We start from the raw sequence: 51,133 nt of genomic DNA on the forward strand, positions 1-51,133 counted from the left end.
GCTGCCGAGGTCCTGGCCACAGTGGTGTAGCCGGTCCGGAACCCAGTGACCCGGACCGTGAGGGTACCGGCGACGTCCCTGGCGACGGGAACGTAAGTGGATGCGGTCGCCCCGAGGATGGCCACGCCCGAACGGTACCACTGGTAGTCCAACCTGACCCCGACAGGATCGGAACTGCCCTCATCGACAGGACCCCAGACACCCGGATCCGCCGTCAGCTTGGACCCCACCTCGGCGGCCCCCGTCACCTTGGGGACGGGTGAACCCTCGAGTTGAGCCGCTGCGAATGTGGTCTCGAGGAGATGAACGATGCGTTCCCCGGGCGGTTCGTACCCTTGCGCCGGCAGCGCCCCCGCCAGGAGCGAAGTAAGAGTTAGGGACAGAGCCGCAGTCAGGGCAATGGGCACAGCAAAGGTAAAGCCTTTCAAAGTTCCCCCAAATTTAGCGCAACCAAGCTTGCCGAAGTCTAGCTGCAATTCAGGGCTGACCTCGCACGACAGGTACCGGCTGGCCTCCAGCGGGAACTTTTTTGGTTTCCCCAACCGGCTAGGCGCGAAGTCCGTGCAGACGCAGGCAAAACAAAAACCGCCCCACCTCCAGGAAGATTCCCAGTGATGGAGCGGTTGTCTGTTGGTCGGGCTGACAGGATTTGAACCTGCGACCCCTTGACCCCCAGTCAAGTGCGCTACCAAGCTGCGCTACAGCCCGCTGGTTCCACCGTTCTCCGCCCGGAAGTCTTCCCGGATTCGCTCCAGGTTTTCTTCCAAGCAGTCCGGCCGAACCACCTCCAAAAGCTTACACGATCCGGGAGGGTGCCTGTGACAATTTCAGGCTGTGACGGCAAGGTGTGTCGGAATTAACGTTTCTTGCCACGCTTTTCGCGCACGCGCATGTTGACCTCGATCGGCGTGCCCTCGAAGCCGAAGGTCTCCCGGAGGCGTCGGGTGATGAAGCGGCGGTATCCCGGATCCAGGAATCCGGTGGTGAAGAGGACGAACTTCGGCGGCCGGCTCGAGGCCTGGGTGCCGAACAGGATACGGGGCTGCTTGCCGCCGCGGACCGGGTGCGGGTGCGCTGCGACAAGTTCGCCCAGGAACGCGTTGAGGCGTCCGGTGGGGATGCGCTTGTCCCAGCTTTCCAGGGCGGTGTCCAGGGCCGGGACGAGCCGGTCTTTGTGCCAGCCGGTCTTGGCCGAGATGTTCACGCGCGGTGCCCAGGCCACGTGTGCCAGGTCCTGCTCGATTTCGCGTTCCAGGTAGCGGCGGCGCTCGTCGTCGAGGAGGTCCCATTTGTTGAAGGCCAGCACCAGGGCGCGGCCGGATTCAACGGCGAGCTGCAGGATGCGGACGTCCTGCTCGCTGAGCACTTCGTCCACGGCCAGGAGCACGACGGCGACCTCGGCCTTTTCGAGCGCGCTCTGCGTGCGCAGGGAGGCGTAGAAGTCCGCGCCCTGGGCCATGTGCTGGCGGCGCCGGATGCCGGCGGTGTCCACGAAGCGCCACGTGCGTCCGCCGAGTTCGATGAATTCATCGACCGGGTCGCGGGTGGTGCCGGCGGTGTTGTCCACCACCACGCGCTCGGAACCGGCGAGCTTGTTCAGCAGCGATGACTTGCCGACGTTCGGGCGGCCGATCAGGGCGATGCGGCGGGGGCCGCCAGAGCGCTCGAGGCCTTCAATCAGGGAGTACTCCGGGAGGGTGTCCATGACGTGGTCCAGGAGGTCCGCCACGCCGCGGCCGTGCAGGGCCGAGACGGGGTACGGTTCGCCGAAGCCCAGGCCCCAGAGGGTGGCCGAGTCGGCTTCCTGGGCGAAGTCGTCCACCTTGTTGGCCACCATGATGACCGGCTTCTTCGACTTGCGCAGCATCTTCATGACGCCTTCGTCGGTCGCGGTCGCGCCCACGGCGGAATCGACGACGAACAGGACGGCGTCGGCAAGTTCCACGGCCATCTCGGCCTGCTCCGCCACACGGGCGTGGATGCCGCGGGCATCGTGCTCCCACCCGCCGGTGTCCACGACGGTGAAGTTGCGGCCGTTCCAGTTTGCCGAGTACATGACACGGTCGCGGGTGACGCCGGGGGTGTCCTCGACCACTGCCTCGCGGCGGCCCAGGATCCTGTTGACCAGGGTGGATTTGCCCACGTTGGGCCGTCCGATGATGGCCAGGACCGGGTCCAGCTTGACCGGGCCGTCAAAGTCCTCATCGTCGAAGTGGCCGCTCAGCAGGGCCGCGTCGTCTTCGTCGAGCTCGTAGTCGTCCAGCCCGGCACGCAGCGAGGCCGCGCGGAGTTCCGCTTCGTCATCGTCCAGGGCGGCAAGGTTTTCAGCCACCTGGTCGGTGCCGGTGGGCGTGTATTCGTCTTCGCCGGCGCCAAAATTGCCGGAGGTTTGAGTCGTATCGCTCATTGCACTTTCCTTAGGTGGTGATCTGCCGGCGTCCCGGCTACTGCAACATGTCGTTCATGCGGGGATTCCGCGTGGGGCAGGGGCTGCCCGGTCCTTAGTACTGAGTCCTGGACATGGCGCGCTAATGCGGCCCGGATTTCGGTTCCCGCCCTGTCCATTGAAACACGCCCGCTCTCGCCGGGCCTGCGGCTGACGTTGATGGCCCCGCCGAAGCTGACGTGCAGGCGCCGGCGCGGTGCGGGCACCGTGTCCAGGTGTTCGCCGCCGATTCTTGTGCCCAGGATGGCCACGGGAACCACCGTGGCGCGGGAGTTAAGCGCCAGCCAGGCGACGCCGTTGTTGATCGCGGCGGCCTCACCGCTCCCCCGCGTGCCTTCGGGAAGAATCCCGACGCACCGTCCGGCGTCGAGCAGGCTTCGGGCCGTGGCCAGCGCCGCACGGCCACCGCGGCGGTCGACGGGCACCTGGCCCGCCGCCGCCAGGACGCGGCCGAGGAACCCGGTGAACATCTCCTGCTTTACGAGGATGTGCATGGGCCGGGGCGAGGCGCCGAACATGACGGGCCCGTCCAGGAAGCTGATGTGGTTTCCCGCGAAAATCACGGGACCGGCCGCCGGGACGTTGGAGCGTCCGCTGACCGAGGTGCGGTAGACGAGGTGGTCCAGGAGCCAGCCCACGGGCCGGCTCCACGCCGTCGTCCACTGGCCGGGCAGGGAGGCGGGCGCTGTCCCCGGCAGTCCGGCGCGCCCCTCAGTCACCGTGGACGGCCCGGAGCGGAACAGGAGAATGGTTGACCACGGTGTCCACGATGTCGAGGGCGGCCTGGACCGTCTCGTCAAAGTCCAGGTCGGAGGAGTCCAGGGTCACGACGCCGTCGGCGGCCGTGGTGAAGTTCACCACGGTGGAGTCCTTGGCATCGCGGTGCGTGACCTGGGCTGCCAGCTGCTCGGCATTCTGGCTGCCGCCCAACTGGATGCCGCGGCGGCGCAGCCGGGCTTCCTCGCTGGCGGTCAGCAACATCCGCACCTCGGCATGGGGCGCGACGACGGTGGTGATGTCCCGGCCTTCGACCACCATGCGGCGGTGGTGCTTTTCGATCAGCTCGCGCTGCCGGCGGATCAGTTCAGTCCGCGCGCCCAGCGTGGTGGCGACGGCGCTGACTGCCGCGGAAATGGCGGGTTCACGGATGGCGAGAGTGACATCGTGCCCGCCGACGCGGACGTACTCTTCCTGCGGGCTCGTGCTGATTTCCAGCGGCAGGGTCTCTGCGGCGGTCTCGACGGCGGCCCCGTCGTCCAGGTCTGTGCCGCTCTGCAGGCAGAACCATGTCAGGGCGCGGTACATCGCGCCGGTGTCGAGGTAGGCCAGTTTCAGCCGGCGGGCCACCTCTTTGCTCACGCTGGATTTGCCGGAGCCGGAGGGGCCGTCGATGGCAACCACAAGGCTTTTTCCGGGGCGGACTACGTCCACTGTCTCAATGAGTTCCTGGGTCATTACTGGAGTACCCGCCATCCACGGTCGTTGAGGGCTGCTATCAAAAGGTCGTGCTTGTTGGGCAGGACGGAAATTTCCACCATGCCCACATTCTGCCCCGAAGAGTGGTCGAGGCGGAGGTCTTCGACGTTGACGCCGATCTCGCCAATCTCGGTCAGCAGCTTGGCGATCTGTCCGGGTGTGTCATCCACCAGCACCGTCAGCCACGAGTATGCCTGCGGGGGCCCGCCGTGCTTGCCCGGGATCCGGGACTGGCCGGCATTGCCTTCGCTGATCAGCTGGGCAAGGTCCAGCCGGGCGCCGGGAGCGGCCGGTGCCTCCAGGGTGCCGATCAGCCGGTTGAGGTCCTCGCGGACTCCGTGCAGGATTTCCACCACTTTTTCCGCGTTCGCGCCCAGGATCTGGACCCAGAGCGTGGGATCGCTTGCGGCGATCCGGGTGACATCCCGCAGCCCGTTGCCGGCCAGGGACAGGGCGTGCAGGGGTGTGCCCTGCAGGCGGCTGGCCACGAGCGAGGACATCACCTGCGGCAGGTGTGAGACGAGCGCCACGGCTGCGTCGTGTTCGTCGGCAGCGAATTCGGACACGACGGCGCCGAGATCGCCGGCCAGCGCACGCGCCACCCGCAGGGACTCAGGCAGTGTCTCTTCCGCCGGGCACACGACCCACGGCATGGAGGTGAACAGCTCGCCGCGGGCGGCGACCGGGCCCGATTTCTCGCGCCCGGCCATGGGGTGGGTCCCCACGTAGCGGCCCAGGTCCGCGCCGCGGCTGCGGAGATCGGCCAGGATCTGTGCCTTCACGCTCGCGATGTCCACCACGACGGCGTGCGGGTAATCCTGGAGCGCTGTGGCAACGACGTCCGCCGTGACATCCGGCGGCGCGGCCACGACGACGAGCTCCGGCGCCTCCCCCTCGAGGCGCGCCAGTGGCAGGCCGGCGCCGATGTCGACGGCGACGGCCTGGTTGGTCGGCGAGGGATCCGAGAGGAACACGGGGACGCCCCGCCCCCGCAGCCCCAGCCCGATGCTGGTGCCCAGAAGCCCGGAGCCCAGGACGAGCACCGGGCCGTTCAGGTGGCCGCGGCCGTGCGTGCGGAAGGCGGACATGCTTACAACCCCACGGAGGCCAGCAGGTGGCCGACTTCCTGCTTGCCGAGGTTGCGGATGCTGCCCTGGCGCTGGTCGCCGAGCCCGATGGGGCCGACCTTGACGCGTACCAGGCGCAGCACGGGGAAGCCGACGGCGTCGAACATGCGCCGGACGATCCGGTTCTTGCCCGAGTGCAGCACGACCTCGATCAGCACGTGGCCCGGGGTCGAGTCGACGAGTTTGAAGGAGTCCACCGAGGCGATGCCGTCCTCGAGTTCGACGCCGCCCTTGAGTTCGGCGCCCACGCCCTGCGGGAAGGGCCCGCGGACCTGCACAAGGTAGGTCTTGGGCACTTCATAGGACGGGTGCGTCAGGCGGTTGGCGAGCTCGCCGTCGTTGGTCAGCAGCAGCAGCCCTTCGGTGGCGACGTCAAGTCGGCCCACGTGGAAGAGGCGTTCGCCGTGGTGGTTGCGGACAAAGTCGCTGATGCACGGGCGGCCGTCCGGGTCCTCCATGGTGGAGACAACGCCCTTGGGCTTGTTGAAGACCATGTAGACCATGTTCTCGTCCAGCTGGATGCGCAGTCCGTCGACGTGGATCACTGCCGTCTTCGGGTCGACGCGCACGCCGAGTTCGGTGACCACCTGGCCGTCGACCTCGACGCGGCCCTCGGCGATCATTTCCTCGCAGACCCGCCGAGAGGCGACGCCGGCGGAAGCCATGACCTTCTGGAGGCGGGTGCCGTCGGCGTCGTGCAGCTCAGACTGCGGCACCTCGGCGCGGGGTCCGCGCTTGCGGGCCGGCTTGCGCACGGGCCCGAGGTTCTGGCCGAAGCGTTCACTGCCGAAGGCGCGGGAACCGGTGGCCTTGGCCGCTCCGGCGCCGACGCGCGGCTTGGGCTTGAGGGCGCCGGGAGTGCCGGGAGCCTTGCCGAAGCCGGGCTTGCGGGCGGCTGCCTTGCGGGCTGCCTCCTTGCCGGAGGGCGCTTTCGACTTCCAGTCAGCGGAAGCCGGGCGGGCAGTCGACGGCGCGCCGTCGGGACCCTGCAGGTCCGGATCGATGAAGGCCTCTTCGCGAGGCTTGGGGTGCTTGAAGGGGCGGTCTCCGCCGCCCTTGTAGCCGGCCCCGCCGCTGCGGCCGGCGCCGCCCTGGGAGCTGCGGCCTGCGCCGCCCTGTGCGCCGCGGCCTGAACCGCCTTGCGCCGGCTTTTGGCCGGAATAGCTTTGTCCGGCACTGTTGCGTCCCGAACTGTTACGTGGTGAACCCTGGCGTCCCGCCTGTGTCATGACCCGTCCTTACGTTGGTGGCCCGCGGCCGCTGTCTCCCGACAACACCCGCCGGCCGGGCAAATGGTTCTGCCCGGTGGATACTCTCGTGCAGACGTTGCGCCTGCACAGATTCTGCATTAAATACTGCTTACATTCTTCCTGCGTCGTAGTATTCCTCGATGCCTTCCAGTCCAGGAAGGTGGGGGGAAAGCTGTGGCAATTCAGCCACAGAGCCGATTCCCATCCGCTCAAGGAAATACGATGTCGTGCGGTACAGGATTGCTCCGGATTCGGGTTCTGTTCCCGAATCCTCAATCAGCCCCCGCTGCGTCAGCGTCCGCACGACAGAGTCAACGTTGACTCCTCGAATTGCAGACACCCGCGCCCTTGATACGGGCTGGCGGTATGCGATGACGGCGAGCGTTTCGAGCGCCGCCTGCGTCAGCCTGGCTGTCTGGCCTTCCAGCACGAATCCGCCAACGATCTCGGCGAACTCCGCGCGGGAATAGATCCGCCAGCCTCCGGCGATATTCCGCAATTCAAAACCCCGGGGGGCGGCACTGCTGCCGCCATTGTTGCCACCGTTGGTACTGCTGTTTTTACGGCTCTGGCTGGTGACGTCCGCATCCGGGGCATTAACAGTATAGCCGTTATACTCCCGCTGCAGTTCAGCCAGCAGGGTCTCGACGACGTCGACCGTCAGATTCAGCCCGGCTGCCAGGGCCGGGGCGGTGGCCGGTTCATCGATCACCATCAGGACGGCCTCGAGGGCCGCGCGGGCGCCCCCTGGCAGGCTCGCGACGTCCGGCCCAGCGTCCGGCCCGCCCTCGCGGGCAGCGTCGGGGAGTCGTTCGTTCACGGTTGGTCCTCATATTCTTCACTCAGGTTTTCGCTGCTCCACCCCTGGGTATCGGCCGTCCAGTGCACCGTCAGCTCCCCCAGCGGCAGCAGCTGGTCAAAGCCCACCGCCCGGTCGCGGAACAGCTCCAGCAGCGCCAGGAACCGCGCCACCACCACCAGCGTGGATTCGGCGTCGGCGATCAGGGCCCGGAAGCTCAGCGGCGTGCCCAGCCGCAGCCGGTTCCCCAGCAGCTCGGCCTGTTCCTTGACGCTGACGGGCGCGCCGTGCAGGTGCGCGAGGCCTACTTCGGTGGGGGCTGCCTCCTTGGGTTTGAGGGCCGCCTCGGCCAATGAGGCGAACTGGGCAGGGGTGTGCCGCCACAGCAGTTCCGGAAGCAGGGCAGCGAAGTGCCCCTCAAGGGCAACCTGCCGGGGATAGCGCCGGGCCTCAAGCTCGAGCGAGGAGCCGATCATGCCGGCCACCTGCTTGAAGGCCTTGTACTGCAGCAGCCGGGCGAACAGGAGGTCCCGGGCCTCCAGCAGGGCAATGTCCTCATCGTCCTCAACCTCGCCCGCGGGCAGCAGCCGGGCCGCTTTGAGGTCCAGGAGGGTGGCCGCAATCACCAGGAATTCGCTGGCCTCATCCAGGGCCCACTCCTCCCCCAGCTGCTGCAGGCCCCTGATGTACTTGATGAATTCGTCAGTGACCGTGGACAGCGCCACCTCGGTGATGTCCAGCTGGTGCTTGGAGATCAGGCCGAGCAGGAGGTCGAACGGGCCGGTGAAGTTGGCCAGCCGCACTTCGAATCCGGGCTTTTTGACGCGCGGTTCTGCTGGGTCCTCCGGCCCCGCGGCCCGCGCGGATTCCGCGCGTGTGTCGAGCTCCGCAGGCATGTCGAGATTCGCTGGCGGAGAAAAGGCGCCTGCCACGATCCTGGCTAGGGCGCGCCGCCGCGCGAGATCAGCTCTTTGGCCAGGCGGCGGTAGGCGTCGGCACCGACGTGGTTGCCCGCGTAGGTAGTGATGGGCTCGGCCGCGACCGTGGCGTCGGCAAATTTGATCGAGCGCTTGATGACGGTTTCGAAGACCTTGTCGCCAAAGGCCTCCACCAGACGGGCGATCACCTCGCGGCTATGCAGGGTCCGGGCGTCGTACATCGTGGCGAGCACGCCGTCGACCTGCAGGCGCGGGTTGAGGCGGTCCTGGACCTTGTCGATGGTTTCCACGAGCAACGCCACGGCGCGCAGGGCAAAGAATTCACAGATCAGCGGGATGATGACGCCATGGGCGGCGGTCAGCGCGTTGACGGTGAGCAGGCCGAGCGAGGGCTGGCAATCGATCAGGACGACGTCGTAGTCGTCCTCGACCTTTTTCAGGGCCCGGTCCAGCACCTGTTCGCGGGCCACTTCGTTGACCAGCTGTACCTCGGCGGCGGAGAGGTCGATGTTGGCCGGGAGCAGATCCACGTTTTCCACGCCGGTCTTCTGGATGGCGTCGCGGATGTCCACCTTGCGGTCCATCAGCACGTTGTACACGGTGAGGTCGAGCTCGTGCGGGTTGGTGCCCAGGCCGGCGGACAGGGCGCCCTGCGGATCGAAGTCGACCAGGAGCACGCGGCGGCCGTATTCGGCCAGGGCTGCGGCGAGGTTGATCGTGGACGTGGTTTTGCCGACCCCGCCCTTCTGGTTCACCATGGCGATGACCCGCGCAGGACCATGGGAGGACAGCGGCGCGGGCTCCGGAAAGTCGCGTTGGGGCCGCCCGGTGGGGCCCATGACGGCGTCTTCCAGATCGAGTTCGGTGCCTTCCAGAGTTGCTGAACCCTGTTCGCTGCTCACGTATCTATCCACACTTTCGATGACGGTGATTGTCGTGCTTCATTGTGCCGCTTCCGGGCTCCCGGAGCCCAGCGCGTTCCTCCCAAGGTTACAGCGCCCGACACGGTATTCGCCGGACCTTGACACTGCGCCGGAGGCTGTGCCTTGACGTTCGGGTTGAAGTCGAAGGTTGCTACCGGGCTGTCACGGCGTCCCGGGCGTGCCGGCAGGCACGCCCGGGGGGGACGCCAAGGGCGAAGCCCGCAGGCGCGCAGGGACGGAGGCCCGCAGGCGCGCAGCGGGGGGCTGAAGCAGGCAGGCGGGCCCGCGCTCCGGCGGCCCCGGAGATATTGAAGTTTGGACCCCGCAGGCCTACATTGAAACGACGAGGTGGCAGCGGCTCATGCACGAACTTTCGATCACGCAAAGTCTTGTGGAGGCGGTCCTGGACCGGACCGGTGGCCGCTCCGTGACGGGCGTCAACCTGCGGATCGGACCCTTGAGCGGCGTCCTCCCGGACGCCGTGCGCTTTTGCTTCGAAGTCGTTTCAGCTGACACGCCGCTGGCCGGGGCAACCCTGACGATCGATGAATCCGAGGGCCGGGCCAGATGCCGCAGCTGCCGCGACGAGTTCGTCCTTGAGGACATGTTTCTGCTCTGCCCCTGCGGCAGTGCCGATGTCGAAGTCGTCAGTGGCCGGGAACTCCTGGTCACCTCGGTGGAGGTTGCGTAGACATGTGTGCGACGTGCGGATGCGGCGACGACGCCGGCACCAGGGTTTCGGACCTCGACGGCACTGTGCACGACATCTTGCCCGCTGCTGCGGCCCCGCACGAACATCCGCACCCGCATCCGCACGATCACGGCCATCCCCACGATCACGACCACGATCACGGCCATCCGCATCCCCAATCGCCCGGGACAGCCGGCGCCGGGCACAGCCCCGCGGCGGAGGGACGGACCCTCATCTCCCTGGAGGAGAACCTGCTCGCCAAGAACGACCTCCTGGCCGCACGGAACCGGGGTTGGCTGGAAGGACGCGGCATCCAGGCCTTCAACGTCATGAGTTCCCCAGGGGCCGGCAAGACCACGCTCCTGGTCCGGACCATCAGGGAACTTGCCGGTGAGCTGGACATTGGAGTGATCGAAGGGGACCAGGAGACCTCGCTGGACGCCGACCGGATCCGGTCCACCGGGCGGCCGGTGATCCAAATCAACACCGGGGCAGGCTGCCACCTGGATGCCGGGATGCTGCAGCGGGCGCTGGGCGCGCTGGATCCGGTCCCCGGATCGACACTCTTCATCGAAAACGTGGGCAACCTGGTGTGCCCGGCATTGTTCGACCTCGGCGAATCGGCCCGGGTCGTCGTGATCTCAGTTACGGAGGGCGATGACAAACCGCAGAAATACCCCCACATGTTCCTGGCTGCCGACCTGGTAATCATCAACAAAGCAGACCTGCTCCCCTATGTGGAGTTCGACGTCGAACGTTGCGTGCGCCAGGCGCGTCTGCTCAATCCCGGCGTCGACGTCCTGACCCTGTCAGCTACCACCGGCGACGGCATGGACGGCTGGCTGGAGTGGATCCGGAAGAATCCCCACCCGGCGGCGGCTGCCGCCGGGAGTGCGCCGCGCTCTGGCGGACTACGCGTTTGACCGTTGACGCAACATTCGAGCCGCGGCCACAGGGCGGGCTCCGAAGGAGGCAACGATGCCTACAGCTACTGCATTGAAAGCGGAAGAAACCTTGATCCACGTCCTGTGGATCAATGCCGGACTCAGTTGCGACGGTGACTCCGTGGCCCTGACGGCGGCAACCCAGCCAAGCGTCGAGGAGATAGCCCTTGGGGCACTTCCCGGACTACCCAAGATTGCCATGCACTGGCCGCTGATCGACTTCGAATGCGGCCCGCAGCAAGGCGCCGACGACTTCCTCGAGTGGTTCCGCAAGGCGGACCGCGGCGAGCTGGAGCCGTTTGTGCTGGTGGTGGAGGGGTCCATCCCGAATGAAAAGCTGCACGCCGCGGGCGGCTACTGGGCGGCCTTCGGCAACAACCTCGACACCGGACAGCCGATCACCACCAGCGAGTGGCTGGACCGGCTGGCGCCCAAGGCGACGGCGATCATCGCCGCCGGGACCTGTGCGACCTACGGCGGCATCCATGCCATGGCCGGAAACCCTACCGGCGCCATGGGGGTGCCCGACTATCTCGGGTATGACTGGCGCTCCAAAGCCGGGATCCCGATCGTGTGCGTCCCGGGCTGCCCCATCCAGCCGGACAACCTTTCCGAAACCATGACGTACCTGCTGTATCAGGCCACCGGACAGGCCCCCATGATTCCCCTGGATGAGGCGCTCCGGCCGACCTGGCTGTTTGGCCAGACGGTGCACGAGGGATGCGACCGCGCGGGGTACTACGAACAGGGCGACTTCGCCACCGAATACGGGTCCCCGAAGTGCATCGTCAAGCTCGGCTGCTGGGGACCGGTGGTCAAGTGCAACGTGCCCAAACGCGGCTGGATGAACGGAATCGGCGGCTGCCCCAACGTAGGCGGCATCTGCATCGGCTGCACAATGCCGGGCTTCCCGGACAAATTCATGCCGTTCATGGACGAACCTCCCGGCGGCAAGCTGTCGACCGCGTCGGTCATGCCGTACGGCAAGACCATCAGGACACTGCGGAACATCACGAAGCACACGCTGGACCAGGAACCCCGCTGGCGCAAACCCGGTAATGATCTGCTGACCGGCGCCAAGCGGACCTGGTAGGGACGCTAGGCAGAGAGGCAATGCAATGACTTCGACGATTCCGATGCCCTCGGCGGACGGTACCGCGGGCGAGAACCTGGTGGAGATGGCCTGGGACCCGATCACAAGGATCGTCGGCAGCCTCGGCATCTACACCAAGGTCGATTTCAAGAACAACCAAGTGGTGGAATGCCACAGCACGTCCTCGATTTTCCGCGGCTATTCCATCTTCATGCGCGGCAAGGACCCCCGGGACGCGCACTTCATCACGAGCCGGATCTGCGGAATCTGTGGCGACAACCATGCCACCTGTTCCTGTTACGCGCAGAACATGGCCTACGGCGTGAAGCCGCCCCACTTGGGCGAATGGATCGTCAACCTGGGCGAGGCCGCCGAGTACATGTTCGACCACAACATCTTCCAGGAGAACCTGGTCGGCGTGGACTACTGCGAGAAGATGGTCTCCGAAACCAACCCGTCGGTGCTGGCCAAAGCCGAGAACACGCCGGCCCCGCACGCCGCTGAGCACGGATACCGCACGATCGCGGACATCATGCGCTCGCTGAACCCGTTTACCGGGGAGTTCTACCGCGAGGCGCTGCAGGTGAGCCGGATGACCCGGGAAATGTTCTGCCTGATGGAGGGCCGGCATGTCCATCCCTCCACGCTTTACCCCGGCGGCGTGGGCACCGTGGCGACGATCCAGCTGATGACGGACTACATCACCAGGCTCATGCGGTACGTGGAGTTCATGAAGAAGGTCGTGCCGATGCACGATGACCTCTTCGACTTCTTCTATGCGGCCCTGCCAGGGTACGAGCAGGTCGGGCTGCGGCGCACCCTGCTGGGCTGCTGGGGGTCCTTCCAGGACCCGGAGTTCTGCAATTTCGCCTACAAGGACATGACGGAGTGGGGCCGGAAGATGTTCGTCACCCCCGGCGTCGTGGTGGACGGCAAACTCGTGACCACGGACTTGGTGCGCATCAACCTGGGGATCCGGATCATGCTGGGCTCGTCCTACTACGAGGACTGGGGCGACCAGGAAATGTTCGTCACCCGCGATCCGCTGGGCAACCCGGTGGACCGCCGGCACCCCTGGAACCAGCACACCAACCCGCGGCCGCAGAAGCGCGACCTCGAGGACAAGTACAGCTGGGTGATGTCACCGCGGTGGAATGACGGCGAAAGCAACCTGGCGCTGGATACCGGCGGCGGCCCGCTGGCCCGGCTCTGGTCGACCGCCCTTGCCGGCTTCGTCGACACCGGCTACCTCAAGTCAACGGGCAGCAGCGTCCAGATCGAGCTCCCCAAGACTGCGCTGAAGGGCCCGGTGACCCTGGAATGGAAGATCCCGCAGTGGAGCAACACGCTGGAGCGGAACCGCGCCCGGACCTATTTCCAGGCCTACGCGGCGGCCGCCGCCCTGCACTTCGCCGAAAAGGCGCTCGAGGAAATCCGGGCCGGCCGCACCAAGACGTGGGAGTCCTTCGAGGTGCCGGAGGAAGCCATCAGCTGCGGCTTCACCGAAGCCGTCCGCGGCGTGCTCTCGCACCACATGGTGATCCGCGACGGCAAGATCGCCAACTACCATCCCTATCCGCCGACGCCCTGGAACGCCAGCCCGCGCGACTCCGAGGGAACACCGGGCCCGTATGAGGACGCGGTGCAGGGCCAGCCCATCTTCGAGGAGAACGACCGCGATCATTTCAAGGGCATCGACATCATGCGCACCGTCCGCAGCTTCGACCCCTGCCTGCCGTGCGGCGTCCACATGTATCTCGGCGACGGGCAGACGCTGGACTTGCTGCACTCCCCCACACAGTCGCTCACCGGTGAGTAGCCCGCCATGGACCGGGAGAATCTGTTGGGCTCGGCCGGTGAACGGATCAGTTCCCTCCTGGACGCACTGGGCTCCGGCGGTCCGGTGGCCCGGGACCGGGCGGAGGAACTGGTCCGGCAGGTGACGGAACTCTACGGTGCCGGGCTGGAGCGGATCCTGCACGTGCTCGATTCGCAGGGTGCGCTCGGGCCCGGAACGGTTTCCGCCCTCACCTCCGACCCGTTGGTGTCAGGCCTGCTCCTGATCCACGGGCTGCACCCCGTGGACCTGCCCGGCAGGGTCGCCGGTGCCCTGGACTCGGTCCGGCCCTACCTCGGCTCGCACGGCGGGGATGTGGAACTGCTCGATATCAGCGAAGAAGGCGTCGTCCGGCTGAGGCTGCTGGGCAGTTGCCAGGGCTGTCCGTCGTCGTCGGTGACGCTCAAGCTCGCCGTCGAGGACGCGATCGAATCTGCGGCGCCCGAGGTGACCGGCATCGAAGTGGAGGAGGCGGCTCCCGCCGCCGTTCCCGCCCTCATCCCGGTCGGCGCCCTGCGCTCGCGGCTGGACGGGTTGGGCGGCCCGCCCGACGGCGGCATTCGCAGTGCCGCGCCGGACTGGGCGGTCCCCGACGCCGGCACGCCGGCCTCAGGCACGTGGCAGGCGGTCCCGGCCCTCGCTGAGCTGGAGTCCGGAGCCGTGGCAGGCTTCCTGGTGGCGGGTGTGGAGGTAATCACGTGCCGGATCGGCCCGGACGTCTACGCGTTTGTGGACCGCTGCCCGCGGTGCACCCACTCCATGCCGGGCGCCTCGCTGCAGCGGGCTCTGGCTGCCCCGGTGGGCGGGGGGCTGTTGCGCTGCCCGCACTGCCGCAGCCACTTCGACGTCCGGAAGGCCGGGGCCTGCCTCGAGGACAAGGCGCTGCACCTTGATCCCCTCCCGCTGCTGCTCCGCGACGGGGTTCCCTCCGTGGCCGTCCCCACCACCGCGGACCCGCTGTGAGGTGCCGGCACATGAATTCCGCGGCCCGGGAACGGAGCAGGGCATGACGGCGACGCCGGGAACCGGGAGTCAGCCGGCCGGCAGCGCCGGAAACAACAGGGCCGGAAACAGCGCGTCGGCGCTCGCCGTGCTCCGCCGGATAGCGTCCACCCGCCCGGCCCAGCCCGCCGGCGAGCGCTGCGAGATGTGCGCGGAGCCCATCCCGGACGCCCACCAGCACGTGGTGGATCTGGAGAGCCGCTCCCTGCTGTGCACGTGCCGGCCCTGCTATCTGCTGTTCACGGACTCGTCGGCCCATCTGCGTTACCGCTCCGTCCCTGACCGCTACCTCTCGTTCGAGCCCTTCGAGCTCGGCCAGGCCCAGTGGGACGAGCTGGAAATCCCGGTGGGGCTGGCATTCTTCTTCTTTAACTCAGCTCTGGGCCGGACGGCCGCTTTCTACCCGAGCCCCGCGGGCGCCACGGAGTCCGAACTTCCCCTGGCTGCCTGGGCGTCGGTCGAGGCGGCCAACCCGGCCATCACCGTGCTCGCACCCGACACGGAAGCCCTGCTGATCCGCGCCCCCGGCCCCGACCGGGACCGGGCGGACTGCCACCTGGTCCCCATCGATGCGTGCTACGAACTGGTGGGCCGCCTGCGGCGGGTATGGAAGGGCTTCGACGGCGGCCAGGAGTCCCGCCAGGAGCTCGCGGGATTCTTCGACCGGATCAGCCGCCGCAGCAGGCCCGGCGCCCCCGCGGCAGATCTGGAGGGACGCCATGGTTGAGCTCGATTTCAGTGTGCTGGACATCGCCCCGGAGCCCTACGCGGCCGCACCCCAGCTGACCGCCCGCCTGCGGATCCAGGAGAAAAGCGGCGCCGCCGTCCATGCCATGGCCCTGCGGTGCCAGGTGCGGATCCTGGCCCAGCGCCGCGGCTACAACGCCGACGAGGAAACCGGGCTGCTGGAACTCTTCGGCACCCGCGGACGGTGGCCCACCACGCTCAAGCCCTTCATCTGGATGCACAGCGGCGTCCTGGTCCAGGGATTTGCGGACAGTGCCGACGTTGACCTGCCGCTGCCCTGCACGTTCGACTTCGACGTCGCAGCGGCAAAATACCTGAACTCCCTGCGGGACGGGACGGTCCCGCTGGAGTTCCTCTTCTCCGGGACGGTCTTCACGCGCGGCGCGGCGGGCTTCGGCGTCGAGCAGATTCCCTGGGACCGGGAAACTCGGTACGCCCTGCCCGTGGCGGCCTGGCGCTCGCTGATGGACGCGTTCTTCCCGAACCAGGGATGGATCCGCCTGGACCGCGACGTCCTCGCGGCCCTGGCCAGGTACAAGGCGGTCCACGGCTTGATTTCCTGGGAGGCCGCCATCGAGGGGCTGCTGGCCGGGGCGGGTGACCCGGTGCCGTGAACACCGGACTCAGCCTGGCCCGCGCCGTCGCCGACGCTGTCCTCTACGAGGGGTACCTCCTGTACCCCTACCGCGCCTCGTCCGCCAAGAACCAGGCCCGCTGGCAGTTCGGCGTGCTCGGGCCGCCGGGCGCGGCTGAATCCGGTGCCGGCGAAGAGCCGGACATGGCAGCGGATTGCCTCCTCGAGCCGGGACCCGCGGCCCGGGTCGACGTGCACCTGCGCTTCCTGCACCTCCAGAGCCGTTCCGCCGAACGCGCGGATGCCGGCGGTTTCACGCCCGTCGACGAACTCACCGTCGGCGCTTCCCGGTGGCTTAGCTGGGACGAGGCAACGGATCAGGAGATCACCCTCGGGCCGTACAGCCTCGGCCAGCTTGCCGCGGGCGTGTGCGCGCCGGTGAAAGTGCCGGCGAACGAGGACGTCGAGCCCGTGCTGGATCCCGCCGGCGCCATTGCCGGCCGGCTTGTGCGCCGGCGGCGGGAGCTTCGTGGCGAGGTGCGCCTGCTGGCGGCGCAAGTGGCGGCGCCGGGGCAGGCCGCCCAGGCCGGCGCCGCGGCCGGGCCGGCCCACGGGCCGCTGTGGCGGCTCAGGGTCACGGTGGAGAACGCGGCGGCCGCCGCCACCGACACGCGTTCCGCCATCGAGTACTCGTTCATCGGAGCCCATGTCCTGCTCGCCGTCCACGATGCCGATTTCCTGTCGGTGATCGATCCGCCGGAATGGGCAGCAGCGGCGGCGGCTTCGTGCAGCCAGCACCGCTGCTGGCCGGTGCTCGCCGGCCCCGAGGGGCAGCGCGATGTCCTGCTCCTGTCCCCGATCATCCTCTATGACCATCCGGCGGTGGCACCGGAAAGCACCGTGGAACTGTTCGACGCGACGGAGATCGATGAAATCCTGACCTTGCGGGTGCTCACCCTGACCGATGCGGAAAAGGCGGAGGCCCGGTCAACCGATGCCCGGGCCGCGGCGATCATCGAACGCTGCGAAAACATGACGGCAGAGGAGCTCCAGCAGTTGCACGGCATCCTGCGGAACCCGAACGCCGGTGCGCCCCGTGGACCCGGGAGCATCGGAGGCGACGGCTTCCCCGGCCCCGCGGTCCCGGCCTATCCGGAGTTCTCGGTTCCGGAATTCTCGGTTCCGGGCGACGCCGAATCAGGTACCGACGCTGACACCGGTGCCGGCACGCCGTGGTGGGATCCGGCCCGGGACGCCGCCGTGGATCCGGGATCGGACACCGTCTTCATCAACGGCGTCCCGATCTCACGCGGCAGCAGGGTGCGGGTTGTCCCGCTGCGCCGCGCCGACGCCCAGGACCTCTTCTTCGCCGGCAAGTCGGGGCGTGTCACCGGAGTCCACTTCGACGTCGACGGCGGAACGCACATCGCGGTGGTCCTCGAGGCCGACCCCGCCGCCGAACTGCAGGAGTGGTACGGACGGTATCTGTATTTCGCCCCCGAGGAACTCGTCCCGCTCACCGCGGCGCCGGCCCCGGACAACGGAAAGGAACCATCACCATGAAAGCTCTGGGCATCATGACAGTCGTGCTCTTGCTGGCCGCAGGCCTGGCAGCAGCCGTCGTCGGCCTGCGTTCAATTCCGGACATCAAGCGCTACGTGCGAATGCGGAGCATGTGAGGCCCGGTGTGATCGGGGTTCTCGTGGCGGGCGTGGGGAACGTGTTCCTTCGCGACGACGGATTTGGGCCGGCCGTCGCCCGCCGGCTGGCCGAGGAGGTGTCCGGCCTGCCCGGCTGGGCGCCGGAGGAGGTCCAGGTGCGGGACTACGGGATCCGCGGGCTGCACCTCGCCTACGATCTCCTGGACGGGGTGGATGCGCTGGTGCTCGTGGATGTGCTCCCGGCCCCGGCCGACGGGAGCACAAGCGCGGGAACGCTCCGGATCCTGAAGATCCGGGTGGAGGACCTGGAAAGCGGCGGTCCGCTGACGCCTGCCGGCCTGCGGGCCAATCCGGCTTTCGATCCGCATGGCATGGACCCGCTGGCTGTCCTCCGCCGTCTGCGTGTTTTGGGCGGATCGCTGCCGGAGACCTACCTGGTGGGCTGCGTCGCGGGGCGAACGGACGAGGGCATGGGACTGTCCGAGGACGTGTCCCGCGCCGTTCCGGCAGCCGTGGAAGCAGTCCGCACCCTGGTCACAGCCCGCATCACGAACGCAGATGCAGCGCCCGCGAGCGCGGCTCCGGATGAAGCAGGCTGAGGAGGAACCACGGATGTGTCTGGGAATACCGGGCCGGATCATCGAAGTGATCGACGGCTACAACGGGCAACTCGCCCTCGTGGATGTGGCCGGAGTGGAGCGCAAAATCAACGTTGGCCTCCTCGATGACGGCCCTGTGGAGAGCGGCACGTGGGTGCTGATCCACATGGGCTTCGCCCTGGAACGCGTGGACCAGGAAGGTGCCGACCGTGCGATGACGGGACTTGAGCTCATGGGACGGGGCCCGGATCCCACCGACACGGTCCCGTAGCTTTCACTCCCCCACTGGCTGGACTCCCCCACTGAAGGAACTCGCCACTGAAGGAACTGCAAGGCGCCCGCTATTCGAGGGCGATCGCGGCGCCGCGGTGCTCCACGCCGGAATTCGCGATCTTGAGGTGGCGCGCAAAGTAGTGCTGGAGCCGGTGGAGCTGGGCGGGCGAGAGCCGGTCGCACACCCAGTCCCAGTGGAGGGACACCATGTCCCCGGGCGTGAGGTCAGCGATGAAGCCGGACCCGGCCACGGCGTACTTGGCCGTCTCGATCACGGGTTCCCCCAGCGACAGCGCCATCCCGTCCCACGCCAGGGGCCGCGAGCGCACGAGGGCGCTGTCCCCTTCGACGGCCACCACCTCGCCCCACCGGATGCGGCATTGGTCAAGGACGTTCAGGGCCGTGGATGAGCGCCGGTCATCGCGCAGGAGTCCCGTCCACGGATAGATTTCCAGGACGTGGAAGCTGTGATGCGGGACGCCGCCGGCCAGGACCCCTTCCATCAGGTGCGGGAACTGATGCCCGGTCCGTGCGCGGAACCGGTCCTCCATGGAATTGCCGATGCTGCGCACACCCACGGAGTCCAGCAGCGTGTTTCCCACCCAGTAGGCCTCCACCACCGCGTAGTCCAGCGGGTCCGGGATTCCGGTGGCACCGGCGATGAGCTCCAGGTACGGCCAGGCGCCGGCGAACCCCTTCGCAAGTTCGCGCAGGCCCGCGTCGGTCACCCCGGACTGGCCATAGTGCAGCAGCGCGTCGCTGTCAGGCGGCCCGCAGCTGCCCCGCGAATTCGGCGGATACGCGTAGCGGACAAACAGTTGGGCGCCGTTGATTTCCATCCCGTGGCCTCGTTTCACAGGGGATATCAGCGAGGCTAGCACCGGCGCCCGTCGGCGAACAATGCCCGGCGTGACCGGCATTGACACCCCTGCGCATTCGGCGGATGCTGTGAGGAAATGCCGCACCGGGACCATTGCTGTGGCCGGCGCGGAGCGAAAGGCCGTTGCGCGCGGTCCTTCCCGGGAGGTAGGCCGATGAGCATCCCCGAAGCCAACCGACGATCTGTACTGGCAGCGGCCCTCTACGGCGGAGGGGCGCTGTTCCTCGCATCCTGCGCCGCGGCCGGCACGGCGCCACAGTCGTCGCCGCAGTCAACGCCGCCGGCAGGGACTGCCGGTACAGCGCCCCCGGGTTCCGCCTCCGGCCCGGCCGGGATCCAGGTGACGGACCAGCGCGGGACCGTCCTGAGTTTCGACCACCCGGTCACCCGGGTGGTGACCATTCCCATGCCCGCCGCCTCCCTGCTCGCCGCCGTCGACCAGGGCGCCAGCCATCTCGCCGGGATGCACAACGCCTCCTGGGTCGCGATGCGCGACGGCGCCATGGGCGCCATGTACCCGGAGGCCCTGAACATCCCGCACGACATCGCCACGACCGACTTCACGCCCAATGTCGAAAGCATCCGGGCGCTGAACCCCGACGTCGTGGTCCAGTGGAGCGATGCGCAACTGACGGCACCGTTGGAACAGGCCGGGATGAAGGTCCTGGGCATCACGAACACCGGCACGCAGCAGGACGTGGACACGTGGACCGCGCTCTTCGCAACGATGCTGGGCCGCCCGGACCGGGCCGTGCAGATGAAGGCCCGCAGCGACGGGCAACAGAAGGCCATCCAGGCCGAGACCGCCGCCCGCGGCACCGGCGGCCCGGGCATCGTCTACTTCAACAGGTTCAGCGGCGGCCTCAAGGTGGCCGGAAACGGCAGCTACAACGACTTCTACATCAAGCTCATCGGGGCACACAACCCCGCCACCGGCCCGCAGGGCCTTCAGGGCAAGGGCATGGTGGGCGTGGACGTCGAACAGGTCCTGGCCTGGGATCCGGAAATCATCCTGCTCGGGAACTTCGACGACGCGATGCCCGCCGACGTCTACGCCAACCCGGTGTGGCAAAGCGTCTCCGCCGTGCGCTCCCGCCGCGTCTACAAGGTCCCGCTGGGCGGCTACCGCTGGGATCCCCCGGGGCAGGAATCGCCACTGATGTGGCGCTGGCTCACAGATGTCAGTTTCCCCTCCGGCAACCGCTCCACGCTGAGGAACGAGACAAACGACTACTTCGACTTCCTCTACCGCTACCGGCCATCGGCTCCCGAGCTGGACAAGATCCTCTGGACCGAAGCCAACGGCACCTCGGCCAACTACCGGCAGTTCGATGCTTCGTGAGGCCCAGCCTCTGACCACGGGACCCCCCGGCGGCCGGGGACCGGGGCTGCGCCAGGTCATCGGTCCATGCCTGCTCTCCGGAGCAGTCCTGGCGGCCGTGTCGGCGGTTGCACTCGCCAGCGGCCGCTACAGCGTGCCCCTGGACCATGTCGTGCAGATCCTGGCCTCGCGAATAGTTCCCTTCGGCCCGGGCCTTCCCGCGGCCGAGGAAAACGTGGTGCTGCTGGTCAGGTTGCCCAGGGTCCTGCTGGCGCTGCTGGTCGGTGGCGCCCTCGCAATCGGTGGCGCGGCCCTGCAGGCCGTGTTCCGCAATCCCCTGGTCAGCCCGGAGGTCATCGGCGTCTCCTCGGGCGCCTCCTTCGGCGGTGCCCTGGCCCTGCTGCTGGGCCTGGGCCCCGTCGCCCTCGTGGGCGGATCGTTCGGCTTCGGGCTGCTGGCACTGGGAATCGTCTTCCTCATCACGTCCGGGCGGGGCGGCGCCCACATCCTCATGGTGGTCCTCGGCGGAATCGTCACGGCCTCGTTCTTCTCCGCCCTGGTGGCCCTGGTGACGTACCTGGCGGACCCGTTCACCACCTTGCCCGCCATCGTTTTCTGGCTGCTTGGCAGTGTCTCCACCGCCACCTGGGCGAAAGTGCTGGTGGCCCTCATTCCGATCGCTGCCGGCGGCGTCGTCCTGCTGGCCCTGCGGTGGCGGATCAATGTGCTCTCGCTCGGCGACGACGACGCCACCGCCCTGGGGCTCCGGCCGCGCCCCCTGCGCTGGGCGGTCCTCGCCGCCGTGGCCCTCATGGTCGCCGGGGCCGTCGCCGTCAGCGGCGTCATCAGCTGGGTGGGGCTGGTCATCCCGCACCTCGCACGCATGTGGGTGGGACCGGACCACCGGGTGCTGCTGCCGGTCTCCTTCCTGCTGGGCGGGGCCTACCTGATCGCCATCGACACCATCGCCCGCACCGCCACGGCCGGGGAAATCCCGTTGGGCGTCCTGACCGCCCTGATCGGCGCACCGGTCTTCTTCGTGCTCTTGCGCCGGAACCGGGAGAGGATCTGGGACGGTGCTTGAGCTGCGCGGGGCCGGCTTCGGCTATTCACCGCAGAACTGGGTGTTCAAGGATCTCAGCTTCTCGGTGCCGCCGGGCACCGTGACCGCGGTCCTGGGGCCCAACGGCAGCGGCAAGACGACCCTGGTGCGCTGCGCGGCCGGCATGCTGGCCGTACAGGAGGGTGCGGTGCGCAGGTCCGAGACGGCGGGCTATGTTCCCCAGGCGCGCGGCAGCACGTTCGGCTACCCGGCCCTGGACATGGTGGTCATGGGCCGTGCCCGCCACATCGGCGTCTTCCGCTCCCCCGGCAGCCGGGACAGGGCCGCCGCGCTCCGCGCCATGGACCGGGTCGGGATCGCCGCCCTGGCCGGCCGGCTGTTTCCGACGCTGAGCGGGGGCGAGCAGCAGCTGGTCCTGATTGCACGGGCTATCGCGGGCGGTTCGCGGCTCCTCGTCCTGGACGAGCCGTCCACCGGGCTGGACCTGAAGAACCAGGTCCGGGTCCTCCAGCTGCTGAGGGAACTCGTGCGGACCGGGATGTCGCTGCTCGTGAGCACCCATCACCCGGACCACGCCCTGTTCCTCGCGGACTCGGTGGTCCTGATGGGCGCCGCGGGTGTGGTGACCGGGCCTGCCGGGCCGCTCCTCGCCGATGCGCAGCTTTCGGCGCTGTACGGCGTACGCGTCAGCACCCTGAACTACGACGACGCCGGGACGCCCCGCCGCACCGTGGTCACCCCCTTCGGCGCCGACGAGGGCTGAACCGAACGCCCAAGCGCCCGGCAGCTGGGCTGCCGGGCGCTTGGGGCGTCATCGAGCGGTAGTGCGTCCGGTCAGTTTAGGGCCGGGGTGCGGCGCCGGACCGGTTCCGGCGCGGGTCAGGACGGTGCAGGCGTCGGTTCAGGCGTGTGCCAGGACCGGTTGTGCCGGCTGTGCGGGCTGTTCGGCGGCATCCTGTGCGCCGGAGTGGCCGGCCAGCATCGTCTCTTCGTCGAACGGCTCGGCACCGGCCAGGACACGGTCCACGCGTCCTCCGTCGATCTCCTTGACCCAGGTGCCGATCAGCACCGTGGCGACGGCGTTGCCGGTGAAGTTGGTCAGGGCGCGCGCCTCGGACATGAACCGGTCGATGCCGACGATCATGCCCACGCCGCCCAACAGCTGGGGTGCGTGCGCCTGGAGTCCGGCGGCCAGCGTGGCCAGGCCGGCGCCGGTGACGCCGGCGGCACCCTTGGAGGCGATGATCATGAAGACCAGCAGGGAAACCTGGGCGCCAAGGTCCAGCGGCGTGCCCATGGCGTTGGCGACGAAGAGTGCTGCCATGGTCAGGTAGATGGCGGTCCCGTCCAGGTTGAAGGAGTAGCCGGTGGGGACCGTGACGCCGACGACGGGCTTGGACACGCCGAGGTGTTCCATCTTCGCGATCAGGCGGGGCAGCGCGGCTTCGGAGGAGGAGGTCGAGAAGATCAGCAGGTATTCGCGGCCGAGGTACTTCATAAGCTTGAAGATGCTGACGCCTGCGACCGCCTTGAGCAAACCGCCGAGGACCACGACGATGAACAGGGCGCAGGTGATGTAGAAGGCGCCCATCAGGGTCGCCATGCTGATGATGGCCTGGAAGCCGGTGGCGCCGACCACCGCGGCGATCGCGCCGAAGGCTCCGACCGGGGCCAGCCACATGATCATGATGAGGATGCGGAACACGAGGGCCTGGCCGTACCCGACGGCCTTGAGGATCGGGGCTCCCTGGGGGCCCATCTTCTGCAGCGCGAAGCCGACCAGGATCGCGGCGAGGAGAGTCGGCAACACGGGAATGTCGCCCGGGATGATGCCCAGCAGGAAGTCAACGGTGCTGTCGACCGCCGCCTTCTTGTTCGGATCATAGGGGGCGAGCTTGAGGCCCTCGCCCGGGTGGATCAGGTTGCCGACCACGAGGCCGATCGCCAGGGCGAAGGTGGACATGACCACAAAGTAGGCGAGCGCCAGGCCGCCGACCTTGCCGACCGTCGCGGCCTTGGCGATGGAGCCGATGCCGAGCACGATCGTGCAGAAGATCACGGGCGCAATCATCATCTTGATGAGTTTGATGAAGCCGTCGCCGAGCGGCTTGAGGGATTTGCCGACCTCGGGGAACAGCAGGCCAATAACGGCACCTGCGATCACGGCGACGATGACTGCGATGTAGAGGTAGTGGGACTTGTCCAGTCCCTTGCGCTTCTTGGCCGGAGCGGCGGCCGGTGCTGCTGACTCTCCTCGTTGAGAGGCCATGGTGTTCTCCTTGGATAGGCTGGACTTGGTGCGGTCCTGGCTGTGGTCCGCTCTTGTCCTTCTTGCGTGTAACTTCATCATTGATGAGAAGGTGACGCGCATCACCCTTGCGTTCATATTGGTCATGGAAGGTGTTGATGATCCGGCGCTGGAGCATCGCCCGCAGGCTGTTTGCGGCCAACCTGCTGTTCGTGGTTGCCCTGACGGCCATCGTTGGCACGGCCGTGTTCGTGGACGCGCGCGATCACGCCTACGACGAGGCCGGACGCCGGATGACCGGCATCGCCACGGCCGTCGCCGACGCCCCCTTCGTCCTGGCGGCGGCGGACACAGCCGATCCCACGGCCCTGCTGCAGCCGTATGCCCTGAAGATCATGAACGACGCCGACGCGGATTTCATCACGATCATGGACCCGGACCGCACGCGCTGGACCCACCCGCGCGATGAGGAACTGGGCAAACCGTATATCGGCTCCATCGACGCGGCCCTCCATGGCCAGGTGTTCACGGAAGTCATGGCCGGCACCCTCGGCCCGTCGGTGCGCACCATCGCCCCGGTCAAGGATGCCCACGGCAAGGTACGGGCGCTCGTGGCCGCGGGCGTGACGGTCCGGACGGTGGACGTCGCACTCTCCGGCCGGCTGCCGGCGCTGCTGGCCATCAGCCTGGCGCTGCTGGCCGGCGGGTCGGCGGCGGCCTGGCTCCTGGGACGGTATCTGCGCCGGGTGACCCGCGGCTGGGGCCCGGAAGAGCTGGGCCAGCTCTTCGCTTACTACGAATCGGTGCTGCATTCGGTGCGTGAGGGCGTGATCCTCATCGACCCCAAGGGCAAAGTGGTGATGTACAACGACCAGGCCGCCGAACTGCTCGGGCTGAGGAAACAATCCGCCGACGGCGGTCCCACCTCCGGCGCTGACGGCGGCGTTGCGGGGGGCGGGCGCCAGGCGGCGCCCTCCCTCGCGGAGTTGCCGCTGGCCCCCAGCCTCAAGGAGCTCTTCGAATCGGGGCGGACCGCCCTGGATGAGATCCACCTGACCGGCTCGCGGATCCTGGTGGTCAACCAGGGCCCCGCGGTGGGACCCGAATCGGCCGGCGCCCGCCCGCGCGGAGCGAAGTCCGGCGCTGCCGCCGCTGGCACTCCTGTTTATGGAACGGTCGCCACCATCCGGGACCGTACCGAGATCGAATCCCTGGGCAGTGAACTCGAGACCATGCGCACGCTCTCGGACGCGCTCCGCGCCCAGACCCATGAGCACGCCAACCGGCTCCACACCATCGTCTCGCTCATGGAACTGGGCCGGGGCCCCGAGGCGCTGGACTTCGCCACCAAGGACCTGGAACTGAGCCAGCGGCTCACGGATGACATTGTGAGCTCCATCGAGGAACCCGTGCTCGGCGCCCTGATCATGGGCAAGGCGGCCGAAGCACACGAACGCGGTGTAGAACTGACCCTCAATACCAGCGGTTCCACGGCCGTGACCGGACTGGCCGTGCAGGACCTCGTGGCCATCCTGGGGAACCTGCTGGACAATGCCATCGACGCCGCGGCCGAGGCGCCGGCACCCAGGCTCGTGGAGCTGACCGTCGAGACCACCGGCTCCGCCCTGGAGATTACCGTGGAGGACAGCGGCCACGGGATCGATCCCGCGGCCGTGGAGGACGTCTTCCGGCACGGTTTCAGCACCAAGGCCCCGGGACCGTTCGGACGCGGCCTCGGACTGGCCCTGGTGCGCCAGGCGGTGCAGCGGCTGGGCGGTACCATGACAATCACCAGCCCGGCCGGGGCGCTGTTCCGCGTCACTCTGCCCGTCACATCACCGCCGGTCACTACGCTGCCGGTCACTACCGAGGGACAACCATGAGCGAGATCCGGGTGCTCGTCGTCGAGGACGAGCCCATCGCTGCCGCAGCGCACGCCGCCTACATAGAAAGACTGGACGGTTTCACCCTGGCGGGCTCCGCGCCCGACGGCCAGTCCGCCCTGCGCCTGCTCACCGAATTCGCCGCGGCAGGCAATCCGGTGGAGCTGGTCCTGCTGGACATGAACCTCCCGGACCTGCACGGGCTGGACATCGCACGCCGCATGCGGGCGGCCGGACTGTTCGCGGACATCATCGCCATCACCGCGGTGCGGGAACTGAACATTGTCCGCAGCGCGGTGGCCATCGGCGTGGTCCAGTACCTGATCAAACCGTTCACCTACGCGACCTTTGCGGACAAGCTCGCCAGCTACCGGCTGTTCCGCGAGCAGCTGGCCGCACCCCTGGCCGGGGAAGCCGGAGCCCGGGCGTCCCAGAGCGATGTGGACCAGGCCTTCGCCAGCCTCCGTGCCCCGTCCGAGCTGTCGCTGCCCAAGGGCCTGGCCGTATCCACGCTGGAATCCGTCCAGGACTACATCAAGCAGCAGGCCGAGGCGGTGTCGGCCAGCGAGGTCATGGAGGCGCTCGGGATGTCCCGGGTCACCGCCCGGCGCTACCTCGAATACCTCGCCGACGCCGGAACGGTCTCCCGCGCCGCCCGCTACGGCGCCCCCGGCCGGCCGGAGAATGAATACCGCTGGAACCGGCCGAGGACATAGGCCTGCCGCTCCCCCGTTCCCGTCACTCACTTGCCGGTAATCCCGGGAAACACTGCCGCGAAATGCCGTCCCGGCGGTTTCCTTGCGGCGGGGATGATCGGGAATGCTTGGTGCCATGCGGCCGCTGTTGAATTGTCAGGGCAGTGGGGCGGCGCGCGTTGCGAATAGGCGATGATCCGGGTGATCATCATTCGCCGCCCCACTGCGGTCTGGTGCCGGCGGACTCTGTGTGTCCGGGCCTTCTTCGTGGTTACTCGCCGCAACCAAAGACTTCATTCAAGGCGGCGAGGTCGTCCCGGCTATCGGTAGCCGCGTCGCCGGTGGCCGTGCGGTTACATGATGCCGGTGGGAACCAGCAGGACCCAGGCGAGGGCGGGGGCTACGAGCACCACTCCCCCGGCATAGGCCATCAGCTGCCGGTAGACTCGCTGCCTGTCATTGTCGCGGGCGTTGGCGACGACCAGCGCACCGTCGGTGGAAAAGGGCGAGACATCCACCACCGTGGCAGCTATAGCCAGCGCCGCGACCGTTCCTGAGGCGCTCAGCGAACTGGTAGCCAGGAGCGGACCGGCCAGGGGAATGAACGCGGTCAGCAACGCCGTGGAGGAGGCGAAGGCTGAGCCGACGCCAATGACATAACAGAGGACCAGGGCCACCAGCAGCGGTGCGCCCAGTGCCAGAGCCTGCTCGGCGAGGGTATCGATGACACCAACATGCTGGAGCAGGGAGACATAGGTGATCATGCCGGCTACCAGCAGGACGGTGGACCAGGAGACGCCGCCGATGAACGTTTGGTGTTCTTTGATGTTGACCAGCGCCAGCAGGAGTCCGGCGGAGAGTGCCACAAAGCCGATCGGCAGGTGGAAGCCCAGGGTGCACACGAGCATCACCGCGATCAGTGCCAGCGTGAGGATCTGCTGCCCGCGAGGGCGGCTGGTGCGGGCTGTGTCGACGTCGGCATGCTGGCCGCCTTCGCCGTCCCGCAGCCTGCCCAGGAGGGCGAACAGGACGATGGTGAGCACGGAGAGGATGAGATTGATGGCGAAGCTGGCGATGAAGAGTGCGCCCTGGGAGATGGGAAATCCGTTCTTCAGGGCGATGTCGTGCACCAGCACGCCGGCGACGGACAGCGGGGAAAAGCCGCCGGCGTGGGCTCCGTTGATGATGAATGCGCCCATCAAGACGGGATGGATCCGGGACTCGTAGGCGAATCCGATGGCCGCCGGTGCCAGCAGCGCGACGGCGGCCGGCGAGAAGGTGCCCAGTGACGTGAGCGCAGCAGCGATCAGGAAGAACACCCAGGGCAGCAGCATCGTCTTGCCCCTGACGAGGCGTACGCAGGTCTGGACGATGATGTCGATGGTGCCGTTCCGCTGGGCCATGCTGAAGAAATAGGTGACTCCGATGATCGTCACGACGATGCTGGCGGGGAACTCTTCGAGGATCTGCTTGTCCGTCATTCCGAGCATGAAATAGCCGACGCCGAAGGAGGCAACCAGCCCCATCACGCCGATGTTCAGCGGCCATTTCGTGGCGACGATGAACATTATGACGAGGATGACGAGCGGGATGATTTGGACAGCGGTCATGGAGTGCTCCGGTTGCGGGGTGGCCGAAGGGTTGAAGATATCACCCCCCAGCACGAGCGCAATCAAAGCCAGGAACGCGAACCCGGCGGCCGCCGCCAGCAGCATTCGGCGGCGGCGGGTTGGACGCGGGGCATCGTTGTCCCGGGTCTGGTCCGCAGCGACAGCGGTGCGGTGCTCAGTCTTGGTCATGATGGTCTCCTCAGCGGGTGGCTCCCGCGAGGGAGGCAGCGACGGCGCTGCCGGGGACCTCGGGGAGATGGATGATGGTTGTGGCGATGGTGCGGGCCGTGCGGTCGACGCCTACGAGGAGCGTCCCGTCGTGCTCCTCGCTCCAGGTCTCGATGACCCCGGCGGGGGTGCGGAGCCGGAGCGTGCTCCCCAGGGAGTCGCCCGTGATGGTGTGCAGCACGGTGCCGGGGGTGCGGGCGGCCAGGGTCAGGGCGATGCTGCCGGTGATGGCCAGGGCCGGGTGGGGCTTGCCCATGGAGAGCATCATGACGTTGGCGTTGCAGTCCGGGCCGGCCTGGGCGGGCGCGGCGACGATGGCGAGCTTGGGGATGGCCCGGGCCGCTTCGGCTGTCGTGCGGACCAGCCCCATCCGCACCGCCGCCTGCCGCCGGATCTGCTCCAGGGTATCCAGCTGCAGCTCCACTCCGGCGCGCCAGCTGTCGTACCTGGCCGGGTCCAGGCCCAGCTCTTCGGCGTTGACGATCACCACGGGCGCTCCGGCGTCGACCATCGACACGGTCCAGCAGGTTCCGCCGGCGGTGAGGGTGTCAGTGGCCGCTCCGGTGGGCAGCAGCGCACCGGTGGTCCTGCCGGCAGGGTCCTGGAAGCCGAGCCTCACAGCGTAGCCGGGGAAGGGTACGCCTGGCATCCGGGCGTCCGGAACGGAGGCCAGGGCTCCGGCAGGGGTGGCCACGCGCTGGACGATGATTTGGTTGGTGTTGGTGTTGCGGGTGACGATCCGCGTGACGTCTCCATTGGGGAGCACCCAGCCCTTCTCGATGGCGTACAGACCCACCACCGCCGAGCCGTTCCCGCAGTTGCTGCCCCAGTCCACCGCGGCCTCTTCGACACCCACCTGGGCAAAGGTGTACTCAACGTCGACGTCGCCGCTGACGGGCCGGTGCAGAATCACGGCCTTGCTGGTGGTCGAGGTGGCGCCGCCGACGCCGTCGATCTGGCGCGGGTCCGGGCTGCCGAACAGCCGCGGCAGCAGCACATCGAGGCTGGTGCCGGCCGCCTGAAGATGCTCCGCTTCGAACACCCAGCACTTGCTGGTGCCTCCGCGCATCCATTGGGCTTCGATCTTCATGGTGTTTCCCGCTTCTCCTCGTGCCTCAGACTTGAATGAGGACCTGAAAAGAGATTGAGCCAGATCACAATTTTAGACAATGTTGGATTTTTTCAGGGGGATGTAGGATTGCTTAACTCATAGAGCGCTGGAGGATTATTCCCCAGCTGCAAAGCGTCCATTGCCAGGAATAGTGCTCGAAGTCCTCAAGGGAGGCCTCGTCCCGGCAGGGAATGAACCAAAGGCGAAGAAGGGTGAAGCGTTGCTTAAGGACGAAGGTCAGGATTTGTTCGACATAAGGCGGCTGGCGCTTCTGCTGGAGGTGGTGGAGCAGGGCTCGATCACCGCCGCGGCCGAGTTGATGATGTACACGCCCTCGGCCGTCTCCCAGCAGCTGCGCAAGCTCGAACAGGAAGTGGGGCAGCCTCTGCTCACCCGTCGTTCCCGCGGGGTGGTGCCCACCGAGGCCGGCCAGGTTCTGGCCGGCCACGCCCGCAAGATCGTCTGGCAGATGCAGGCAGCCCGGTCCGACCTTGGCCAGATTGCCGGCCTCAGACGCGGTTCCCTGACCGTGGGTACATTCCCAACCCTGGCCGGATCCTTCCTGCCCATCGTCATCAGGACCTTTAAAAAGCGCTACCCGGCCATCAGCCTCTCTTTGCGCAGCGCCCGCTTCGATGAACTCGTCGCAGATCTGCAGTCCGGGGTCACGGGTCTGTGCCTGCTCTGGGATTACCCCTGGAATCCGTTCCGGGACGATTCCATCCGCGTAACCGAGGTCTTCCGGGAGAGCACCGTTATCCTGGTGGCCCGCAGCCATCCACTCGCCGACCGGGAGCAGGTACGCATGGAAGACCTGCGCAACGAGTCCTGGATCGTGCGCGCCGAGGCCCACCCCGTCGTGGAGGTGCTGCAGCGTTCCGCTCACGACGCCGGATTCGAACCGGAGATTGCCTTCCTGGCCAACGACTACCAGGAGGCCCAGGCCATGGTCAGCGTTGGAATGGGCGTGGCCATGGTGCCCAAGACCGCCGTGGCACTTCAGCATCCCGACGTGAAGGTGCTGAGCCTGGGTTCCGCTGCCCCGCTGCGGAGGATACTGCTGGCTCAGCGGGAGGATAAGGTCTATGCCCCGGCCGAGGTGGCTTTCCACTCCACCCTGTTGGAAATCGCCCGCGAACGGGCCGGCGACTATCACTAGACCACAAGGCTGCTCCGGTCACTCCGCAGGGCCGGGGCGCAGGGTGTCGAGCAGCGCGTCGATCACGCCGGCGTCCTCGATCGTGGAGGGCACCACGTAGGTCTCGCCGTCGGCGATCTGGCGCATGGTCTTGCGCAGGATCTTTCCCGAACGGGTCTTCGGCAGGGCGTCCACCACGGTGACGTGCTTGAAGTCCGCCACGGCCCCGATGTCGCGCCGGACCAGGGCGATCAGGTCCTTGACCAGGACGTCCTCGGGCACGTCCACCCCGGACTTGAGGACCACGTAGCCGCTGGGCCGCTGGCCCTTGAGCGGGTCGGCGAGGCCGATCACGGCGCATTCGGCAACTGCCGGGTGCTGGCCGATCACCTGTTCCATGGCGCCGGTGGAGAGCCGGTGTCCGGCGACGTTGATGATGTCATCCGTGCGGCCCATGACGAAGACGTAGCCGTCCTCGTCCCGGTAGCCCGAGTCACCGGTGGCGTAGTAGCCCTCAAACGCCTGGAGGTAGGAGGAGATGTAGCGGTCGTCGTTGCGCCAGAGCGTGGTCAGGGTGCCAGGCGGCAGCGGCAGGCCCAGGACGATGTTGCCTTCCGTGCCGGCCTCGACGTCCCCGCCCGCGCCGTCGACGACGTTGAGCCGGAAGCCGGGCATCGGGACGCTCGGCGACCCGGCCTTGATCGGCAGTCCGCCGAGGCCGCGGGGGTTGGCGCAGATGGCCCAGCCCGTCTCCGTCTGCCACCAGTGGTCGACCACCGGAACACCGAGCACCCGGGAGGCCCAGTGGAAGGTATCGGTGTCCAGCCGCTCGCCGGCCGCGAACAGCGTCCGCAGGCTGGCAATGTCGTACTTGTCCAGGAACCGGCCCTCAGGGTCGGCCTTGCGGATGGCCCGCAGCGCGGTGGGCGCGGTGAACAGCACGTTGACCTTGTGGTCCTGGATGACCCGCCAGAACGCGCCGGCGTCGGGCGTCCCCACCGGCTTGCCTTCGTACAGCACCGTGGTGGCGCCGGCCAGCAGCGGCCCATAGACGATGTAGGAGTGGCCCACCACCCAGCCCACATCCGAGGCGGTCCACATGACGTCGCCGGGGCCGACGTCGTAGAGGTTTTCCATGGTCCATTTCAGGGCCACGGCGTGGCCGCCGTTGTCCCGCACCACGCCCTTGGGCGAGCCGGTGGTGCCCGAGGTGTAGAGGATGTACAGCGGGTCCGTCGCCTTGACGTCCACCGGCGCGGCCGCCTCCGCGGAGGCCATCTCGGTGTCCCAGTCGAGCCATCCGGGGTGCTCGGCCGCCATGGAGGCCACCGTCGAGACGAAGCCGTCCCTGGCCTTGACCAGCACCGGGGTTCCGGCGGCGCCGGCGATACTGAGGGCCTCGGCGACGGCGGGCAGGTACTCAATCCGGCGCGACGGCTCGATGCCGCCGGACGCCGTCACCACCGCCGCGGGGGCTGCATCGCGGATGCGGGCGGCAAGTTCCTTGGGGGCAAACCCGCCGAAGACGACCGAGTGCACGGCGCCGAGCCGCGCGGTGGCCAGCATCGCGATCACGGCCTCGGGGATCATCGGCATGTAAATCACCACGCGGTCGCCCTTGCCGACGCCGCTGCGGCGCAGGACACCGGCGAACCGGGCCACGAGGTCCGTCAGTTCCGCATAGGTATAACTCTGCCGGATGCCCAACATCGCGGAGTCGTAGACCAGGGCGTCCTGCTCACCCCTGCCCTGGGCGACGTGCCGGTCGAGGGCGTTGTACGACGTGTTCAGGACCCCGTCCGGAAACCAGTCGTAGAGCGGTGCCCGGCCCGCGTCGAGGGCCCGCCGCGGGGGCGTCTGCCAGGAGATCCCTTCCGCTGCGTCCAGCCAGAATTCTGCGGGATGTTCCAGGCTCCGTTCGTAGGCGGCCCGGTAGCTCTTGGTGACCATGACGTACATCCTGTCCACGACGTTGTGATGCAGCCATGGTAAGCCGGGGCGTACCGGCGATACAAGGGTCATGTATACACAGCTCGGCTATTTCCTTGTCGCATGCGGCAATTGCTGGGCAAAGGGCCGTTGCTTGTATACACTGATGATGTTCCACCCCGACAGAGCCGCCACCGAAGGAGGCACGATGCGCGCCAGCGACAAGGCCTATGCGGCCCTGCGCGACGACATCATCGAATGGCGCCTCCTGCCCGGAACCGTGCTCGCGGAGGTGGAACAGTCGGCGCGCCTCGGCATCTCCCGCACCCCGCTGCGGGAGGCCCTGAGCCGGCTCACGGCCGAAGGGCTGACGACGACGGCGGGCGGGCGCGGCGTCGTCGTCACCGACATTTCCCTGGACGACATCGACGAACTGTTCGAACTGCGCGAAACCCTCGAGGGCAGGGCCGCCGCCCTGGCGGCCGAGCGCGGCGACCCCGCAACCTTCGATGCGTTGCGGCGCGAACTGCTCCGGGCCCCGGAACTGATCGGCGGACAGGATCCGGCCCTGCACGACTACTACGGGCTGGTCGGACGGCTGGACGCGGCCATCGACGCCGCCATCTCCAACGCCTACCTCGTCCAGGCCATGCGCAGCCTCCGCGTCCACCTCGTGCGCGTCCGCCGCCTGGCCGCCGATGACGCCGCCCGGCTCACTGCCGCGGCCGCCGAGCACGCTGCCATCGCCGAGGCGATCGCCGCCGGCAACCCGCGCCTGGCCGAGGCCGCCACCACGCTTCACCTGCACCGCAGTCTTTCGCACGTCAAAGCCACCCATACACCTCAGCAAAGGGAGCACCATGGTTAAGGAACACCACGTCCGCGTTTACAAGAGCGAGGAAAACCTGGGCCGCGAGGACCAACTGGCCTACAAGATCGCCAAGGTCGCCGCGGATCCCGTGGAGGTCACCGATGAGGTCACCGACATGGTGATCAACCGGATCATCGACAACGCCTCGGTGGCGGTCGCGTCGCTGAACCGCGCCCCGATCGTCGCGGCCCGGGCCCAGGCCCTCACCCACGGCCCCAGCACCGGCGGCAAGGGCGCCAAGGTCTTCGGCATCGAGGAACGCGTCTCCCCCGAATGGGCCGCCTGGGCCAACGGCGTCGCGGTCCGTGAACTCGACTACCACGACACCTTCCTGGCCGCGGACTACTCGCACCCGGGTGACAACATCCCCCCGGTCCTGGCCGTCGCCCAGCACGTAGGTTCCAGCGGCCGGGACCTGGTCCGCGGCATCGCCACCGGCTACGAGATCCAGGTCAACCTGGTCAAGGCCATCTGCCTGCACAAGCACAAGATCGACCACGTGGCCCACCTCGGCCCGTCCGCCGCCGCCGGCATCGGCACCCTGCTGGGCCTCGACGTCGAGACCATCTTCCAGTCGGTCGGCCAGGCGCTGCACACCACCACCGCCACCCGGCAGTCCCGCAAGGGCGAAATCTCCACTTGGAAGGCGCACGCCCCCGCGTTCGCCGGCAAGATGGCCGTCGAATCCGCGGACCGTGCGATGCGCGGCCAGACCTCCCCCGTGCCGATCTACGAGGGCGAAGACGGCGTGATCGCCTGGATGCTGGACGGCCCGGACGCCTCCTACACCGTGCCGCTGCCGGAGGCCGGCGAGGCCAAGCGGGCCATCATGGACACGTACACCAAGGAACACTCGGCCGAATACCAGGCCCAGGCGTGGATCGACCTCGCCCGCAAGCTCAACGGCGAACACCCCGAGGTCACGGACCCGGCCAACGTCGAATCCGTGCTGATCAAGACCAGCCACCACACCCACTACGTGATCGGCTCCGGCGCCAACGACCCGCAGAAGTATGATCCCACGGCCAGCCGCGAGACGCTGGACCACTCGATCCCGTACATTTTCACCGTCGCCCTGCAGGACGGCACCTGGCACCACGTGGACTCCTACGCCCCGGAACGCGCTGCCCGCCCCGACACCGTGGAACTCTGGCACAAGGTCAGCACGGTCGAGGACCCGGAATGGACCCGCCGCTACCACTCCCTGGACATCGCCGAGAAGGCCTTCGGCGGCACCGTGGAGATCACGCTCAAGGACGGCACGGTCATCACCGATGACATCGCGGTCGCCGATGCCCACCCGCTGGGCGCCCGGCCCTTCGCCCGGGAGCAGTACGTCAACAAGTTCCGCATCCTCGCCGCCGGCCTGGTGGCCGATGAGGAGATCGAGCGCTTCCTCGCCGCCGCCGCCCGGCTCCCCGAGCTCGCCGCCGGCGAGCTGGACCAGCTGAACATCCAGGCCGCCGACGGCGTGATCGACCTCGCCGGCGCCCCGAAGGGACTCTTCTAATGTTGTATTCGAAGGTCACACCGGAGCAGAAGCGGATCCGGTTCCGCGAAATCCTCGCCTCCGGCACCATCGCCCAGTTCCCCGGCGCGTTCAACCCGCTCTCGGCGCGGCTGATCGAGGAGAAGGGCTTCGCCGGGGTGTACATTTCCGGCGCCGTCCTCGCCAATGACCTGGGCCTGCCGGACATCGGGCTGACCACGCTCACGGAGGTGGCCACCCGCGCCGGGCAGATCGCCCGGATGACGGACCTGCCGGCGATCGTCGACGCCGACACCGGCTTCGGTGAGCCCATGAACGTGGCCCGGTCGGTCCAGGAGCTCGAGAACGCCGGCCTGGCCGGCTGCCACATCGAGGACCAGTTCAACCCCAAGCGCTGCGGCCACCTCGACGGGAAGAACGTCGTGGATCTGGAGACCGCCACCAAGCGGATCCGGGCCGCGGCCGATGCCCGCCGCGACCCGAACTTCCTGATCATGGCCCGGACCGACATCCGCGCCACGGACGGGCTCGAGGCCGCCCAGGAGCGCGCCAAAGCGCTAGTGGAGGCCGGTGCGGACGCGATCTTCCCGGAGGCGATGAAGGACCTGGCCGAATTCCAGGCCATCCGCGATGCCGTTGATGTCCCGATCCTGGCCAACATGACCGAATTCGGCCAGAGTGCCTTGTTCACCGTGGAGGAGCTGGCCGGCGTCGGCGTCAATATGGTCATTTATCCGGTGACGCTGCTCCGTAGTGCCATGGGCGCTGCGGAGCGTACTCTGGAATCGATTAAGGCCGACGGAACCCAGGAGGCACAGGTTGGAAGCATGCTGACCCGTGCGCGTTTGTACGATCTCGTTGATTACGAGGCTTACAACCGTTTTGATACCGGAGTCTTTAATTTCCAGATCCCCGGTAAGTAAGCCCCGCATAGAACCTCCGGCACGTGCCGGTATACAGGCGTTAGGAACAAAGGAGTTTCAGCATGGCTGAACAGGACATTAAGAAGGGCCTCGCCGGCGTCGTGGTGGACTACACCGCGGTTTCCAAGGTCAACCCGGACACGAACTCGCTGCTGTACCGCGGCTACCCCGTCCAGGAACTGGCTGCCAAGTGCAGCTTCGAGGAAGTCGCGTACCTGCTCTGGAACGGCGAGCTGCCCGATGCGGAGCAGCTGGCAGAGTTCACCGCCCGGGAACGCGCCGGACGTGCCCTGGATCCGGTCGTCAAACAGGTGATTGACGCGCTGCCCACCACTGCGCACCCCATGGATGTCTGCCGGACTGCCACGTCGGTGTTGGGGGCCCGGCACCCCCTCGCCGAGGACGCCTCGCGCGAAGCCAACCTGGCCAAGGCCATCGATCTGTTCGCCGCGATGCCTGCAGTGGTGGCCTACGACCAGCGGCGCCGGCACGGCCAGGACGTGGTGGAACCCCGCGAGGATCTGGGCTACGACGCCAACTTCCTCTGGATGACGTTTGGTGAGGAACCCGTCCCCGAAGTAGTCGACGCGTTCAATGTCTCCATGATTTTGTACGCCGAGCACTCCTTCAATGCCTCGACCTTCACGGCCCGGGTCATCACCTCCACGCTCTCGGACCTGCACTCTGCCGTGACCGGCGCCATCGGGGCCCTCAAGGGTTCGCTGCACGGCGGTGCCAACGAGGCCGTCATGCACACCTTTGACGAGATCGGCATCCGGCCCGAGGAGTCCCTGGAGGACGCCCACGTCCGGGCCAAGGCCTGGATGGAGGACGCCCTGGCCCACAAGAAGAAGGTCATGGGCTTCGGCCACCGCGTCTACAAGCATGGCGACTCCCGGGTGCCCACCATGAAGTCGGCGCTGGACAAGATGATTGCGCACTATGGCCGGCCGGAGCTGCTGGGCCTCTACAACGGGCTCGAGACGGCGATGGACGAGGCGAAGGGGATCAAGCCGAACCTCGACTATCCGACTGGACCCACGTACCACCTCATGGGCTTCGACACGGCCACGTTCACTCCGCTGTTCGTCGCCAGCCGCATCACGGGCTGGACGGCGCACATCATGGAGCAGCTGGATTCGAACTCCCTGATCCGCCCCCTGAGCGAGTACAACGGCGTCGAGGAACGGCACCTGGCGTAGCAGGGCTTCCTGCGGGACGCGCGGGACCGGACAGCCGGCACGGACCGGCCACCTATTCGTAGGTGGCCGGCCCGTGCTGTTTGCTGTCTGCTGTCTGCTGTCTGGGCGGAACCTGCTAGGCCTCGTGGATCTTCAGCGAGGTGAGCATGCGCTTCGCGTTCAGGTACTCCGGGGTCTGCATGTACGCCCGGGCTGCGTCCAACGAGGGGAACGTCTTGGCTCCCTTGCGCATGGGATCGTCCTCCGTGTCCCCAGGCCGAACTTCGAAAGCGTCGGCGAACGAGAACAGCGGCCACTCGGGCGGCCCGGTGACGACGTTGTAGAACATGCAAGTGGTGCCGTTCTGCCCGGCCGGGGTATCGGTTAGTCCGAAAGATGCCGTAACGCGGTCCGGTCCCTGGAGTGCCCGAAAGGCAAACCTCGGCGTGACCGAACCCTTAGCGGGCTGGTGCGGGAGATTCACTTCGACCGAATCGAGCACCGTGAAGGGAACGGCGCCCTGGCACGCGCCGCCGAGTCCACCCGACGGTCCGACGTGCAGGGACGCCACCACCACAGCGGCCTCATTCGCGACGTCAACATCAACCCCACCGGAACCCCTGGCGGCATCGGAGACACGCCAGGAGGCCGGGTAGTCGAAACTGACCTTTGAATCGGCGCTGGTGAAGGTCCGCCAGGCCCCGGCAGAAGGTGCCGCGGTTGCCGGATCGGACGTTGCGGACGACGAGGGCGCCGAGGGCGCCGAGGGCGCCGGCGTCGCACCGATCGACGACGGCGGCGTCGTCGTCGTCGTCGTCGTGAGGGCAGCGAACGGTGTCGGTGCCGTCGTTGCGGCCGTCGAGGCCGCCACGGGGGCCGGGTCCGCGGACCGCATGGTTCCAGCCACCGCGACGCCACCGGCGACGGCCGCCACGGCGAGGGCAACGACGGCGGCCGCCCACGGCCAGCGCCGGCGTGCCCCGGTGCCCCGGGACGGCTCGCCGTCCCTAGGATCCCCAACCGGAAGGTCATGATTGTTCGAGTTCATGCCGTGCCCCCAAAATATTCCGTGTGCCGCTGGCCAGTGTGGGACGCAAGTGCGTGGCTCATCTCGGCGCAATGTTCGAACCCTAGGCTACCGGCCAAGCCGCGGCATTCCCCGGCACCCCGATTTCGAGTCGCGTAATTCTGCGGCGCGGTTGCCGCGGACTTCAGCGTCGCGGGATCCGGACCGACGCGACAGTCTCGTTGTCCTCGTTGAGGACCACGACGACGTCGATCGTTTCGCCTGCCAGCGCCGGAGGCAGCCAGTGCCCCGCATCCTGCCACATCCGCTCCAGCGGCAGCGCCGCGGAGTCGAACCATTCGGGCGTGATTTCCGGGCTCTCGGCGGGTTCGCCGTGCCACCGCCGGGTGGTGAAGAGCCGGCACGACATGTTCCAGTCAGGCCGGGCCGGAAAGATGAACTCGACAACGCCGGCGTGGGCCAGGTCCTCTTGGAGCACTATGATCCCGGCTTCTTCCCAGACCTCGCGGACCACGGCCTCGGCGTCGCTCTCCCCCGGCTCCACGTGGCCGCCGATTCCCACGATTTTGCCGATGCCAAAGCCGGTCCTTTTCATGCCCAGCAGCACCTCCGTGCCGCTCTCCGCATCACGGAGCGGGAAGCAGAGAGTGACTGGCGTGAGCTTCATGTGCTCAACCCTATAGCTGCCGCAGGCTGCCGGCGCTATCCCGCGGCCGGGCCGTCGCCGACAAGCTCCGGCCTCAGTTCAACTGGTATCCCCTTATCCGCGAATTCTTTGTCCATGGCCTGCTGCGGCGTGAGGCCCTGGTTGTTCGTGGCTTGGAACTCCCAGTTGAAGACGCTGGACCACTCCTGCCGGACATCGCAGAGGAATCGGCCGTTCTGCAGTTTGGCGATCTTGAACCAGGCGTTGCCGCCATCGAGCTGGAGTGCCCGGATCCCGTCACCGGAAATGGAGTAGGCGAGCCATCCGCCGGCGCAGCCCAGCACCGTGTAGTAGCCCTGTTCGGCGGGGGCAATCGGGATGATCGCGCGCTGCTGGTCATTGCGCTGCTGGTCAATGTTGGCCGGGGTGCATGCGACCCCGCCGGTGCTCAAAGCGGCAGGACTCGCTTTCGTGGGGGCGGCAGTGGACGGGGTTGGGGACGACGGCGATGGGATGGCTGAGACAGTCGGGGCCGGGATGCCCGTCTGGGCTGGCCCGGGTGCTGTCGGCATCAGATTGCCGCCGACAACCACCGCGCCAACGATGGCTGCAGCGGCCAGTACAGTCGCGGCCGCAGCCCGCACGGCATTGCGTCGTGCCGGAGTGCGCCCTGTCAAAAGGACGACATTCGGATCCGTGGAAAATACGATTGAGCGGGCAGGGTCGCTTCCGGACTCTGCTCCCGGCGCTCCCACCCGAGGTTTTGCATCCCTCATGAGCTGTTCGATGCGGTCCATGGCTAGTCCTTCCGTTCGGTCATGAGATGTGAGGGGGCAGCTTTCGCGAACGCCCGGCGTGCCCGGTGGAGGCGAACCGCAGCGGCGGATGAAGAACATCGCAGCGTCTGCGCCAGTTCAGCGATGGTCAGCTCGTCCCAGTAGGAGAGCATGAGGACTTCGCGGTCCCGCTCCCTGAGCTGCACCAGCACCTCTGCCACTGCGGCTCGTTCTTCATCGTTTGACTCGGGGGCTTGGCTGCGGACATCGTCTTTCAGCCTTTCGACTAGTTCCTGGCGGCGACGGCGGCCCTTATACTCATTGCCGACCACATTCCGGGCCGTTGCCAACAGCCAGCCAATGCCGGGCGGTTCCGCCAGCTCCTTCTCCCAGGCAATTCTGAAGACGTCCGCGGCCAGTTCCTCGGCGCGGTGTCCGTCACTGATACGGCAGGCAATGTAGCGGTAGACCCGCGCGGAGTGCTGGGTGTGCAGATCAATGAACGCTTGCTCTTTGGCAGCCAACATGGTGGTTCCCCCGGACATCGATGACTTCTTCTTGATGTGTAAGTGTCCAGTGAACGGCATTTTCTTACACAGGGCCGCAAAAAAGTTTGCCGGAACCGGCGCGGTGCGGGGACCCGGCGGACTGTGCCTTAGCCCAGGGCGCGCGGGTGCGCGGCGGCGTAGATCTCCCGCAGCGTATCGGCCGTCACCTGGGTGTAGACCTGCGTGGTGGTCACCGAAGCGTGCCCCAGCAGTTCCTGCACCACCCGGACGTCAGCGCCGCCCTCCAGCAGGTGGGTGGCGAAGGAGTGCCGCAGAGTGTGCGGCGAAACGTCCTTGGTGATGTGGGCCTTGTCCGCCGCCGCCTTCAGAATGGTCCAGGCGCTTTGCCGGCTGATCCTGCCGCCGCGGGCGTTGAGGAACAGGGCAGGGGTGCCCTTGCCCTTGGCGGCCAGCAGGGGCCGGCCGCGGACGAGGTAGGCGTCCAGGGCTCGTGCCCCATAGGATCCGAGCGGGACGAGGCGTTCCTTGGAGCCCTTGCCGAAGAGCCTGACGATCGCGGGCCCGTCGCCGGCATCGGACCCGCCGGAGGTATGCAGGGAAATGTCGTCAACGTCCAGGCCCACGGCTTCGCTGATGCGGGCACCGGTGGAATAGAGGAATTCGAGCAGCGCGCGGTCGCGCAGGCCGGTTGCCGTGTCCGTGCCGGCCGCCTCGAGGATCCGGGTGACCTCGTCGACGCTGATGGCCTTGGGCAGCCGCTTGCCGGGCATGGGCGGGTGGACGTCGCTGGCCGGGTCGGTGGACGTGATGCCTTCGAGGGCCCAGAACTTGTGGAGCCCGCGCACAGCCACCACCGTCCGGGCCGCCGAGCGGATGCCCAGGGCCGAGCCGCCGTCGGACCCGTCGGAGAGCGCCTGAACGAAGGCTGTGACGTCGTGCCGGGTGATCTCCGCGGGGCGTTCCCGGCCCGCGTGGGCCAGATGCCTGGCGTAGCGGGCCAGGTCCCGCCGGTAGGCGGAGAGGGTGTTGGCCGCGAGGCCCCGCTCCACGCCCATGTGCTGCAGGTAGTCAGTGATTGCGCGGTCGATCGCCGTCAACGCCCTGGCGGGCGGGCGCTCAGGAGCGGCTGGCTGCGCCGGGGCCGGACGTTGCGCCGGGGCCGGCGGTTCGGCGATCAGCGGTTCCACTAGCGCTGGCTGGGATGGGCGGGCCAGGGCGCGTCGGCCGGGCGGAGGCTTTCGAAGTTGCCCGCGCGGGCGGCGGCAGCAGCCAGGACGCCGACGACGGCGGACGGGTTGTGGAGGCGGCCGTCAAGGACCGCCTGGACGGCCTCGTCCAGCGGGGTCCAGCGCAGTTCGATTTCGGCTTCCTCGTCTGTGCGGACGTGCCGCTCATGTCCCGGCACCTCACTCAGGCCGCGGGCCAGGTAGATGCGGATGGCCTCGCTGGAGGAGCCCGGGGAGTTGAAGAAGTCCGCCAGCACGTTCCAGCGGTCCGCGACGAGGTCCGCTTCCTCGGCCAGTTCGCGGGCGGCCCCGACGACGAAGTCCTCCCCTTCGACGTCCAGCAGCCCGGCCGGGATCTCCCAGAGATCCATGCCGACCGGGTGCCGGTACTGCCGGAGCAGCAGCACGTCGCCGTCGTCGTTCATCGGGAGAACCGCCACCGCGCCGGGATGGTCGATATAGTCCCGGACCAGGGTGTCGCCGTCGTCGTTGAGCTGGAAACTGTCGCTGACGACGTCCCAGATCCTGCCCTCGTACACCTTCCGGGACGACAAAAGACGGCGCGGGCTCGGCTCATCCGAAACCTGCCGTGCAGCATTGGGGGTCTCAGACATACCGGGCATCGCGCCGTCCTTTGATTCAGTTGGAAATTACTTGGACACTGCTGCCGACGAGGGCTTGGGCGCAGGTGCCGGGGCATCGGCCTTTGCACTCGGGCTGCTGCTGGCAGCGGGCGCGGCGTCGCCGGCCCGCTGGTGGCCAAGGGCAGCCTCAATCAGGCCCGCGAACAGCGGGTGCGGGCGCGTGGGCCGCGAGCTGAGCTCGGGGTGCGCCTGCGTGGCCACGTAGTACGGGTGGACGTCGCGGGGAAGTTCCACGAACTCGACCAGCTTGCCGTCGGGCGACGTTCCGGAGAACGACAGGCCCTTGGCGGCGATCTGATCGCGGTACTTGTTGTTGACCTCGTAGCGGTGGCGGTGCCGTTCGCTGACCTTGGTGGCGCCGTAGGTCTCGGCGACGACGGAGCCTTCGTCGAGCTTGGCCTCGTACAGGCCCAGGCGCATGGTGCCGCCGAGGTCGCCCTTGCCGTCAACGATGTCCAGCTGCTCTTCCATCGTGGCGATGACGGGGTACTTGGAGTCCGGCTCGAACTCGGACGAGGACGCTCCCTCGAGGCCGACTACGTTGCGGGCGTACTCGATCACCATGCACTGCAGGCCCAGGCACAGGCCCAGGACCGGGAGCTTGGTTTCGCGGGCGTACTTCAGGGCGCCGAGTTTGCCTTCCAGGCCGCGGATGCCGAAGCCGCCCGGAACGCAGATGGCGTCGACGCCGGCCAGGGACTGCACGGCACCCTCGCGGGTTTCGCATTCGTCCGAGGGGACCCAGCGGATCTTGACCTTGGTGTCGTTGGCGAAGCCGCCGGCGCGCAGGGCCTCCGTGACGGACAGGTAGGCGTCCGGCAGGTCGATGTACTTGCCCACGAGCGCGATTTCAACTTCGTGCTTCGGGTTGTGGACGGCGTCGAGCAGCTTGTCCCAGCTGGTCCAGTCCACATCCTTGAACGGCAGGTCCAGGGCGCGGACGATATACGAATCCAGGCCCTGGGAGTGCAGGGTCTTCGGGATGTCGTAGATGCTCGGTGCGTCCGGGCAGCCGATCACGGCGTCGATGTCGACGTCGCACATGCGGCCGATCTTGTCGCGCATCGGCTGCGGGACTTCGCGGTCGGACCGGATCACGATTGCCTCGGGCTGGATGCCGATGGAGCGCAGCGCGGCAACGGAGTGCTGCGTCGGCTTGGTCTTCAGCTCCTGCGACGGGCCGATGTACGGCACGAGGGACACGTGGAGGAAGAACACATTTCCGCGGCCGATGTCCTGGCGGACCTGGCGGGCGGATTCGAGGAACGGCTGGGACTCGATGTCGCCCACCGTGCCGCCGATTTCGGTGATGATGACGTCGGGGGCGTTCTTGCCCTCGGCGGGAAGCCGCATGCGCCGCTTGATCTCATCGGTGATGTGCGGGATGACCTGGACGGTGTCGCCGAGGTATTCGCCGCGGCGTTCCTTCGCGATGACGGTCGAGTAGACCTGGCCGGTTGTGACGTTGGCCGATCCTTCGAGGTTTTCATCGAGGAAGCGCTCATAGTGGCCGATGTCCAGGTCCGTCTCGGCGCCGTCGTCAGTGACGAAGACTTCGCCGTGCTGGAAGGGGTTCATCGTGCCCGGATCCACGTTCAGATAAGGATCGAGCTTTTGCATTGTTACAGACAGACCGCGTGCCCGCAGGAGGTGGCCGAGGCTCGAAGCCGTCAGTCCCTTACCGAGCGAGGACGCTACACCACCGGTGACGAAGATGTGTTTGGTCGTCTTGGACGAGCCCGGAAACCGGGAATTTACACGAGAGTTTGATCGCTGCACCACGGGGTTTGAGCTTATCATCAATTCGGCCTTCCACGGGTTCCTTGGCGGGATCCCGATGTGATTGTTGTCCTGGCAGCGGTCCCCGCGGGAGTCCCTGCGGAGGTCCTTTCGGGCCCGCCTAGCTTTGCGGGAGGAGTTTGGCGTCGTCCAGCAGCTCCTGGGCGTGGGCCTGGGCCGATTCGGAGTCCTCCTGGCCGGCCAGCATGCGGGCCAGTTCGCGGACCCGCTCGGCCTCGTCCAGCAGCTGCACGTCGCTGGAGGTGAAGCCGGTGGAGGTAGCCCCGTCAGCACCCCGCACGGAGGTCTTGGTGACCCTGATGTGCTGGTTCGCGAACGCGGCCACCTGCGGCAGGTGGGTCACCACGAGGACCTGGACGTGCTGGGCCAGCATCGCCAGCCGGCGCCCGATCTCGACGGCGGCACGGCCGCCTACGCCGGCGTCGACCTCGTCGAAGACAAACGTCGGGACGGGATCGACGGCGGCAAGCACCACCTCAATGGCGAGCATGACGCGGGAGAGTTCACCGCCCGAGGCGCCTTTGCCCAGCGGCCGGGTCGGCGCGCCGGAGTGCGGCTGAAGCAGGAAGGAGATCTCGTCGGCCCCGAACGGTCCGAGCTGGCCTGCGGGCTCCACATTGATGACCAGGGTGGCATCGGCCATGGCCAGCGCCGTGAGCTCCGCGCTGACCCGCGCGGAGAGGTCCTTGGCGGCCTTGGTGCGGGCCTTGCTGATCCCGGCGGCCTTCTTCCGGAGCTCGGATTCGGCCCGGGCGACCTCGGCGTCCAGCGCTTCGATCCGGGTGGAGTCGTCCTGGAGTTCCTCGTGCCGGGCCCGGGCGGCCTCCGCCCAGACCAGCACCTCGTCAATGCTCGGCGCGTACTTGCGGACCAGCTTGGCCAGCGCCGCCCGGCGGTCCTCGATTTCGGCGAGCCGTTCCGGGCCCTCCGTGTCAAGGGCGGCCTGGTAGCTGGCGAGTTCAGCGGCGATGTCGTTGAGCAGGAAACCGACCTCGGCCAGGCGTGCCGCGGCGGAGCCCAGCTCCCCGTCGTGTTCGGCAACGTGCTCCAGGGTGCGTTTGGCAGCGTCCACGAGGGTGGTCGCGTCGGCTTCTTCACCGAAGTCCTCTGCGATGAGCGCCTGGTGGGCGGTGCTGGCCGCGATCCGCAATTCCTCGACGTTGGCCAGTTTCACGGCCTCGGCCTTGAGGGCCTCGTCCTCCCCCGGCTGCGGGTCCACGGCGTCGATCTCGGCCAGGGCTACGTGCAGCGACTCGGCCTCGCGGAGGCGTTCACGCGCGGCACTGCGCAAGGAGTCCAGCTCGCCCTGGCTGGCATGCCAGTGCGCGTAGAGGTCCTGATAGGCGGCAAGCGCGCCGGCAAGGCTCTCGCCGGCGAATTTGTCCAGGGCTCCGCGTTGCGCCACCGGGCTCTTGAGCCGGATCTGGTCCGACTGTCCGTGCACCACCACGAGGGTTTCGCCGATTTCGGCCAGCACCCCCACCGGCGCGGCGCGTCCGCCCAGATAGGCCCGGCTACGGCCGTCGGCCCCGACGCTGCGGGCCAGCAGGAGTTCCACACCGCCGTCGAACTCCTCCACCTCGGCCCCGGCTTCCCTGGACCGCGCGACGGCAGCGTGGCCGGCGTCGAGCTTCAGCACGGCCTCCGCCGAGGCGCTCTTCGCGCCGCTGCGGACGGCGCCGGCGTCGGACCTGGCACCGAGGAGCAGCCCGACGGCGGTCACCACCATGGTCTTGCCGGCACCGGTTTCACCGGTCACCACGCTGAGGCCCGGGCCCAGCGGCAGGGTGGCGTCGGTGATGACGCCGAGGTCGCGGATACGCAGTTCTTCAAGCATGGTTCACTTCTCGGTTGTGGGATCTGTCGAGGGGTCGGGCACGTCGGCAGTTCCCTCGTGGCGCGGCGAGGGAAGCGGCGGCATGGGACGGGGCGTGCGGATGATCGGGAGGGGGCCGGTGTGGATGGCCCGGGTTTGGGGCACGGGGCCGCGCCAGCCCTGGATGGGGAGCTGGAATTTGCGCACGAGCCTGCCGGAGAAGGGGGTCTGGTGCGTCCTGGCCAGACGCACCGGCGTTGCGGAGCGGGTCACTTCGACGCGGGCGCCGGGCGGCAGATCCACCGAGCGGCGGCCGTCGCACCAGAGGACGCCCTGGGCGTCGGTGCGGTTCAGGATCTCGACGGCGAGCCGGGACCGCGGCGAAACCACGAGCGGCTTCGCGAAGAGGGCATGGGCGCTGATCGGCACGATCAGGAGGGCCTCGACTTCGGGCCACACCACGGGACCGCCGGCGGAAAACGCGTAGGCCGTGGAGCCTGTGGGCGTGGCCAGGACCACCCCGTCGCAGCCGAATGAGGTCAGGGGGCGTTCGTCGACTTCGGTGACCACCTCCAGCATCCGTTCCCGGTTGCCCTTTTCGATCGCGGCCTCATTCAGGGCCCAGGTGTGCCAGATCTTCTGGCCGCGGACCCAGACCTGGACGTCGATCGTCATGCGCTCCTCCACCGTGTAGTCACGGCTGGCGATCCACTCGACGGTCTGGGCGAGGTCGGCCCGTTCGCTCTCGGCCAGGAACCCCACGTGGCCAAGGTTCACCCCAAGCAGCGGCACGTCGACTTCGCGGACCAGTTCGGCAGCCCGGAGGATGGTGCCGTCCCCGCCGAGCACCATGACAAGTTCCACCTCGGGCAGCTTCACGTGGTCGTGAAGGACCTCGACCGGGTGGTCGAGCCGGCCGAAGAAGCGGACCATGTCCCCGAGCTCGTTCTCCTGCAGCACGGGGACGAGCCCGGATTCGTGCAGCAGCGCACAGGCTTCCCAGGCAGCCTTGAGGGACTCCTCGCGCCCTGTGTGGGCCAGGATCAGGACACGCCTGCTCATCAGGTTCCGCCTTCTGGTGGTACTAGTGGTTCGGCCAGATTGTTCCGAGCAACGCAGCAACAGCTGCGTCCCGCTCCTCGATCTTAGGCGGGACTTCCGACATCGCGCGTTTTATCCACAGGAAGTATTCGACATTGCCGTCCTGGCCCGGCAGCGGGCTCTGGGCGAGGCCTGACAAGACCAGGCCCGCGTCCACGGCGGCGGCAGCCACCTTGCCCACGGCGAGCCGGCGTTCGCGTTCCGAGGTGACAACGCCGGTCCGGCCCAGCCGGTCCTTGCCGATCTCGAACTGTGGCTTGACCATGAGGACGAGGTCGCCGCCGGGCAGGGTGCAGGCCGCGAGTGGCGCCACCACAAGCGTCAGCGAGATGAAGGACAGGTCAGCCACCGTCAGAGCGGCCGGTCCGCCGATTTCCGCGGCCGCCATGTAGCGGACGTTGAGGCCTTCGTGCACGGAAACCCTGGAGTCATTCCGGATTTCCGGCACCAGCTGGCCGTGCCCCACGTCGACGGCCACCACGTGGGCAGCACCGCGCCGAAGCAGCACGTCCGTGAACCCGCCGGTGGAGGCGCCGGCGTCGAGGCACCGTTTGCCTGCGACGTCGACGGCGGGAAAGGCATCCAGCGCGCCGGCCAGTTTGTGCCCGGCGCGGCTGACGTAGCCGTCCTCGGCCGAGGCCGTGACGTCCAGCGCTGCGTCGTCCGGGACCTGCAGGGACGCCTTGGCGAGGACCTCGCCGCCATAGCTCACCTTGCCCTCGGCAATGAGCCGGGCGGCATGGGTCCGGGACCTGGCGAGCCCCCGGCTGACGAGTGCCTGGTCTAGCCGGCTCACGATCCCCCGTTCCCCGCGGCATGGATGCGGCGCGCCACGCCGGCGTGTCCGGCCACGTCTTCGTTCAGGGCCTCCAGCAGGGCGTCATGCATGCCCGCATAGACTTCGCCGTGCCCGGACACAGGCATTTGCTGCACGGCCCCGAGGCGGTCCAGGACAGCATTGACGGCCGGATCCAGGACTGCTGCCGTATGTTCTGGTGCCGCGTGTTCTGGTGCGGCGTGCCCGGACAGCTCCGCGGGGAGCTGCTGCGACGGCAGCTCGGGCCAGGCGACGTCGGCCGCAGGGGTCGGCGCCTCAGCCGGCTGTTCGTCTGGGGCCTGGTCCAGTCCCTGGTGTAGCTCGCTCATGTGTCCAGCCTAGTGATCGGACCACTCGAGGACCGGAGCCAGTGCGCTGGTCGTCTCGGGGTTTGCGGCCCACCAGGCCGAACAGGCGGCTCGCCACGAATCGAGGTCGGCGGGGTCGCCGCTGATGTGGACCGACTGCCCCCGCACGATCGCCGTGGCCGTGCCGCTGCGGAACCGCCCGGCGTCGTGCTCTACGGCGGGGTATGGCGCGTACAGGCCGGTCAGGTCATTGATGAGGAAATCGGGACGCTCCACAGAGCGTGCCGCGAGGATCGATTCCCTTGTGTCCACTCCGGTCAGCACAGCGACGGTGGCGAAACCGGCGTTGTTGCCGCCCAGGATGTCGGTGTCCAGGCGGTCACCTACGACCAGCGGCCGGTCCGCCGCCAGCCGCTTGGCGGCAGTGTGGAACAGTGGGGCTTCGGGTTTGCCGGCCACGATCGGGCTCTTGCCGGTCGCGGCTGCCACGGCGGCCACGAGCGTCCCGTTACCGGGGGCGATTCCACGCGCCTGGGGAATGGACCAGTCCGTGTTGGTGGCCACCCACAGGGCGCCGCCGGCGACGACGTACGACGCCTCGGCGAGGTCCTTCCAGCCAAGTTCCGGACTAAAGCCCTGCACGACGGCGACGGGGTCTCCCTCCGCGCCGCGGACGGGAACCAGGCCGACCAGTTCAATTTCCTGGGCAAGGGCGGCGCTGCCCGTGATGAGCACGTGCGCCCCGGCCGGCAGCATCGACGCCAGCAGCGCTGCCGCCGCCTGCGAGGAACTCACCACCTGGTGGTCCTCGGCGGGGGCGCCGAGATCGCGCAGGTGTTGGGCCACCTGTGCCGGGGAACGGGATGCGTTGTTGGTGACGTAGCCCAGCCCGACGCCCACCCCGGCCAGCCGGCGCAGCGACTCGACGGCCCCGGGAATGGCGTTGGGCCCTGCATAGACAACGCCGTCAAGATCGGAGAGCAGGGCATCAAAGGTGGAGATCAGGGCGGTACCCGTCATGCGATTAGTCCTCCACACTTTCGTGCTGGGCCCGCTCTGAGTCAGCGGAGAGTTCCTGGTCCGCGTCATCGTTCAGTTCCAGGTCGGACTCGGCGATCGCTTCGTCATCAGCTTCGTGATCAGCTTCGTCGAGCACGTCGGATTCCACTGAATCCAGGTCGGACTCGGGGTCGTCAGACTCGAAGTAGTCGGCTTCGGCGTCGTCGCTGGCGAGCTCATCGCCCGCGTTCAAGCCGGCCACACCGGCTGCGGCGCCGGTGGCCTCTGCCGCGGCAGCGGCACCTGCGGCACGCGGTGCGCGCTCTTCGGTTCCGGCGTGCGTGTCGGCATGCTCCTGCGCCCGGAGGCGGCGCTGCCGTTCCTCCTCGCGGGCTTCTTCTTCCTCGTCCCAGCCGAGATCGATGATGTCGGGTTCCTCGTCAGCCCCGAGGCCCAGCGCGTTTTCTGCCACAGTGGCCTGGCGTTGCCATTTGGTGGCTTCGGCAGCGCGGCCAGCTGCCGTCAGCGCGTCAGCATAGGCACGGAACAGCCGGGGGCTGTAGGAAAAGGCGCGGTTGATGTCCAGCTGCGGGATTTCCAGTTCGGAAACCGCGGCGTCGAGCTGCCCGAGGTCGGTGCGGGCACCGGCTGCAACGATGGCCAGTTCCACCTTGCCGGGGGCGTCGAGATCCTTGGCTTCGTCGGACCGGGCCATGTCCAGTGCACGGTCCGGGCGGCCAAGGCCGCGTTCGCAGTCGGCCATGACCGGCAGGTGCATGTTGGAGCCACTGATCCGGCGGTAGGTCCGGAATTCCCGAAGGGCTTCACCATAGTGGCCGGCTGCGTAGGCGGTCAGGCCGACAGCTTCGCGGACGGACGCGAGGCGTCCGCCACGGCGGCTGGCTGCCAGGGCATGCTGGAAGGCAAGCTCAGGTTCCTCGTCCAGGAGCCGCCCGGCCATGACGAGGTGGCGGGCCACCCATTCGGCGCTGGTGCCTTCGAGGGTCTTGATCTGGTGCTGCGTGGCACGGTCAAGCTCCTTGCCCGTGACGTCCTCGTCGATCTGGGGTGAACGCTCCCGGTCGGGGCGGTTGGCGCTGCGGAGGTCGCGGGCATTGGGCACGCGAACCGGACGGTCCTCGGGGCGGTCGCGTCCGTACTGGCGCGGGCCTGAGTCGCCACGGTCGAAGCCCCGTGCGGGACGGTCCTCGCGGGTGCCAAAGGGCTTGCGGTTCTCGCCGCTGCTGTACGGCTTGCGGTCACGGTCGCCACCGCCGCCGAAGCTGCGCTGTCCTCCGCCCTCACGCGGGGCACGATCGCCATAGGGCTTACGGTCACGGTCGCCGCCGCTGTACGGCTTGCGGTCACCATAGGACGGACGGCTGTCGCCACCAAAGCTGCGCTGACCCCCACCTTCACGCGGGGCACGGTCACCATAGGGCTTACGGTCACGGTCGCCGCCGCTGTACGGCTTACGGTCACCAGAGGACGGGCGGCTGTCGCCACCAAAGCTGCGCTGACCCCCAGCTTCACGCGGAGCACGATCGCCATAAGGCTTACGGTCACGGTCGCCGCCGCTGTACGGCTTACGGTCACCATAGGACGGACGGCTGTCGCCACCAAAGCTGCGCTGACCCCCGCCCTCACGCGGGGCACGGTCACCATACGGCTTACGCTCACCGCCACCGCCGAAGCCGCGCTGATCCCCGCCTTCACGCGGGGCACGGTCACCATAGGGCTTACGGTCACCGCCGCCGCTGTACGGCTTGCGGTCACCATAGGACGGGCGGCTGTCGCCACCAAAGCTGCGCTGTCCCCCGCCTTCACGCGGGGCACGATCACCATAAGGCTTACGCTCACCGCCGCCACTGTACGGCCTACGCTCGCTGTTTCCGAAGCCGCGCTGGTCCCCGCCCTCACGCGGAGCACGATCGCCATAAGGCTTACGGTCACGGTCTTCCCTGGAACGGAATCCGCGGGGATCGCCGCCAGAGTTGCTGGTGCCGCGGAAAGGGGCTCCATCGGAACTGCGTCCGCCAGAGTTGCCGTGGGCCTTGCCGCCGCGGTTGCCATCATTGTGCTCAGCCATGCTGGGGTCCTCCTGTTGTGAGCTGACCACTGGCGCAATCGCAGCCGCTCTGTTCCGTGTTTCGTTTCCTACGCAACCCGAAATCAAGCGCTTCGAAGTCCGTACATCTCCCCCAATTCTAGGCGAGCAACCCGCCACCGGCTAACGGCACCAGGTCAACGGGGGCCCGCGGTGGGAAGTCTCACAACCTCCTGCGGCACTTCTGTCGGCGGCCGCCGGCCGGCGGGCAGCTCCCTGATCCAGGGGCGGCTGACGGCGGCTGTGGCGTTGTTCCCCGACGCTCCCTCACGTTTGGCGGGGTGTGGCGGGATGCTCCCGCAGGTGTTGCGGGGACCCCGGGCTGAATGACGGGTTAAATGCGGGAGGACCCCCACCTGGTGGTGGGGGACCTCGACCGTTAATGGTGTTCCGGCGGTGACCTACTC

At 67.9% G+C, this 51,133-nt stretch carries 47 protein-coding genes, 1 tRNA gene and 1 pseudogene; 21 read left to right on the forward strand and 28 right to left on the reverse strand.

The window, feature by feature from the left end; all coding sequences use genetic code 11:
- From AC1DRO_RS19705 to AC1DRO_RS19750, 10 genes and pseudogenes are all read right to left on the reverse strand, one after another.
- Positions 1 to 407, reverse strand: a pseudogene (locus tag AC1DRO_RS19705) (hypothetical protein); the annotation flags it as partial.
- 224 nt (positions 408 to 631) lie between these two features.
- Positions 632 to 708: transfer RNA gene (locus AC1DRO_RS19710), tRNA-Pro, on the reverse strand.
- Between the two features lie 148 nt (positions 709 to 856).
- Positions 857 to 2,407 (reverse strand): ribosome biogenesis GTPase Der, encoded by a 1,551-nt coding sequence (der, locus tag AC1DRO_RS19715; protein WP_028275909.1) that lies wholly within the window; start codon positions 2,405 to 2,407, stop codon positions 857 to 859.
- Positions 2,404 to 3,084 (reverse strand): lysophospholipid acyltransferase family protein, encoded by a 681-nt coding sequence (locus AC1DRO_RS19720; protein ID WP_476952146.1) that lies wholly within the window; start codon positions 3,082 to 3,084, stop codon positions 2,404 to 2,406. Before AC1DRO_RS19720 ends, der begins: the two co-directional genes overlap by 4 nt.
- Before the next feature lie 73 nt (positions 3,085 to 3,157).
- Entirely contained in the window at positions 3,158 to 3,901 is a 744-nt protein-coding gene (gene cmk, locus AC1DRO_RS19725) for a (d)CMP kinase (protein WP_028275911.1), read from the reverse strand.
- Positions 3,901 to 5,010: a prephenate dehydrogenase gene (locus AC1DRO_RS19730; protein ID WP_476952115.1), complete on the reverse strand. Its 1,110-nt coding sequence runs from the start codon at positions 5,008 to 5,010 to the stop codon at positions 3,901 to 3,903. The genes cmk and AC1DRO_RS19730 overlap by 1 nt, the downstream gene beginning before the upstream one ends.
- A 2-nt stretch (positions 5,011 to 5,012) precedes the next feature.
- Complete coding sequence (locus AC1DRO_RS19735) at positions 5,013 to 6,278, reverse strand: pseudouridine synthase (protein ID WP_476952116.1); 1,266 nt, start codon at positions 6,276 to 6,278, stop codon at positions 5,013 to 5,015.
- A gap of 130 nt (positions 6,279 to 6,408) precedes the next feature.
- On the reverse strand, positions 6,409 to 7,014 hold the full coding sequence (scpB, locus tag AC1DRO_RS19740) for an SMC-Scp complex subunit ScpB (RefSeq protein ID WP_476952147.1): 606 nt from the start codon (positions 7,012 to 7,014) through the stop codon (positions 6,409 to 6,411).
- A gap of 101 nt (positions 7,015 to 7,115) precedes the next feature.
- On the reverse strand, positions 7,116 to 7,994 hold the full coding sequence (locus AC1DRO_RS19745; RefSeq protein ID WP_476952117.1) for a segregation and condensation protein A: 879 nt from the start codon (positions 7,992 to 7,994) through the stop codon (positions 7,116 to 7,118).
- Positions 7,995 to 8,038: 44 nt separating this feature from the next.
- Positions 8,039 to 8,938, reverse strand: coding sequence for a ParA family protein (locus AC1DRO_RS19750; RefSeq protein ID WP_476952118.1), 900 nt, complete (start codon positions 8,936 to 8,938; stop codon positions 8,039 to 8,041).
- Between the two features lie 382 nt (positions 8,939 to 9,320).
- On the opposite strand from AC1DRO_RS19750, the gene AC1DRO_RS19755 reads away from it, so the two are divergent.
- From AC1DRO_RS19755 to AC1DRO_RS19805, 11 genes are read left to right on the forward strand one after another with little or no spacing between them, the layout of a single operon-like run.
- Entirely contained in the window at positions 9,321 to 9,650 is a 330-nt protein-coding gene (locus AC1DRO_RS19755; RefSeq protein ID WP_028275916.1) for a hydrogenase maturation nickel metallochaperone HypA/HybF, read from the forward strand.
- Positions 9,651 to 9,652: 2 nt separating this feature from the next.
- Positions 9,653 to 10,573, forward strand: coding sequence for a hydrogenase nickel incorporation protein HypB (gene hypB / locus AC1DRO_RS19760; protein ID WP_476952119.1), 921 nt, complete (start codon positions 9,653 to 9,655; stop codon positions 10,571 to 10,573).
- A gap of 55 nt (positions 10,574 to 10,628) precedes the next feature.
- Positions 10,629 to 11,687 (forward strand): NADH-quinone oxidoreductase subunit B family protein, encoded by a 1,059-nt coding sequence (locus AC1DRO_RS19765; protein WP_026538777.1) that lies wholly within the window; start codon positions 10,629 to 10,631, stop codon positions 11,685 to 11,687.
- Positions 11,688 to 11,712: 25 nt separating this feature from the next.
- The gene (locus AC1DRO_RS19770; RefSeq protein WP_018772303.1) at positions 11,713 to 13,506 is read left to right on the forward strand and encodes a nickel-dependent hydrogenase large subunit; all 1,794 of its coding nucleotides are present in this window, start codon (positions 11,713 to 11,715) and stop codon (positions 13,504 to 13,506) included.
- A 6-nt stretch (positions 13,507 to 13,512) separates the two neighbouring features.
- Positions 13,513 to 14,487, forward strand: coding sequence for a NifU family protein (locus tag AC1DRO_RS19775; RefSeq protein ID WP_476952120.1), 975 nt, complete (start codon positions 13,513 to 13,515; stop codon positions 14,485 to 14,487).
- 43 nt (positions 14,488 to 14,530) lie between these two features.
- On the forward strand, positions 14,531 to 15,253 hold the full coding sequence (locus AC1DRO_RS19780) for a DUF5947 family protein (protein WP_476952121.1): 723 nt from the start codon (positions 14,531 to 14,533) through the stop codon (positions 15,251 to 15,253).
- Complete coding sequence (locus tag AC1DRO_RS19785; protein ID WP_476952122.1) at positions 15,246 to 15,887, forward strand: DUF6084 family protein; 642 nt, start codon at positions 15,246 to 15,248, stop codon at positions 15,885 to 15,887. Before AC1DRO_RS19780 ends, AC1DRO_RS19785 begins: the two co-directional genes overlap by 8 nt.
- A complete protein-coding gene (locus AC1DRO_RS19790; protein ID WP_476952123.1) occupies positions 15,884 to 17,410 on the forward strand; it encodes a hypothetical protein in 1,527 nt (508 codons plus the stop codon). Before AC1DRO_RS19785 ends, AC1DRO_RS19790 begins: the two co-directional genes overlap by 4 nt.
- A complete protein-coding gene (locus AC1DRO_RS19795; protein ID WP_018772298.1) occupies positions 17,407 to 17,526 on the forward strand; it encodes a DUF6893 family small protein in 120 nt (39 codons plus the stop codon). The genes AC1DRO_RS19790 and AC1DRO_RS19795 overlap by 4 nt, the downstream gene beginning before the upstream one ends.
- Positions 17,527 to 17,534: 8 nt before the next feature.
- The gene (locus tag AC1DRO_RS19800) at positions 17,535 to 18,107 is read left to right on the forward strand and encodes a hydrogenase maturation protease (protein WP_476952124.1); all 573 of its coding nucleotides are present in this window, start codon (positions 17,535 to 17,537) and stop codon (positions 18,105 to 18,107) included.
- Positions 18,108 to 18,120: 13 nt separating this feature from the next.
- The gene (locus AC1DRO_RS19805) at positions 18,121 to 18,378 is read left to right on the forward strand and encodes a HypC/HybG/HupF family hydrogenase formation chaperone (protein ID WP_476945388.1); all 258 of its coding nucleotides are present in this window, start codon (positions 18,121 to 18,123) and stop codon (positions 18,376 to 18,378) included.
- 70 nt (positions 18,379 to 18,448) lie between these two features.
- Here the strand turns inward: AC1DRO_RS19805 and AC1DRO_RS19810 are convergent, their stop codons facing one another.
- The gene (locus AC1DRO_RS19810; RefSeq protein ID WP_476952125.1) at positions 18,449 to 19,219 is read right to left on the reverse strand and encodes a DUF6390 family protein; all 771 of its coding nucleotides are present in this window, start codon (positions 19,217 to 19,219) and stop codon (positions 18,449 to 18,451) included.
- A gap of 195 nt (positions 19,220 to 19,414) precedes the next feature.
- Here AC1DRO_RS19810 and AC1DRO_RS19815 point away from each other — a divergent pair, with 195 nt between their 5' ends.
- The 3 genes from AC1DRO_RS19815 to AC1DRO_RS19825 all read left to right on the forward strand — a co-directional run bounded on the left by AC1DRO_RS19815 (position 19,415) and on the right by AC1DRO_RS19825 (position 22,407).
- On the forward strand, positions 19,415 to 20,602 hold the full coding sequence (locus tag AC1DRO_RS19815) for an ABC transporter substrate-binding protein (protein WP_476952126.1): 1,188 nt from the start codon (positions 19,415 to 19,417) through the stop codon (positions 20,600 to 20,602).
- 97 nt (positions 20,603 to 20,699) lie between these two features.
- Positions 20,700 to 21,665, forward strand: coding sequence for a FecCD family ABC transporter permease (locus AC1DRO_RS19820; protein WP_476952127.1), 966 nt, complete (start codon positions 20,700 to 20,702; stop codon positions 21,663 to 21,665).
- Complete coding sequence (locus AC1DRO_RS19825; protein WP_476952128.1) at positions 21,658 to 22,407, forward strand: ABC transporter ATP-binding protein; 750 nt, start codon at positions 21,658 to 21,660, stop codon at positions 22,405 to 22,407. The genes AC1DRO_RS19820 and AC1DRO_RS19825 overlap by 8 nt, the downstream gene beginning before the upstream one ends.
- Before the next feature lie 138 nt (positions 22,408 to 22,545).
- On the opposite strand, the gene AC1DRO_RS19830 is transcribed toward AC1DRO_RS19825, so the two are convergent.
- Positions 22,546 to 23,913, reverse strand: coding sequence for a cation:dicarboxylate symporter family transporter (locus AC1DRO_RS19830; RefSeq protein ID WP_459384356.1), 1,368 nt, complete (start codon positions 23,911 to 23,913; stop codon positions 22,546 to 22,548).
- Between the two features lie 137 nt (positions 23,914 to 24,050).
- Here AC1DRO_RS19830 and AC1DRO_RS19835 point away from each other — a divergent pair, with 137 nt between their 5' ends.
- Both AC1DRO_RS19835 and AC1DRO_RS19840 read left to right on the forward strand, forming a co-directional pair.
- Positions 24,051 to 25,775, forward strand: coding sequence for a sensor histidine kinase (locus tag AC1DRO_RS19835; RefSeq protein WP_476952129.1), 1,725 nt, complete (start codon positions 24,051 to 24,053; stop codon positions 25,773 to 25,775).
- Positions 25,772 to 26,491, forward strand: coding sequence for a response regulator (locus AC1DRO_RS19840; RefSeq protein ID WP_476952130.1), 720 nt, complete (start codon positions 25,772 to 25,774; stop codon positions 26,489 to 26,491). The genes AC1DRO_RS19835 and AC1DRO_RS19840 overlap by 4 nt, the downstream gene beginning before the upstream one ends.
- A gap of 332 nt (positions 26,492 to 26,823) precedes the next feature.
- Here AC1DRO_RS19840 and AC1DRO_RS19845 read toward each other — a convergent pair whose 3' ends face one another.
- Both AC1DRO_RS19845 and AC1DRO_RS19850 read right to left on the reverse strand, forming a co-directional pair.
- Positions 26,824 to 28,269 (reverse strand): SLC13 family permease, encoded by a 1,446-nt coding sequence (locus tag AC1DRO_RS19845; protein WP_476952131.1) that lies wholly within the window; start codon positions 28,267 to 28,269, stop codon positions 26,824 to 26,826.
- A gap of 10 nt (positions 28,270 to 28,279) precedes the next feature.
- A complete protein-coding gene (locus tag AC1DRO_RS19850) occupies positions 28,280 to 29,398 on the reverse strand; it encodes a PrpF domain-containing protein (RefSeq protein ID WP_476952132.1) in 1,119 nt (372 codons plus the stop codon).
- A 241-nt stretch (positions 29,399 to 29,639) separates the two neighbouring features.
- Between AC1DRO_RS19850 and AC1DRO_RS19855 the strand changes: the two genes are divergently transcribed.
- On the forward strand, positions 29,640 to 30,578 hold the full coding sequence (locus AC1DRO_RS19855; RefSeq protein ID WP_476952133.1) for a LysR substrate-binding domain-containing protein: 939 nt from the start codon (positions 29,640 to 29,642) through the stop codon (positions 30,576 to 30,578).
- Positions 30,579 to 30,596: 18 nt separating this feature from the next.
- On the opposite strand, the gene AC1DRO_RS19860 is transcribed toward AC1DRO_RS19855, so the two are convergent.
- Positions 30,597 to 32,507 (reverse strand): AMP-binding protein, encoded by a 1,911-nt coding sequence (locus AC1DRO_RS19860; protein WP_476952148.1) that lies wholly within the window; start codon positions 32,505 to 32,507, stop codon positions 30,597 to 30,599.
- 187 nt (positions 32,508 to 32,694) lie between these two features.
- On the opposite strand from AC1DRO_RS19860, the gene AC1DRO_RS19865 reads away from it, so the two are divergent.
- The 4 genes from AC1DRO_RS19865 (at position 32,695) to AC1DRO_RS19880 (ending at position 36,971) form a co-directional block, all read left to right on the forward strand.
- Positions 32,695 to 33,354, forward strand: a complete 660-nt coding sequence (locus AC1DRO_RS19865) for a GntR family transcriptional regulator (RefSeq protein WP_476952134.1) — start codon at positions 32,695 to 32,697, stop codon at positions 33,352 to 33,354.
- Positions 33,347 to 34,867, forward strand: coding sequence for an MmgE/PrpD family protein (locus tag AC1DRO_RS19870; protein ID WP_476952135.1), 1,521 nt, complete (start codon positions 33,347 to 33,349; stop codon positions 34,865 to 34,867). The genes AC1DRO_RS19865 and AC1DRO_RS19870 overlap by 8 nt, the downstream gene beginning before the upstream one ends.
- Positions 34,867 to 35,769 (forward strand): methylisocitrate lyase, encoded by a 903-nt coding sequence (gene prpB, locus AC1DRO_RS19875; RefSeq protein ID WP_028277409.1) that lies wholly within the window; start codon positions 34,867 to 34,869, stop codon positions 35,767 to 35,769. Before AC1DRO_RS19870 ends, prpB begins: the two co-directional genes overlap by 1 nt.
- Positions 35,770 to 35,831: 62 nt before the next feature.
- A complete protein-coding gene (locus AC1DRO_RS19880) occupies positions 35,832 to 36,971 on the forward strand; it encodes a bifunctional 2-methylcitrate synthase/citrate synthase (protein WP_476952136.1) in 1,140 nt (379 codons plus the stop codon).
- 115 nt (positions 36,972 to 37,086) lie between these two features.
- Here AC1DRO_RS19880 and AC1DRO_RS19885 read toward each other — a convergent pair whose 3' ends face one another.
- The 13 genes from AC1DRO_RS19885 to AC1DRO_RS19945 form a co-directional block, all read right to left on the reverse strand.
- A complete protein-coding gene (locus AC1DRO_RS19885; protein WP_476952137.1) occupies positions 37,087 to 37,998 on the reverse strand; it encodes a hypothetical protein in 912 nt (303 codons plus the stop codon).
- Between the two features lie 163 nt (positions 37,999 to 38,161).
- Positions 38,162 to 38,644: an 8-oxo-dGTP diphosphatase gene (locus AC1DRO_RS19890; protein WP_028277411.1), complete on the reverse strand. Its 483-nt coding sequence runs from the start codon at positions 38,642 to 38,644 to the stop codon at positions 38,162 to 38,164.
- A 35-nt stretch (positions 38,645 to 38,679) separates the two neighbouring features.
- Positions 38,680 to 39,075: a hypothetical protein gene (locus AC1DRO_RS19895; RefSeq protein ID WP_476952138.1), complete on the reverse strand. Its 396-nt coding sequence runs from the start codon at positions 39,073 to 39,075 to the stop codon at positions 38,680 to 38,682.
- A gap of 347 nt (positions 39,076 to 39,422) precedes the next feature.
- Complete coding sequence (locus AC1DRO_RS19900) at positions 39,423 to 39,926, reverse strand: RNA polymerase sigma factor (RefSeq protein WP_476952139.1); 504 nt, start codon at positions 39,924 to 39,926, stop codon at positions 39,423 to 39,425.
- A gap of 128 nt (positions 39,927 to 40,054) precedes the next feature.
- Entirely contained in the window at positions 40,055 to 41,086 is a 1,032-nt protein-coding gene (gene xerD, locus AC1DRO_RS19905; protein ID WP_476952149.1) for a site-specific tyrosine recombinase XerD, read from the reverse strand.
- Positions 41,087 to 41,094: 8 nt separating this feature from the next.
- The gene (locus tag AC1DRO_RS19910; protein ID WP_476850379.1) at positions 41,095 to 41,757 is read right to left on the reverse strand and encodes an NUDIX domain-containing protein; all 663 of its coding nucleotides are present in this window, start codon (positions 41,755 to 41,757) and stop codon (positions 41,095 to 41,097) included.
- 27 nt (positions 41,758 to 41,784) lie between these two features.
- The gene (locus AC1DRO_RS19915; RefSeq protein WP_043436300.1) at positions 41,785 to 43,578 is read right to left on the reverse strand and encodes a CTP synthase; all 1,794 of its coding nucleotides are present in this window, start codon (positions 43,576 to 43,578) and stop codon (positions 41,785 to 41,787) included.
- 100 nt (positions 43,579 to 43,678) lie between these two features.
- Positions 43,679 to 45,415, reverse strand: coding sequence for a DNA repair protein RecN (gene recN, locus AC1DRO_RS19920; protein ID WP_476952140.1), 1,737 nt, complete (start codon positions 45,413 to 45,415; stop codon positions 43,679 to 43,681).
- Between the two features lie 3 nt (positions 45,416 to 45,418).
- Positions 45,419 to 46,456, reverse strand: coding sequence for an NAD kinase (locus AC1DRO_RS19925; protein ID WP_476952141.1), 1,038 nt, complete (start codon positions 46,454 to 46,456; stop codon positions 45,419 to 45,421).
- Positions 46,457 to 46,478: 22 nt separating this feature from the next.
- A complete protein-coding gene (locus AC1DRO_RS19930) occupies positions 46,479 to 47,291 on the reverse strand; it encodes a TlyA family RNA methyltransferase (protein ID WP_476952142.1) in 813 nt (270 codons plus the stop codon).
- On the reverse strand, positions 47,288 to 47,641 hold the full coding sequence (locus tag AC1DRO_RS19935; protein ID WP_476952143.1) for a hypothetical protein: 354 nt from the start codon (positions 47,639 to 47,641) through the stop codon (positions 47,288 to 47,290). The genes AC1DRO_RS19930 and AC1DRO_RS19935 overlap by 4 nt, the downstream gene beginning before the upstream one ends.
- Before the next feature lie 9 nt (positions 47,642 to 47,650).
- Positions 47,651 to 48,640, reverse strand: coding sequence for an HAD-IIA family hydrolase (locus tag AC1DRO_RS19940; RefSeq protein ID WP_476952144.1), 990 nt, complete (start codon positions 48,638 to 48,640; stop codon positions 47,651 to 47,653).
- 4 nt (positions 48,641 to 48,644) lie between these two features.
- Positions 48,645 to 50,708, reverse strand: a complete 2,064-nt coding sequence (locus AC1DRO_RS19945) for a hypothetical protein (protein ID WP_476952145.1) — start codon at positions 50,706 to 50,708, stop codon at positions 48,645 to 48,647.
- Positions 50,709 to 51,133: the final 425 nt, after the last annotated feature.

The organism is Arthrobacter sp. P4_F11, from assembly GCF_056401395.1.

Bases quoted from the DNA above. Each gene is read 5' to 3' on its own strand.
- der (WP_028275909.1), bottom strand. From the start codon at position 2,407: ATGAGCGATACGACTCAAACCTCCGGCAATTTTGGCGCCGGCGAAGAC.
- AC1DRO_RS19730 (WP_476952115.1), bottom strand. From the start codon at position 5,010: ATGTCCGCCTTCCGCACGCACGGCCGCGGCCACCTGAACGGCCCGGTG.
- AC1DRO_RS19940 (WP_476952144.1), bottom strand. From the start codon at position 48,640: ATGACGGGTACCGCCCTGATCTCCACCTTTGATGCCCTGCTCTCCGAT.
- AC1DRO_RS19840 (WP_476952130.1), top strand. From the start codon at position 25,772: ATGAGCGAGATCCGGGTGCTCGTCGTCGAGGACGAGCCCATCGCTGCC.
- AC1DRO_RS19835 (WP_476952129.1), top strand. From the start codon at position 24,051: ATGATCCGGCGCTGGAGCATCGCCCGCAGGCTGTTTGCGGCCAACCTG.
- hypB (WP_476952119.1), top strand. From the start codon at position 9,653: ATGTGTGCGACGTGCGGATGCGGCGACGACGCCGGCACCAGGGTTTCG.
- AC1DRO_RS19735 (WP_476952116.1), bottom strand. From the start codon at position 6,278: ATGACACAGGCGGGACGCCAGGGTTCACCACGTAACAGTTCGGGACGC.
- AC1DRO_RS19865 (WP_476952134.1), top strand. From the start codon at position 32,695: ATGCGCGCCAGCGACAAGGCCTATGCGGCCCTGCGCGACGACATCATC.
- AC1DRO_RS19915 (WP_043436300.1), bottom strand. From the start codon at position 43,578: ATGATAAGCTCAAACCCCGTGGTGCAGCGATCAAACTCTCGTGTAAAT.
- AC1DRO_RS19845 (WP_476952131.1), bottom strand. From the start codon at position 28,269: ATGACCAAGACTGAGCACCGCACCGCTGTCGCTGCGGACCAGACCCGG.
- AC1DRO_RS19775 (WP_476952120.1), top strand. From the start codon at position 13,513: ATGGACCGGGAGAATCTGTTGGGCTCGGCCGGTGAACGGATCAGTTCC.
- AC1DRO_RS19755 (WP_028275916.1), top strand. From the start codon at position 9,321: ATGCACGAACTTTCGATCACGCAAAGTCTTGTGGAGGCGGTCCTGGAC.
- AC1DRO_RS19830 (WP_459384356.1), bottom strand. From the start codon at position 23,913: ATGGCCTCTCAACGAGGAGAGTCAGCAGCACCGGCCGCCGCTCCGGCC.
- scpB (WP_476952147.1), bottom strand. From the start codon at position 7,014: ATGGTGATCGATGAACCGGCCACCGCCCCGGCCCTGGCAGCCGGGCTG.
- AC1DRO_RS19900 (WP_476952139.1), bottom strand. From the start codon at position 39,926: ATGTTGGCTGCCAAAGAGCAAGCGTTCATTGATCTGCACACCCAGCAC.
- AC1DRO_RS19925 (WP_476952141.1), bottom strand. From the start codon at position 46,456: ATGAGCAGGCGTGTCCTGATCCTGGCCCACACAGGGCGCGAGGAGTCC.
- AC1DRO_RS19945 (WP_476952145.1), bottom strand. From the start codon at position 50,708: ATGGCTGAGCACAATGATGGCAACCGCGGCGGCAAGGCCCACGGCAAC.
- AC1DRO_RS19850 (WP_476952132.1), bottom strand. From the start codon at position 29,398: ATGAAGATCGAAGCCCAATGGATGCGCGGAGGCACCAGCAAGTGCTGG.
- AC1DRO_RS19780 (WP_476952121.1), top strand. From the start codon at position 14,531: ATGACGGCGACGCCGGGAACCGGGAGTCAGCCGGCCGGCAGCGCCGGA.
- prpB (WP_028277409.1), top strand. From the start codon at position 34,867: ATGTTGTATTCGAAGGTCACACCGGAGCAGAAGCGGATCCGGTTCCGC.
- AC1DRO_RS19765 (WP_026538777.1), top strand. From the start codon at position 10,629: ATGCCTACAGCTACTGCATTGAAAGCGGAAGAAACCTTGATCCACGTC.
- AC1DRO_RS19770 (WP_018772303.1), top strand. From the start codon at position 11,713: ATGACTTCGACGATTCCGATGCCCTCGGCGGACGGTACCGCGGGCGAG.
- cmk (WP_028275911.1), bottom strand. From the start codon at position 3,901: ATGACCCAGGAACTCATTGAGACAGTGGACGTAGTCCGCCCCGGAAAA.
- AC1DRO_RS19815 (WP_476952126.1), top strand. From the start codon at position 19,415: ATGAGCATCCCCGAAGCCAACCGACGATCTGTACTGGCAGCGGCCCTC.
- AC1DRO_RS19805 (WP_476945388.1), top strand. From the start codon at position 18,121: ATGTGTCTGGGAATACCGGGCCGGATCATCGAAGTGATCGACGGCTAC.
- AC1DRO_RS19860 (WP_476952148.1), bottom strand. From the start codon at position 32,507: ATGGTCACCAAGAGCTACCGGGCCGCCTACGAACGGAGCCTGGAACAT.
- AC1DRO_RS19745 (WP_476952117.1), bottom strand. From the start codon at position 7,994: ATGCCTGCGGAGCTCGACACACGCGCGGAATCCGCGCGGGCCGCGGGG.
- AC1DRO_RS19880 (WP_476952136.1), top strand. From the start codon at position 35,832: ATGGCTGAACAGGACATTAAGAAGGGCCTCGCCGGCGTCGTGGTGGAC.
- AC1DRO_RS19885 (WP_476952137.1), bottom strand. From the start codon at position 37,998: ATGAACTCGAACAATCATGACCTTCCGGTTGGGGATCCTAGGGACGGC.
- AC1DRO_RS19870 (WP_476952135.1), top strand. From the start codon at position 33,347: ATGGTTAAGGAACACCACGTCCGCGTTTACAAGAGCGAGGAAAACCTG.
- AC1DRO_RS19935 (WP_476952143.1), bottom strand. From the start codon at position 47,641: ATGAGCGAGCTACACCAGGGACTGGACCAGGCCCCAGACGAACAGCCG.
- AC1DRO_RS19795 (WP_018772298.1), top strand. From the start codon at position 17,407: ATGAAAGCTCTGGGCATCATGACAGTCGTGCTCTTGCTGGCCGCAGGC.
- AC1DRO_RS19890 (WP_028277411.1), bottom strand. From the start codon at position 38,644: ATGAAGCTCACGCCAGTCACTCTCTGCTTCCCGCTCCGTGATGCGGAG.
- recN (WP_476952140.1), bottom strand. From the start codon at position 45,415: ATGCTTGAAGAACTGCGTATCCGCGACCTCGGCGTCATCACCGACGCC.
- AC1DRO_RS19785 (WP_476952122.1), top strand. From the start codon at position 15,246: ATGGTTGAGCTCGATTTCAGTGTGCTGGACATCGCCCCGGAGCCCTAC.
- AC1DRO_RS19810 (WP_476952125.1), bottom strand. From the start codon at position 19,219: ATGGAAATCAACGGCGCCCAACTGTTTGTCCGCTACGCGTATCCGCCG.
- AC1DRO_RS19910 (WP_476850379.1), bottom strand. From the start codon at position 41,757: ATGCCCGGTATGTCTGAGACCCCCAATGCTGCACGGCAGGTTTCGGAT.